This window comes from Kitasatospora sp. NPDC040550 (assembly GCF_055594965.1).
The window spans coordinates 168,368-208,957 of sequence record NZ_JBVIWC010000004.1 but is presented as its reverse complement, the minus strand read 5'-3'; the positions used below and the strand labels follow the sequence as shown (position 1 = coordinate 208,957).

Sequence of the window (40,590 nt, the reverse complement as noted above, 5' to 3'; positions counted from 1 at the left end):
CCCCCCACCCCAACCCCCCCCCCCCCCTCCCCCCTTCCCCCCCCCCCCCCCCCCCCCCCCCCCCCCCCCCCCCCCCCCCCCCCCCTCCGCCACTTCTCCTCCCCCGCCCCGGATCCGCTCGAATCGACTTGACCCAGGGCCTAGCGTGGGACCCATGCGGATCCTCGTACTCGGTGGTACCTCCTTCGTCGGCCGCGCGATCGCCTCAGACGCCCTGCGCAGCGGCGCCGAGGTCACGCTGTTCAACCGCGGCCGGACCAACCCCGCCCTCTTCCCCGACGCCCGCCACCTGCGCGGCGACCGCGACACCGGCGACTACGCCGCCCTCGGCACGGGCGAGTGGGACGCCGTGGTGGACGTCACCGGCTACCGCCCCCGCCAGGTCGACCAGGCCATGGCCGCCCTCGGCGACCGGGTGGGCCGCTACCTCTTCGTCTCCAGCCACGCCGTCTACCGCCGCCAAGGGCTCGCCCCGCACTCCGACGAGTCCGCCCCGCTCCGCGAACCGCTGCGCGAGGCCGAGGAGCTGTCCGAGGAGACGTACGGCCGACTCAAGGTCGCCTGCGAGCAGGACGTCACCGCCCGCTACGGCGACCGGGCGACGATCGTGCGCCCCGGCAAGGTGGCCGGGCCGCACGACGAGCAGCGCGGGCTGACGTACTGGGCCCGCCGGGCGGCCCGCGGCGGCCGGATCGCCCTGCCCGGGCGCCCCGAACAACCCGTCCAGGTGGTCGACTCGCGCGACCTGGCCCGGCTGGTGCTCCGGCTGCTCCAGGACGGCCGCGCGGGCGCCTTCCACGCCGTGGGCCCGGCCGAACCGACCACCCTGGGCGGCCTGATCGCCACCTGCGCCGAGGTCGCGGGCACCGAGATCGAGCTCGTGCCCGTCCCGCCGGAGACCGCCCCGCCGCCGTTCTTCCCCCTGGTCCGGGCCGAACCGCTCTGGCCCGGCCAGCAGCGCGACCCGTCCCGGGCCCGCGCCGCCGGGCTGCCCGCCACCCCGCTCGCGGTGACCGCCGCCGACGTGCTCGCCTGGGACCGCGAACGCGGCCAACCACCGCTGGGGCACGGCTTCACCCCCGAACAGGAGGCCCTGGTCCTGGCCGAACACGACGCCCGGTGACCACCCGCCCCGCCTCCCACCCGTCCACGCCGTAGCCCCGCCGTGGACTGCCGGACGGCACCCCCCTCCTGACCGATTGTCAGTGCCACCCGCTAGGGTCGGGCCCGAACAATCGCACCACACCGGTACGAATGCACCAGCACGCCCATCAGCCCTACGCACCGCCGCCATCAGGGGGGACCATGACCACACCGGGCACCAGCCCGCTCACCACCGCCGACCTCGTGGAGGGTTGGCACCGGGTCGGTGTCCGCCCGGGCATGGCGGTCATCGTGCACTCCTCGCTCTCCAGCCTCGGCCGGGTCGAGGGCGGGGCTGCGGCCGTGGTGGCCAGCCTGCGCGAGGCCGCCGGGCCGGGCGGCACGGTGGCCACGCCCGCCTTCACCGGCTCCGTCGTCTGCGACCCGGCACCGGACCACGCCGGGCTGCCCACCCCCGAGATCGCCGAACTGCGGGCCGCCGTCCCGCTGTTCCACCCCGGGCTGCCCTCCCCGATGGGCGCGATCGCCGAGGCCCTGCGCAGCCTGCCGGAGAGCCTGCGCAGCACCCACCCGCAGGCCTCGGTCGCCGCCGTCGGCGCCCACGCCCGCGAGGTCACCGCCCGCCGCTCGCTCGGCTTCGCCGTCGGCCGGGAGTCGCCCTTCGGCGCCCTGCACGACCTCGGCGGGTACGTGCTGCTGGTCGGCGTCGGGCACAACCGCAACACCTTCCTGCACTACGCGGAGACCTTCGCCCCGAACCGCCGGCTCAAGCTCCGCCGCTTCCCGATGGCGATCCAGGGCGAGCGGGTGTGGATCGAGACACCGGACGTCGGCAACGACAACGACACCCACTTCCCGGTCGTGGGCCGGGAGTTCGAGGAGCTGGCCGGCATCCGCGAGGTGCTGGTCGGCAACGCGCCGTGCCGGCTGGTCCCGGTCCGCGAGCTCATACCCTTCGCCGTCCGCCGCCTCACCGAGCTGCTCGCGGCGGACGGCCCCGGAGCGGCGTAGCCCGGCCCATCGGCCGGGCCACGCCCGTCACCTCACCCCACCGGGTGTCAGTGCTCGTGCACCGAGTGGGCCTCCTGGATCTTCTTCCAGGACTTCGGCTCCACCAGCGCCCGGACCTCGTCCCGCGCCCCTGGCGCCAGTGCGGCGGTCGCGGCACCCGGTGCCACCGGTCCGACGGCCGGCTTGCCCGGGGTGAACAGCCAGGTCTTGAAGAGGTCCCCGAGCTTCTGCCCCGACACCTTCTCCGCGTACGCCTGGAACTCCGCGACGGTCGCGTTGCCGTACTTGCGCTCGGTGGGCCAGCCCTTGAGGATCCGGAAGAACTTCTCGTCCCCGACGGTGTTGCGCAGCGCCTGGATGGCCACCGCGCCCCGGTCGTAGACCGCACTGGAGAACTGGTTGTCCGCGCCCGGGTCGCCCGGCTTGACGCTCCAGAACGGGTCGTCGGCCGGGTGCGAGGCGTAGATGTAGTCGGCCAGCTCCTGCGCGGTGCCCTCGTTCTCGTGCTCGGACCAGAGCAGCTGGGCGTAGCTCGCGAAGCCCTCGTTCAGCCAGATGTCGCTCCAGTGCGACACCGAGACGCTGTCGCCGTACCACTGGTGGGCCAGCTCGTGCACGACCACCGAGGTGTTGGTGCCCTTGGCGAACTGCTTGGGGCTGTAGAAGACCCGGGTCTGGGTCTCCAGGGCGTAGCCGGTCGGGACGTTGGGCACGTACCCGCCGACCGAGCTGAACGGGTAGTCGCCGAAGTAGCCGCTCAGCCAGTCCACCAGCTCGCCGGTGCGCTCGACGCTGGCCCGGGCGGCGTCCGCGTTCTCGCCGAGGTCCTTGCTGTACGCGTTGTAGACCGGCAGTCCGCTCGCGGTGGTGTCGGTGGTGATATCGAACTTCCCGACCGCCAAGGTCGTCAGATAGGTCGCCTGGGGCTTGTTCTCGCGCCAGCTGTAGCGGGTCCAGCCGGCCTTCGAGCTGGTGCCGGTCAGCACGCCGTTGCTGATCACCTGGTTGCCGTCCGGCACCAGCACCGAGACATCGTAGGTGGCCTTGTCGCTGGGGTGGTCGTTGCTCGGGAACCACCACCACGCGGCCTCGGGCTCGTCGGCCGCCACCGCACCGTCCGGGGTGCGGTGCCAGGCGGTGAAGCCGTACTTCTTCACGGTGGACGGCACGCCCTTGTAGCGCACCACCACGGTGGCCTGGCTGCCCTTGGCCAGCGGCCGGGCCGGGGTGATCTCCAGCTCCTGCTCACCGCTGGTGGCGAAGGCGGCCGGCCGCCCGTTGACCCTCACCTCGGAGACGTTCAGCGCGAAGTCGAGGTTGAACCGGGAGAGGTCCTGGGTCGCGGTGGCGAGGATGGTGGTGGTGCCCTCCAGCTCGTCGGTCGCGGGCTGGTACTTCAACCGGATGTCGTAGTGGGAGACGCGGTAGCCGCCGTTGCCGTAGGTCGGGTAATAGGGGTCGCCGATCCCGGCCGCGCCGGGTTGGAAGTCGGCGGCCGAGGCGGGGACGGCCAGGAACAGGCTCAGGGCACTGGCGGCGGAGACGATCAGCCTCTTGCGCAACGTGGTCCTCCAGGATCACCGGATCGATGGGTCGGATCGATCCTTGTCCCGGCAGCCCCCGGTCCACTCCCCAACTATGAGATGTTCATGAAAAGAAACACGCCGAAATGACGGCGTCCCACCACCATCACCCGCCCCACCGGCCCCCGCTCCCCCCTCAGGCCCCGAGCACCACCGGCGCCCGCACCAGCGAGCCGTACTCCGTCCACGAGCCGTCGTAGTTCTTCACGTGCGGGTACCCCAGCAGCTCGGTGAGCGCGAACCAGGTGTGCGCCGACCGCTCGCCGATCCGGCAGTAGGCGATCACCTCGCGCTCCTCCCCGACGCCCTTGCCCCCGTACAGCGCCCGCAGCTCCTCCGCCGAGCGGAACGAACCGTCGTCGTTCGCGGCCTGCGACCAGGGCACGTTGACCGCCCCGGGAATGTGCCCGGGCACCTGGGCCTGCTCCTGCGGCAGGTGCGGCGGCGCGATCAGCTCACCCCGGAACTCCGCCGGGGAGCGCACGTCCACCAGCACCGCGTCCGCGCCGGGTTTGGCGAACACCTCCGCCTTGGCCAGCACCTCGTCCCGCAGCGCCCGCAGCTCGGGCCGCTCCGGCCCGGTCAGCCGATAGCCCGAGTGCTGGTAGTCCATCACCTCGTGGGTGAGCTCCCGCCCCTCCAGCTCCCACTTCTTGCGCCCGCCGTCCAGCAGCTTCACCGGCCCGAACCCCCGCAGCCGCAACAGCCAGAACGCGTACGCGGCGAACCAGTTGTTGTTGCCGCCGTACAGCACCACGGTGGTGTCGTCCTCCACCCCGGCCGCCCGCAGCAGGTGCTGGACGCCGTCGCGGTCGGCGTAGTCCCGCCCGACCTGGCTGTGCAGATCGGTCGTCCAGTTCCACCCCACCGCACCGGGGATGTGGTCCCGCTCGTAGGCGCTGCTGTCCTCGTCGACCTCGATCACCCGGACCGTCCCGTCGTCCAGGTGATCGGCCAACCATTCGGTGCGGACCAGCGCCTCGGGGTGCGCGTAACCGTTGCCGGTCATACCGGGCCCTCCTTCGCTCTGCCCAGACTGCGGCACCCGACCACGGGCGCAGGCAGACCACGAGGGCATCACGGGGCACCGGCGACCGGGCCGGACAGTTCGAAGCTACGCCGACCGTCCGGCCCGGGCCACCCGGCTCAGGAGAAGATGACCGAGCGCAGCTTCAGCCGGTTGCCGAGCCTCTTGCCGGGGTTCATCACGTAGTAGACGTCGCCGTCGCAGTTCTCGTCGAGGAACACCGTGGCCGTCGAGGTGGTGAAGTTGTCCGGCGCGTAAGCCGGGGTCAACTCGGTCGCCCCGAACAGGTTGATGCACTTGCCGCTCTCCGGGTCGGCGATCCCGGCCGGGACACCGGGCAGCGGGCCGACCTTGTAGAGGAAGTCCCCGGTGGCCGCGTTGGCGGACATCGGAACGGCGAGGACGAGGGCGGCAGCGCTGGCGGCGGCGAGCACGGCATTGCGGAGACGCATGGATACGAGCCTTTCAGGTGGTACTCGGGGTACCTGGTGAACTGGTGCGAGATCACCCTAAAGGCCAAAAATCCGCAGAAACGCTTCTTCTAATCCACCCATTCGAGTGGTTTAAGGAGCAAAGCCGCTACCCTCCCCAACTGGCAATGCTCGCCGATATCCGATTCTCCGACTTTCCGATATCAATTCGGCGGCGCCGTGAAGAGGTACCCGGAATCGATCAGCACCGGCAGGTACGCCTTCAACGCCGCCACCGTCTGCGAGCGGTCCCCGCCGCCGTCGTGGTTGAGCACGATCGACCCCGGCCGCACCTCCTTGAGGACCGTGTCGATGATCGACGACGTCCCCGGCCGGGACCAGTCCCTCGGGTCGATCGACCAGGCCATGTTCCGCAGCCCCATGTCGGCGGCCACCCGCAGCGACACCGGCGAGAAGTCCCCGCCCGGCGCCCGGAACCAGGTGGGCAGCCGCCCGGTGGTCCGGTGCAGCAGGTCACTGGTCCGTTCCAGCTCGTCCCGGACGGCGCCCTCGGACATGTGTCGCAGGTCCGGATGGGTCCAGGTGTGGTTGGCGATGTGGTGGCCCCGGTCCGCGATCTCCTTCACCAGGCCCGGGTGCTCCACGGCGTTCTCGCCGATCAGGAAGAAGGTCGCCCGGATCCCGTGCTGCTGGAGCAGAGCCAGCACCTGGGGCGTGTACCGGGGGTCCGGCCCGTCGTCGATGGTGAGCGCCACCACCCGCTGGGCCGGGTCCAGGTCGTACACCGGCTTGCTCTCCGCATCGCTGAGCACCTTGCGAACGGGCTGGACGCTCGGCGCGGCGGTGGCCGACGCACTGGCCGACGGAGTGGCGGACGGCGGCACCGGGGAGGGCGTCGGCGAGGGCGTCGGAGTCCCGGGCGCCCCGGGCGCCTCCGTCGCCAACACCTCCGTCACCCCCTCCGGGGCGGCGACACCCCCGCCGCTCCAGGGGCTCTTGCAGGCGGCGGCACCGCCGAGCAACGACATCCCGGCCGCTACCATCAGCAGCCTGCGCGAGGTGACCCGAGCGGTCACCGAAGAAGTAATCTGACGATCAGACAGCATTCTGGATGCTTGCCCCGCTGGTCAGCACCCCTCCCCCTGGGCGCCGATCACCACTCCGACAGCCCACACCACCCCCACCCCACCGGCCCGCCGCCACCTCTTCCCCCACCGCATGCCCTGCCTCCCCCCACGGCCGCTACGCTGTGCCTTCCCCAGTGTGATGATCTGCCATCAGAGGACGTGGCCATGACGACAAGTCAGGACTTCCCCCAGCAGGGCCCGCAGGACGAGGACGCCGTCGAGCTGAGCCAGTGGGAACGTTTCGGCGTCGACACCACCACTCCGCACTCCGCACGCGTCTACGACTACTGGCTGGGCGGCAAGACCAACTTCCCGCCGGACCGCGCCATGGGCCAGGCCATCGAGGAGGCCGTGCCCAGCGTCAAGGAGATGGCCAAGGCCAACCGCGCCTTCCAGGGCCGCGCGGTCCGCCACCTCGCCCGGGAGCACGGCATCCGCCAGTTCCTCGACCTCGGCACCGGCATCCCCACCTCGCCGAACACCCACGAGATCGCCGAGGCCGTCAGCCCGGGCACCCGCGTCGTGTACGTCGACAACGACCCCATCGTGCTCGCCCACGCCCGCGCCCTGATGGTCTCCAGCCCGGCCAGCCGCACCACCTACATCCACGCCGACCTGCGCAAGCCCGAGGAACTGTTCTCCGACCCGGCGCTCACCTCCACCCTCGACCTCACCCAGCCGGTCGGCCTGCTGATGATCGCCGTCCTGATGCTGATCGCCGACGAGGACGACCCCTGGGGCCGGGTCGCCGCACTGCGCGACGCCCTCCCCGCCGGCAGCTGCATCGCCCTTACCACCCCCACCGCGGACTTCGCCCCGGAAGCGGTCGGCAAGGTCGCCGAAGCGGCCCGGGCCGGCGGAATGACCCTCGTCCCCCGCGGCTACGACGACGTGCTCCGCTTCTTCGACGGCTGGGACCTGGTCGAGCCGGGCCTCTCCCCGGTGCTCGCCTGGCGCCCCGACGGCGAGCACCCGGCCGACCCGAAGGCCGCCTACTACTGGGGCGGCGTCGCCATCAAGCGCTGACACCACCGCCGCGCCCGGGTGGCCCCACCCGGGCGCGTCACTTCAACAAGCGCGACAGCCGCCGGTCCGCCAACGGCTTCCCCCCGGTCTGACACGTCGGGCAGTACTGCAAAGACGAGTCCGCGAAGGACACCTCCCGCACCGTGTCCCCGCACACCGGACACGGCAGCCCGGTCCGCCCGTGCACCCGCATCCCCACCTTCTTCTCCGCCTTGAGCTCCCCCGCCGCCAACCCCCGCGACCGCTCCACCGCGTCCCGCAACGTGTCGCCCAACGCCTCGTACAACCGCGCCGTCTCCTCCTCCGTCAAGCTCGACGCGAGCTTGTACGGCGACATCCGCGCCACGTGCAACACCTCGTCCGAATAAGCGTTGCCCACCCCCGCCAACACGCTCTGATCCCGCAACACCCCCTTCAACCGCCGCCGCTCCCCCCGCAGCAGACCGGCGAACTCCGCCGCCCCGAGATCCAACGGATCCGGCCCCAACCTGGCCACGCCCGGCACCTCCACCGGATCCCGCACCACATAGACGGCGAGCCCCTTCTTCGTCCCCGCCTCCGTCAGCTCGAACCCGTCCCCACCCTCCAACCGCACCCGCAACGCCAACGGATTCCGCGGCCCCGGCTTCGCCGGCTCCACCGGCAGCGAGTCCCTCCACCGCACCCACCCCGCCCGCGCCAGGTGCACCACCAGATGCACCCCGCCCACCTCAAGATCCAGAAACTTCCCCCGCCGCCCCACCGCCCCCACCACCTGCCCCTCCAAGGCAGCCACCGGCGGGTCGTACGTCTTGAGCGCACTGATCGCCACCGGCTCCACCCGAGCGATCTCCCGCCCGACCAACCGCTCAGCCAAGAAGGCACTCAACGCCTCAACCTCAGGCAACTCCGGCATGCCCCCAGTCTCCCCGCACCCCCTCCCACCCGCACGGGCACAACCCCACCCGCACCCACCCACACCGACCCCCACCCCCCTCACCCGACCAAGGCGAGAGGGACGCGCTGCGGGAGGGGGCGGTGGAGGGGGTGGGTGCGGAAGGGGGCGTGACGGGTGATTTTCAGACCGCCAACGGCGCCCAGCACCCCTCGATGAGAGTCAGCGGTCGGAAAATCATCCAGCCCCCGGAGCACCCACCCCCGGAACCGCCCCCGGACCCACCCACCCTCCCGAAAGCCCACCCCCACACCCCAGCCCCGCGCAGCGCCCCCACGGCGGCAAAATGTCCCCCATGGACCTAGGACTCAAGAACAAGGCCTACATCGTCACCGGCGCCACCCGGGGCCTCGGCCTCGCCACCGCCCGGGAACTCGCCGCCGACGGCGCCCACGTACTGATCAGCGGCCGCACCCAGCAGGCCGTCGACGCCGCCGTCGCCGAGCTCGAAACGCTCGGCTCCGCCCACGGCCTGGTCGCCGACAACGCCGTCCCCGACACCGCCGACCGCCTGATCGCCGAGGCCAACGCCCGTTTCGGCCGCTTCGACGGCATCCTGATCAGCGTCGGCGGCCCGCAGGCCGGCCCGGTCGAGACGACCCCCGAGTCCGCCTGGCGCGACGCCTTCGAGTCCGTCTTCCTCGGCGCGCTCCGCCTCGCCCGCACCGCGGCCGCCGCCCTCCCCTCCGGCGGGGTGATCGGCTTCGTGCTCTCCAGCTCGGTCCGCCAGCCGATCCCAGGCCTCGGCATCTCCAACGGCCTGCGCCCCGGTCTGGCGATGGCCGCCAAGGGCCTCGCCGACGAGCTCGGCCCGCGCGGCATCCGGGTGCTCGGCCTGCTGCCGGCCCGGATCGACACGGACCGGGTCCGCGAGCTGGACGCCCTGGCCCCCGACCCGGAGGCCGCCCGCGCCCAGCACAGCGCCGGCATCCCGCTGGGCCGCTACGGCACCCCGGAGGAGTTCGGCAAGGTCGCGGCCTTCCTGCTCTCCCCGGCCGCCTCCTACCTGACCGGCCTGATGGTCCCGGTCGACGGCGGCGCCCTCCGCTCCCTCTGACCCTCCCTCTCCCCCTCCCCCTCCCCCCTCCCGCCGCCCCTCCGACCCCCGCACTACTCCAGCTGACGACGCTCCCGCCGCCCCCGACGCCGCCCGAACCCGCGCCGCCCGGACCGACGCCGCCCGGCGGGAGCCTCCTGCAGCACCCGGATCCGCAGGTCGGCGGGCAGCTCCGCCAGCCCCAGGCTCCGTACCGCGTCCGCCCGCGGCCCGTCCTCGAAGTGCTCCACCAGCCCGACCGGATCCCCGCCCGGGGTCAGCCGTACGGCGCCCCGCAGCCGCGGGTGCCCGGGGGCCCGCACCAGCCGGACCCCCGCCCGTTCCACTTCCGGCAGCACCGCCGTGCCGTGCTCCAGCGCCTCCTCCAGGGCCCGCGAGTTCACCCGCATCCGCAGCCCGCGCGCTCCTGGCGTCGGCACCGTGATGTGGGCGAGTCCGGTCCGCCGCAGCTGCGCCACCAGCCACCAGGCCGTCCCCAGCACCAGCAGCGCCAGCCCCCCGATCACCGTCGGCCACCACCACGAGGAGCCGACCCACCGCACCCGGGAGCGCGCGCTGACCACCGGCTGGTCCGGCGAGGTCAGCGGCCACCAGCTCGGCGGCTCGACCCCCAGCCGCCGGTACAGGTCCAGCCCGCCCGCCAGCACCAGTACCCCGACCCCCACCAGCACCGCCCCCACCACCGCCAGCAGCACCCGGTTGACGACCGTCCGTTTCACCGCGCCGCCTCCCCGGTCCGCTCCCCCGCCCCGCCCGCCGCCTCACCGGCCGCCACCTCACCAGCCGCCACCTCACCGGCCGCGCCACCACCCGCGGACCCGGCCCCCGCGCCCCCACCCGCCGGCCCCCGCCAGGACCGCACGTCCAGCCGCAACGGCCGCGCCAACCCCACCCGCGCCAACTCCTCCCGCAACTGCCGCTGCACTCCCGCCGGGTCCACCGGCCCGCTCACCGACACCCGCACCCGCCGCCGCCCGACCTTGATCCTCAGGTGCTCGATGCCGGCCAGCCCGGCGGCCCGGTCCGCCATCAGGTGCCCGACCCCGGCCCGGTCGATCGCCGCACCCGTCCCGCCGTACGGCCTCAGCACCAGCCACCGCCGCAGCCCGGGCGCGAACGCCAGCCACAGCAGCCACAGCCCGATCAGGGCCGCAGCACCGGCGCCGACCAGCACCCACAGGTCGTCCAGGTGCCGGGTGGCCAGCTCGTCCGCGATCTGCGCCCGCCACCGCCGGGCCGGCTGCCCGGCCCGCACCGCGACCGCGTCGTACAGCAGCGCCCCCGCGACCACCAGCACCGCGGTGGCGACCAGCGCCGCCACGGCCGCCCGCCCCGACCGCAGCCGGGGCACCTTCCCCACCGCAGCCGCCCCCTCCCCCGGAGCCGCCACCGCGTCCCCCCTCACCACGCTCCCCCGGCGACCAACTTCTCGACCACCACGACCACTTCGGACACCTTCGTCCCCGTCAGCCCGTTCACCTGCGCCGCCACCCGGTCCCGCACCCGCCGGGCGAGTCCGGCCAGGTCGGCGGGGAAGGGCAGCTCGACCGCCACCCGGACGGTCACCGTGCTGCCCGGCCGCGCCACCGAGACCCGCGGCGGCTCACCCTTCACCGACCGCCCGGCCCAGGCCTCGGCGACCACCTCGCGGGCCGCCTGCCCGGCGATCCGCTCGTACACCCGGTCGGCGACCCGCAACCGCCCCCGGCGCACCGCACCGGAGGCGGGGCCGGGGACGGGACCGGGGAGGGGGCCGGAACCAGGACCGGAGGCCGGTACGGCGGCCCCCATCAGCGCCGCCGGTCGCGGCCGCGGAGCAGGTCCCCGAGGTCGCCGAGCTCGATGTCGCCCTCCAGCAGCCGCCCGGCCACGAAGCCGACCAGCCCGAGCGCCGCCACCAGCAGGAACGCCGCGAACCCGCCGAAGTACCCGGCGAAGCCGAGGGCCATGCCCACCACCAGGCCGACGATGGCCAGGTTCATCCGCTACTCCCTCGTCCTCCACTGAAAGCCGACACCAACCACCGACGCCCCGGGCGGTCCCCGCGGCCGGGCGCTACTTGAGCTTGGGCCGCTGCCCCGAGGACGCCACCGGCTCCTCTTCCTCCTCGAACTCCGGTTCGTCCGGGAGGTGGACGTCGTTGACCGCGATGTTGACCTCGACGACCTCCAGGCCGGTCATCCGCTCCACCGCGTCGATGATGTTCTCCCGCACCTGGCGGGCGAGTTCGGGGATCACCACGCCGTACTCGACCACCAGGGCGATGTCGATCGCGGTCTGCTTCTCGCCGACCTCGGCCTTGATCCCGCGCCCGATGCTCGACTTGCCGCCGGGGACCCGGTCCCGCATCGCACCGAAGGTGCGGGCCAGCCCGGAGCCCAGCGCGTGGATGCCGGAGACCTCCCGGGCGGCCATCCCGGCGATCTTCTCCACCACGCCGACCGCCAGCGCCGTGCGGCCGCGCTCGCCGGACGACCGGCCGCCGTCCCCGCCCGCGCCGGGCGCGGGCCGGGCACCGGCGGGCGGGCCGGGGGTGGGCCCGCCACCGGGGTTCTTGTGCAGGGTCGCGGGCGTCGGAGTGTCAGGCATGGGGCGCATCTCCCTCGTAGCGGCTCCAGCTATATCGCAAACCTCCCCAACTCTGGCATTCCGCCACGAGCCCCGCCTGCCGAGCGCATCCCGGGAACGCCGGAGGCCCGGCCCCGGGGTGCTCCCCCGGGGCCGGGCCTCCGCGCGGTGGCGGGCGGGTCAGTCGCCGATCCCGGCGAGTTCCCGCAGCCGACGGGCCTGGGCCGCCCGTTCGGCCGAACGCTGCTCCTCGTACGACCGTCCGGAGGCCCCCTGGAGCAGTGCCTTGGTCTCGGTCACGGCTCCGCGCGGGGCGGCCAGCAGGGCGGCGGCGAGGTCCCGGGCGGCGGCGTCGAGTTCGGCGCCGGGCACCGACAGGTTGGCCAGCCCGGTCGCGGTGGCCTCCGCGGCGCCGACCCAGCGGCCGGTCGCGCAGATCTCCAGCGCCCGGGCGTAGCCGACGAGGTCGACCAGCGGCTTGGTGCCGGCCAGGTCGGGGACGAGCCCGAGCGAGGTCTCCTTCATGGCGAACTGCACGTCGTCGGCGACGACCCGCAGGTCGCAGCCGAGCGCGAGCTGGAAGCCGGCTCCCACGGCGTGGCCCTGGACCGCGGCGATGGTGACCAGGTCGGCGCGGCGCCACCAGGTGAAGGCCTCCTGGTACGCGGCGATGGCGTCGTCCAGCTCCTGGTCGGCGGAGCCGGCCAGCTGCAGGAAGGTGGGCTCGCCGGGGATGCCCTCGGGGGTGAACATGGCCCGGTCCAGCCCGGCGGAGAAGGAGACTCCCTCGGCGCGCAGCAGCACCACCCGCACGCTGCCGGGCAGTTCGCGGCCGGCCTGGGCGAGGGCGCGCCAGAGCGCGGGCGACTGGGCGTTGCGCCGCTTGGGCTGACAGAGGGTGACGACGGCCAGCTCACCGTCGATCTCCAGCCGGACGCCGTCCCGCTCCCAGCTCGGGGCCTGCGGGTCGGTGGCGGGGGCGGTCATGCGGAAACCTCCGGTGGCGGGGGACTTGGCTACCGGAGAGTAACAAACCTGGGCGCGGCCGGGCAGGGCCCCGGCCCGGAAAGATCGGAACGGCCTCCGGCACCCGGAGGCGGACATGACGATCGGCGGCCGGTCCACTCGACCCGAGGGCGGACGCCCAGCCGGGGTCGGCTGTCGTCTCCTCGGCCGGCGTCAGGCCGCCGCGCCATCCAGCTCAGAGCTGACGGACCGTCAGGAACCGGCCCCGGCAGTCGCCTTGTTCTTGCCCCGCGTGGCACCGCCGCGGCCCCGGAGGATCACTCCGGACTCGCTCAGCATCCGGTGCACGAAGCCGTACGAACGACCGGTCTCCTCCGCGAGAGCGCGAATGCTCGCCCCGGAGTCGTACTTCTTCTTGAGATCGGCCGCGAGCTTCTCACGCGCGGCACCGGTCACCCGGCTGCCCTTTTTCAGAGTCTCGGCCACCCGTGCCTCCTCGTAGCGTTGCTCGGTCAGATTCCCATGATCACCCATCCACCGCGTCCTGGCCACCCATTCGACAAGGTCGATGTCGCAAATGCGTGGTCCTGCGGTGGTGATCCGAGCGCACCAGGGCGCTCACGCAGAGTGCACGCCCCCGGGCGGCTGCCGCCGCATGCCGAGAAATAGCTGATCAGCAGCGTCGGCCCGACCACGTTCGAGTGGCGGGCCGACGGGAAGTGCTTAAACGGAATCCGGGTCTTCTTCATTCCCGGACACGCCGAAAGGACTAGATATTCTGGGCCGAAAAGCGGATCCGGCGTCTACTTCCGGTCAGGCCAGCGAGACCAGATCGGCGTACGACGGGTTCCACAGGTCCTCGACCCCGTCGGGCAGCAGGATGATCCGCTCCGGGTCGAGCGCCTCGACCGCGCCCTCGTCGTGGGTGACCAGCACGACCGCGCCGGAGAACTCGCGCAGCGCGCCCAGGATCTCCTCGCGGCTGGCCGGGTCGAGGTTGTTGGTGGGCTCGTCCAGCAGCAGCACGTTGGCCGAGGAGACCACCAGGGTGGCCAGGGCCAGACGGGTCTTCTCACCACCGGAGAGCACCCCGGCCGGCTTGTCCACGTCGTCGCCGGAGAACAGGAAGGACCCGAGGATCTTGCGGATCTGCACCAGGTCGGTGTCCGGCGCGGCCGAGCGCATGTTCTCCAGCACGCTGCGCTCGGGGTCGAGCGTCTCGTGCTCCTGGGCGTAGTAGCCGATCTTGAGGCCGTGGCCCGGGATCACCTCGCCGGTGTCCGGCTGCTCCACCCCGGCCAGCATCCGCAGCAGGGTGGTCTTGCCGGCGCCGTTGAAGCCCAGCACGACGACCCGGGAACCCCGGTCGATCGCCAGGTCGACGTCGGTGAAGATCTCCAGCGAGCCGTAGGACTTGGACAGCCCGCTGGCGGTCAGCGGGGTCTTGCCGCAGGGCGCCGGGTCCGGGAAGCGCAGCTTGGCGACCTTGTCGTTGACCCGGGCCTGCTCCAGGCCGGCGAGCAGCTTGTCGGCGCGCCGGGCCATGTTCTGCGCGGCCACCGTCTTGGTCGCCTTGGCGCGCATCTTGTCGGCCTGGGCGTTCAGGGTCGCGGCCTTCTTCTCCGCGTTGGCCCGCTCGCGCTTACGGCGCTTCTCGTCGTCCTCGCGCTGCTGCTGGTACTGCTTCCAGCCCATGTTGTAGACGTCGATGGCGGAACGGTTGGCGTCCAGGTAGAAGACCTTGTTGACGACCGTCTCGACCAGGTCGACGTCGTGCGAGATGACGATGAAGCCGCCCTTGTACGTCTTGAGGAAGTCCCGCAGCCAGACGATCGAGTCCGCGTCCAGGTGGTTGGTGGGCTCGTCGAGCAGCAGCACGTCGGAGTCCGAGAAGAGGATCCGGGCGAGCTCGACGCGGCGGCGCTGACCACCGGAGAGGGTGTGCAGCGGCTGGCCGAGGATGCGGTCCGGCAGGCCCAGCGCCGCGGCGATGGTGGCGGCCTCGGCCTCGGCGGCGTACCCGCCCTTGGTGAGGAACTCGGTCTCCAGGCGCGCGTACTTCTTCATCGCGTTGTCCCGGGTGGCGCCCTTGCCGTTGGCCATCCGCTCCTCGTTCTCGCGCATCTTCTTGAGCACGGTGTCGAGGCCGCGGGCGGAGAGGATGCGGTCCTTGGCGAGGACGTCCAGGTCGCCGGTGCGCGGGTCCTGCGGGAGGTAGCCGACCTCGCCCGAACGGGTCACGGTGCCGGCGGCGGGCAGGCCCTCACCGGCCAGCACCTTGGTCAGCGTGGTCTTGCCGGCGCCGTTGCGCCCGACCAGGCCGATCCGGTCGCCGGCGGCGACCTTGAAGTTCGCGGACTCGATCAGGATCCGGGCACCGGCGCGCAGCTCGAGGGCGTTGGCGGAAATCATGGCTGGGACTGCTCCTGGGACGTGGGCGGGCGGCCGGGCGCGTACCCGGGCGGCGGGAAGGGGGCTTCATCGGCGGTCGGCGCACTGGAACCGGGCGCCGCCACCCGCTATTGCCCGGAGAAGGTAGCCATGACGGCCAGTCTACCGGGCCGCGCGAAACGCCCTGGGGGCGTACCGCCCAGGGGTACCGGCCGGCCCTGCCGCCGCTACTGCTGCGGCGTGGCCGCCGGGTCCGCCGGGGTGGCCGGGGCGGTGGCCGCCGGACCGGCCGAGGGGTCGACGCAGCCGCCCTGGGGGCGGACCGCGGCGAACGGGGCGTCCGGGTTGGCGCAGCCGGTCTCGGGGGCGGCCGCCTTGGTGTCGAAGACCTTGGGCGGCACGATCGGGCCGTCGGTGATCTCCACCCGGCCGGCGTCCAGCGCCTTCACCGTCGCGGCCGGGCCGGTGATCATCGACCAGCCGTTGCTGTCCAGCCGGTACCCGGTGATGCCGCCGGAGACGGCCACCCCGCTGCTGTTGGTGCAGGCGCGCGGGATGAGCACGGCGTAGTCGGTGTGCACGGTGCGCAGCGGGTCGTAGAGGCAGCCGTTGGAGGGCCGGTCGTTGTAGCGCAGGTCGCCGTCGGCGTCGCGCAGGCCCATGGTCAGGGTCGGCGTCACCACGGCCAGCCAGGGCGAGCCGTCCCGCTGCACGGTGTGCAGGGCGGCCGCGGCCCGCTGCTTGGCGGTGTCCTTGCGCTGGGCGTCGGTGCGCTTGTCGGCGCCCGGCTCGCCATCGGCGCGCAGGTAGTCCGCCAGGCCGGGCACGGCGCGGTGCCAGCGCACCTCGTGGTTGCCCGGGCGCACCGAGGTGACCAGACCGTCGTCCCAGACCACGATCGCGTTGTCCCCGGCCATCGCCAGGTAGAGCGCCTCGGCGCCCTCGCGGCGGTACGTCCAGGCCCGCTCGCCGGTCTGCTTGTGGTAGGCCTCCAGGCCGGGACCGACCACCCGCAGGTCCAGGTCGGCCGAGCTGACCGACTGCGAGTTGACCGGCGTCGCCTCCGCGTCGCCCGGCCCCGCCACCCGGTCGCCGAACGGCACCGGCTTGTTCGCGTGCGCCGCAGCACCGGCCGCAAGGACCAGCATCACCGCCAGGGCAGGCAGGATCGAGCGGGGGGTGAGGACACGCGGCGGCTTCCAGGACACGGCCGGAGCGTACCTTTCGGCGGGTGGGCGAGTCAGCTCGGAATCGCCGTCCGGGCCCATCGCCGACCGCACGGCGGACCGTGCGCGCCCGCCCGGTGCGCCCGCCCGCCCACCTGCGCCGTCGGCTCCCCGGCCGGTCGGCGGGGCCCTGCGCGGCGGGCCCCGCGGACCCCGCCGGACCGTTACAGAGCTGATACACGGGGCCGGGCCGGACGGGTGTTGCGGCAGACGGCGTTCGAATATCGCCCACTTTAGGGTGACATTCGGCTTTTCCGTCCCCCGCCGGGCCTACTGTCGGCGAGCGTGGCGCGACGGTCCGTCGGTGTCGTCACCCGCCCGCCCCGCTCCCGCGACGTCCGGAGGAGAGACCATGCGCATGGGCCGCCTGACGCTGGCCGCCGCCGCTCTGCTGCTGATGGCCACGGCCAGTGTCCCGACCGGGACGCCGCTCAGCGGAACCGAACGGCACAGCCTCTCCTCGGACGCCTTCGAGCCGCGCGGCGCGGCCCCGCGCCCGCCGGTCCAGCGGCCCCGGCACGAGCCGCCGTTCGGCGCCTTCGTCGGCTCCTGGGACAACTACATCCCGCAGATCGGCAAGTACGCCCAGTGGCTGGGCGACGCCAACATGCAGGTCGGCCACACCTACCTGGCGGGCAACAGCTGGGCGGACATCGAGGGCGAGCCGGTGGTGCTCGGCCTGTGGTCGCAGTGGCGGCTGGCCGACCCGTCCCGGCTGCTGGTGCTCGGCGTGCCGATGCTGGTGCCCAACGAGGCGCACGTGCCGGACGGCGAGGTCGCCAGGCTGCTCGGCCAGGGCGCCCGCGGGGACTTCGACAGCCACTTCCTGCGGCTGGCCCGCCGACTGGTGGCGCTCGGCGGCGCGGACACCGTGCTCACCCTCGGCTGGGAGATGAACGGCGTCACCTACACCCACCGCTGCAAGCCCGACCCGGCCGCCTGGAAGGCCTACTGGCGCCGGATCGTCGGGGTGATGCGATCGGTGCCCGGGCAGCGGTTCCGCTTCGACTTCACCCCCAACCGGGGCGTGGACGCCATCCCGTGGACCAAGTGCTACCCCGGCGACGACGTGGTCGACATCGTCGGCACGGACAGCTACGACCAGCCGGCCGGGAGCACCTTCGACGACTACGTGCGCGAGCCGTACGGCCTCCAGGACCAGGTGGAGTTCGCGGCCAAGCACGGCAAGCCGGTCTCGTACCCGGAGTGGGGGCTGTTCCGCAACGGCGACAACCCCGAGTTCGTCCGGCGGATGGTCGACTGGATGCGCACCCACGACACCGCCTACCAGACCGTCACCGACTACTGCCCGCACGGCTTCTTCCAGTGCCGGAGCAATCCGCGCGCGACGGCGGCATTCAAGCAGCTGATGGCGGGCTCGCGGGGGGCGCCCCCGGCCGTGCCGACGGCGCCCCCCGCTCCGATCGTGCCGGTCGCCCCGACCCCGCCCGGCGTGCCCACCCCGCCCGGGGCGACTGCGCCCGGGGCAACTCCGCCCGGCGCCACCCCGTCGGCCACCGCGCCCGCCGTCACGGCGAGCCCGTCGGCCGGGGCCTCGCCGAGCCCGTCCCCGGCCCGGACGCCGTCCCGGCGCTGAGCGGCGGTCAGGCCCGGCGGCGGGCCAGCAGCGCCTCCTTGAGCTTGGGGAAGCGGGTGCGCAGCTGGTGCGCCGCCACCTGCCGGGCCAGCACCGCGGCGGCCCGGGCGGCGGCCGCCGGGGCCGCTCCGGCCGGGCCCAGCAGCAGCCGCTGGTTGGGCATCCGGTCCGGCCGCCAGCGCTGCTTGTACGGCTCCTGGCCGCGCAGCAGGCCGAGCACCGGGATGCCCGCGCCGACCGTCTCGTCCAGGGCCGCGCTGAACAGCAGCCCGGCGATGTCCAGCCGCTCGCGCAGCACCGGGTGGGCGCCGTACAGGTACAGCCCGCCGAAGGACGGGCAGAGCAGCAGCAGGTTGACCGCGACCAGCTCGCCGTCCAGGTGGAACTGGTGGACGGCCGCCCGGCCGGTGGCGACCAGGCCGGTGGTGGACTCGGTCAGGTGCCGGGCGAAGCGCTCGGTGCGGTGCTCGGCGGTGACGCCGCGCTCCTGCCACTGGAGGAAGTGCAGCCGCAGCAGCCCCTCCAGCGCGGCCGGGACCTCCTCCACCGGCGTGGACCGGACCTGCACCCCGGCCTCGGCGATCTTGCGCAGCTTCACCCGGCTGCGCTGGGCCGTCTTGCCGGGCACCCGCTTGAGCAGCCGCTCCATCGGGACGGCCGGCAGGTACTGGCAGAGCGAGTCCTCGTGGCGGCGGCGGGCGCCGCGCCAGTGCTCGTACACCCGCTGCACCGCCGCCTCGGGGTGCACCTCGCGCAGCTCCAGCCAGTGCCAGGGGCGGGTGAGCGGGAGGGCGGCGGCGAACTCGGCGGCGGCCCGGTCGGCGCAGCCGTCGTCCAGCAGGACGTCGCCGTAGTCGAGCAGCCCGGCGCCGAGGCCGGTGAGGCCGCCGAACGGGCCGCCGCGGCGCATGAAGGCGCCGGCGCCGACCAGTCGGCCGTCCTGCCGGACCAGCACCACCAGCAGCGCGCCGGGGCGGCCGTAGTGGCGCCACCAGGAGCACTGCCAGGCGGCGGCCTGGAAGAAGGTGGCGGTGCGGCAGCGGGCCGCCAGGTCGTCCCACTCCTCGGCGACGGTGTCCAGCGCGTCGTCCTCGCGGCGCAGCTCGGTGGTCCAGACGGGCCCGGCGGACTGGGCCGGGAGGCCGGCGGCGCGGGCCTCGGTGCTCATCGTCCGCTCCGGGCCGCGGCCTTCTCCTTGGCCGGGGGCACGGGCGCGGCGGCCGGCGCGGGCGCGGGCTTCGCCCCGGCCTTCGGCTCGGCCACCGGCTCCGGCGTCGCCCCGGTCTCCGGGCCGGCCTTGCCGGCCGGCTTCTCGGCCCGCGGGCGGGGCGCGGCGGGGGCCGGGGTCGGCGTCGGGGCGGCGGTCGGGGTCGGGTCGGCGGTCGGGGCGGTGGCCTCGGGAGTCCCGGTCGGCTCGGCGGCCGCGGTCGGCTCGGGAGCCGTCGGGGTCTCCGGAACCCCGGGGCCGTCCGGGCCGCCGCGCCGGCGGGCCATCAGCACCAGCGACCCGAGCAGCAGTCCGGCCGCGGCGCCGACCGCGACGTCCAGCTTGGCGGAGGGCGTGGTCGGCTTGTCCGGCTCGGCGGCCGGGGCCAGCGTGACCAGCCGGACGTTGGTGTCCTTGCTGCTGGTGTTGGCGAAGGCGACCAGCGAGCGGGCCACCGCGTCGGCGGTCTGGGCGGCCTCCTGGGCCCGCCTCCCGGTGCCGGTGATCTCGATCATCGGGGCGTCCGGGGAGGTCGTCCCGGACACCAGGGACTCCAGCTCGGAGCGGGTGTGGCCGGTCTCGGCGGCCGCGACCGTGAGCACCTGCGGCTGGCCCGCGAGCCGGCCGTACGCCTGGGCGAAGTTGGTCGCGGTCGACGCCTCCCCCGGGTTCTGCGGCACCACGAGGACGTAGGCGCTGGCGGCGTACGAGGGGTGCGAGACGACGGCGTACCCGGCGCCGGCCGCGGCGCCGAGCGGCACCGCGAGCGCCACCGGCCACCAGCGGCGGACCAGGTGACGGGCGCTTCGGCGCGGTGTGGTCATGGGTGCGGCTCCTTGGGTCTGGTACGGCGGGTCCGGCGGCGGGCGGGTCAGGCGCGGGCCAGCCGGTCGTAGAGGGCGCCCAGGTCGGCGGCGACCCGGGCGATGTCGTAGTGGCCGACGGCCGGGGGGTGCGGCAGCGGGTCGGCGATGTGGCCGCTCAGCTGCCGCAGGTCACGCAGGGCGGCCGCGTACGCCGCGGGCTCGGAGGGGATCCGGCGGGCCTGCGGGGCGGCGCTGGGCGGCAGTTCGTCCAGCGCCGGGCAGGCGCTGTGCCGCACCGGGAGCCCGGCCGCGAGGCCCTCCAGGACGCCGAGGCCGAAGGTCTCCGCGGTGGAGGGGGCGGCCAGCACGTCCATCGCGGCCAGCAGGTCGGGCACGTCGCCCCGCTCGCCGGTGAGCACCAGCCGCTCCCGGACGCCGAGTTCGGCCGCCCGGTGCTCCAGCCCGGCCCGCTCGGGGCCCTCGCCGACCAGCAGCAGCCTGGTCCCGGGGTCGAGTTCGGCGAGCGCCGCCAGCAGCACCTCGAAGCGCTTGCCGGGCACCAGCCGACCGACCGCGCCGACCACCCAACTGCCCTCCGGCAGGCCCAGTTCGGCCCGGATCCGGCGGCGGGCCTCGGCCCGCTCGGCGGGCGGCCGGCGGTAGCCGGCGGTGTCGATGCCGTTGGGGATCAGCTCGATCCGGGCCGGCGGGACGCCCCAGGAGCGCAGGGTCTGGGCGACCTGCCGGGACACCGCCACGGTGGTGCTGCCGAGACGTTCGGCGGCCAGGTAGAGGCCCTTGACGCCGCGGGTGACCGGGCGGCCCTCGATCACCCCGGCGTGCAGCGAGTGCTCGGTGGACACCACCGCCCGCACCCCGGCGAGCCGCGCGGCCAGCCGGCCGTACAGCTGGGCGCGGTAGAGGTGGGTGTGCACCAGGTCGTAGCGGCCGGCCCGGACCAGCCGGACCAGCCGGGGCAGCGCGCCGAGGTCCCGGTTGCCGCGCATGCCGAGGTGGTGGACGGTCACGCCGTCGGCGCGCAGCGCGTCCGCGACCGTGCCCGGATTGGTCAGCGCGAGCACCTCGCACCGCTGGTGCGGCGGCAAGTGCCGCAGCAACAGCTGCAGTTGGCGCTCGGCACCGCCGGAGGCGAGCCCGGTGACGATGTGCAGCACCTTCACGGCCGACGCTCCCGCCGCCCGCGCGTCAGCGAGGTGACGGCGTCGCGCAGCCGGTGCCGGCCCTTCTTGGCCCGCAGCCGCCAGGCGCCGTCCCGGTCGCCGACGTAGCAGCGGGGCAGCGCGAAGCGCCCGGTGAGCGGGGAGTGGGCGATCGCGCAGGCGTAGTCGTAGCCGGCCTCGCGGACGGCCTCGGCGGCGGGCCGGTCGACGGCGCCGTAGGGGTAGCAGAAGCCGGTGACCGGGCCGCCGACGACCTCCTCCAGCAGCCGCCGGCTCTCCCGGGTCTGCACCCCGAGGACCTCGGCGGGCAGCCCGGGCAGCGCCCGGTGGCCGAGGCCGTGCGAGCCGATCTCCCAGCCCGCGGCGGCGAGTTCGGTGACCTCCTGGACGGTGAGCAGCTTCTTGCGCGGGCCCTCGGTGTCCCAGCCGTTGTCCTGGCCGAGCAGGTCGGCGACCACGTACGCGGTGGCGGTGAAGCCGTACGCCTGGAGGATCGGCACCGCGTACCGGGCGAAGTCCGCGTAGCCGTCGTCGAAGGTCAGGCCGACCAGCTTGTCGTCCTGCCCGTGGGCGCGGGCCCGCATCAGCTCGCGGACCGAGACGCCGCGCCGCCCGCGCCGGTGCAGCCAGGCGATCTGCTCGGCGAACCGCTCGGGGCTGACGGTGAGTTGGTACGGATCCTCCTCCTCGACCGCGACCGAGTGGTACATCAGGATCCACGGCGTGGAGGACCCTCGCAGGGCGGATTCGCCGACCGGGCGGCGGCTTCTGGGCAGTCGCGCCCGGTCGGGCTGGGCGTCGGTGACGCCCGCCTGGGCCGAACGGACGGATCCCCGCTCATCGTCCATGGGGAAACTTCCCTTCGTCGGCGACGGTTGGCAGGTTCAGGGCCCGCCGGTCGGGCCCGAGTCCCAGGGCCCGGGCGGCGGCCAGGACCGGGCCGCGCACCTCGCGGGCCCGGAGCCCGGTACCGAGCGCGGCGAAGGCCAGCACCACGGTCAGGCCACCGGAGAGGGTGGAGAGCAGCGGGTCGGCCGGCAGGCTCGCGGCGGCGGTGCCCACCACGGCGGCCCCGGCGGCGGCCAGCACCAGCCGGCCGTGGCCGCCGAGCACCCGGCGCAGCCGCAGCGGGATGCCGCGCAGCACCAGCCCGCGCAGCAGCAGCGCGGCGGTGGCGGTGATCCCGCTCGCGTTGCCGGCGGCCAGGCCGAGCGCGCCGAACCGGGGCGTGGCGAGCAGGCCGACGGCGACGGTCACCCCGAGGCCGAGCAGCATCGCGGCGACCGGGTACCAGTCCAGCAGCCGGCGCCCGCCGTCCTCGCTGCGCGGGTCGTCGGCCCGGCGGACCACCGGGCGCAGCGAGAAGTACGGGCGGATCATCACGCCGATCAGCGCCTGGGCGGGCAGGCCGAAGCTGTACACCCGGATGACGGCGGCGGTGGCGGCGGTGTCCCCGGGCCCGAAGGCGCCGCGCTGGAACAGCAGCGAGACCGCCGAGGGGGCGCAGGCCATCAGGAAGGCGGTGCCGAGCAGCACGACCGCGGCGGCCTGCCCGAGGTCCTTCTCGACCCGGTCGCGCGCCGCGCCGAGGTCCCCCGCCGCGAGCGCCCGGGCGACCAGCGGGAAGGTGACGGTGCAGATCAGGATGCCCGCCGTCATCGCGAGTTGGGACACCTTGGCGGCGTAGTTGAGGTGCGAGATGGTGCCGGGCGGCAGCGCCGAGCCGAGGTAGCGCTCGACGAAGACCTGGGCCTGCCGGGTCAGCGTGAAGGCGGCCACCGGCAGCAGGGCCAGCGGCATCAGCACCAGCGCGTTGCGGCTGCGCCGGGTGCGGCCGGCCACGGCCGGCCCGGTCCGCAGGTGCCGCAGGAACGGGCCGACCAGCAGGACGGCCATCAGCAGGCTGCCGAACGCCACGCCGAGGGCGGCGGAGCGGACCCCGAGGACGCCGTGGAAGCCGAACAGCAGGGCCAGGATGCCGAGGTTGTAGGCGACGTAGATGCCCGCGGGGGCGGTGAAGCTGTGGTGGGCGCGCAGCGCGGCCGCCAGGTAGCCGGCCACGCCGAAGGGCAGCACGGTGATCGCGGTGATCCGGGTGCAGGCGACGGCCAGGCCCGGGTCGGGCAGGCCGGGGGCGAGCAGTTCCACCAGCTGGGGGGCGCCGAGGGCGGCGGCCAGGGCGAGCCCGCTGAGGGCCAGCAGCAGCCAGGGCAGGGTGGCGCGGACCAGCTGGCGGACCGGATCGGGGGCGTCCGGGTCCTCCTCGCGCAGCACCAGGGCGAGGGCGAAGGCGGGCACCATGAGGAAGGACATGGCGTCCTCGATCAGCAGCGGTGCGGCCGTCTCGGGCACGGTCCAGGCGACCAGGAAGGCGTCGGTGCCCTGGCTCGCGCCGAAGTAGCGGGCCAGCAGGAGGTCGCGCAGCAGGCCGAGGCCCGAGCCGGCCGCGCTGAGCACCGCGGTGACGCCGAAGGCCTTGACGAGGAAGCCGCCCCGGGACGGCCGCTCCGGCCCGGCGGCGGGCGACCCGGCGGCGGGCGACCCGGCCGCGGGCGGCTCCGCGGGGGCGCTGCGCGGGGCCGGGAGGGCGCGGGCGAGGGCGGGCTGGTCGGTGGTCACCGGGGCATCGCCCGCTCCTGGACGGCGGCGCGGGCCGCGAGGCCGAGGACGACGGAGGTCAGCACGGTGGTGGTGCCGCCGATGTCGGCGTACAGGAAGTCGACCAGCACCCAGGTGAGCAGCGCGAGGGCGGCGAGCGAGGTGGTGTGGCGGCGGCGCAGGCAGCCGAGCAGCAGGCCGAGGAAGAGCGCGGCGTAGGCGGTGATGCCGATCAGGCCCTGTTCGCTGAGCACCAGGAAGTACATGTTGTGCGGGGAGAGCAGCGGTTCGCGCTGGAAGCCGATGGTGGAGTCGGCGGCGTCGCTGCCGGAGGAGAGCCGCAGCGGGGCGTGGCTGTCGCGCAGCTTGGGGAAGGCCTTCGGCCCGGCGCCGTGGACGGGGTGGTCCTGCCAGATCCGCCCGGCGGTGGCCCACAGGTCGTAGCGGTCGGAGACGGACTGGTCGGGTGCGGCGGAGACGGAGCCGATCGAGCTGAGCCGCTCGGTGACGCCGGAGGCGCCGAGGCCGAGGCCGCCGATCAGGACGACGGCGGCGGCCAGGCCCAGCACGGCGCTGCGCACCAGCAGCCGGGCGTCGGCGCGCAGCAGCAGCACGGTGGCGGCGACGCCGGTGGCGATCCAGCTGCCGCGGCTGAACGAGACGGCGAGCGGGAAGGCGAGGAAGGCGGCGGCGGCGAACATCGCCCGGCGCAGCCGTACGTCGCCGCCGGGTCCGCGCTCGCCGAGGGCCAGGGCGAGGGCGGCGAGCAGGCCGTAGCTGACCACGGTGGACATCGCCATGATGTCCAGTGCGCCGAAGGTGCCGACGGCCCGGATCGGCTGGCCGGTGTAGGAGGCGCCGGTGTGGGTGAGGTACTGGTTCGCCCCGACCACGCCCTGGATCAGCGCGGCCAGCACGAAGGAGCCGAGGACGAGTCGCTGGTCGGTGCGGTCGCGCAGCGAGCAGAGCACGGCGGCCGGCACCAGGACGAACACCTGGGTGAGCCGGACGAAGCCGGTGAGGCTGGTGGCCGGGTCGATCGAGCCGAGGGTGGCGACGGCGGCGGCGACCACGACGCCGCCGAACAGCGCGCCGGTGGTGCGGCTGATCGCGGGCAGGCGCCCGCGCAGCAGGTTGAGCGCGGTGAGGGCGACCAGGGCGAGCGAGGCGACGTCGGCGGCGGTGACGTGGACGGCCGCGGTGACGTCCTTCTCCCCCGCGGGCACGCAGACCAGCAGGACGGTGGCCGCGGCGAGCAGGCTGGACCGGTCCGCGAGGGCCGGCAGGGCCCGCCGTAAGGCGGGCCGGGGAAGGGCCGAAACGATCAGTGCCACGCGGGGTCAGCTCCCGTCCGGGTGGAGCATCAGGGCTGCGGTGCGGCACAGGATCTTGACGTCCTGCCAGAGGCTCCAGCTCTCGATGTAGCGGTTGTCGAAGCGGGCCCGCTCCTCGATCGAGGTGTCCCCGCGCAGGCCGTTGACCTGGGCGAGGCCGGTGAGGCCGACCGGGACGCGGTGCCGGTCGGCGTACTCGGGGTAGGCCTGGCTGAACCGCATGACGAAGTACGGGCGTTCGGGGCGCGGGCCGACCAGGCTCATGTCGCCGCGCAGGATGTTCCAGAGCTGGGGCAGCTCGTCCAGCGAGCTCTTGCGCAGCAGGCGGCCGACGGCGCCCATCCGGTGGTCCTGGGAGATGTTCCAGCGGGTCGCCGACTCGTGCTCGTTGCTGGGGCGCAGGGTGCGGAACTTGAGGACGGTGAAGACCCGGCCGTCCAGGCCGGTGCGCTGCTGGCGGAAGAGCACGCCGGGGCCGGTGTCGAAGCGGACGGCGAGGGCGCACAGGGCCAGGACGGGGGCGAGCAGCAGCAGGCCGATCCCGGCGGCGGTGACGTCCAGGGCACGCTTGGCGGCCCAGCCGGGGCGGCGCATCGCCGGGCTGCCGAGGCGCAGGCAGGGGAAGCCCCACAGGTGGTCGCCGCCGGCGATCGGGGCGGTGGGCAGTGAGCCGTGCTCGCGCAGCGCGGGCACCAGCCAGACCTGGCAGCCGAGCCGGACGGCGTCCCGCAGGGCGGCGGCGGTCTCGGCCTCGTCGGCGGCGCCGGCGGTGGCGATCACGTGGTGGATCCGGTGCCGGCGGACCTCGCGCTCCAGCACCTCGCGGCCGCCGAGCACGGGCACCTCGGTGTCGTCGGCCAGCAGCGGCGGGTCGGCGTCCAGGAAGCCGACCGGGCGCATGCCGTACTCGCCGTGCTCGCTGAGCGCGGCGGCGACCTTGCGGCCGAGCCGCCCGGCGCCGAGCACCAGGACGGGGGTGGGGCGGCCGCGGCGGATCCGCCGGACCAGGTGGTAGAGGACGGCGCGGCCGACGGCGGCGATCAGCAGCTGGGCGCCGAGCAGGACGGTGAGCCGGGCCGGGGTGGCGGGGCCGCAGTCGGGCCAGCGGCCCTCCAGGCAGCCGGCCAGGGTGACGGCGAAGGCGGTGGCGACCACGGCGCGGCCGGCCAGGGCGGGGAGTTCGTCCAGGACGGACAGGGTGAGCCGGGTGCGGTAGAGGCCGCCGGCCAGGTTGAGCAGCAGGAGCAGGGGCAGGACGGCGGCGACGCCGAGCAGGGGGGCGAGCGGGACGGTCGGGTCGATCGCCCGGTTGGCGATGCCGGTGCCGGTGCAGAGCGCGATCGCGTCGACCTGGACCAGTGCGAGCGGCAGGGCGAGCCGGGAGCGGCCGGCCCGGTGGTGCCGGCGGGGCGACGGCACCGCCCGGGTGTACGCCGCGCCGGTCGGCCGGTCGAGCAGCCCGGTGCCGGGCAGCCGCGGTCCGGACAGGGGCCCGCCGGATCGCGGCACACTGTCGTGGTCAATGGTCATCAGCGCACGAACTCCCCTGCTGTGTGCCCGGGGTGGCGGTGCCCCGGCACCGATAGGCGCGGGGCGGCCGTCCCGGCCCGGTGGGCGCGGTCCTGACAGCACCTGCTATCGCTGGCGGCTTTCAGTTCTCCGGCGAGGGGGCCGATCGCGAAAGGGCTGGTCACCACGGACGCGGCTGCGAAGGGCCCGGACAGGAATTCCCGGGGTGAAATCGAAACGAAGCAGGCAAAATCCGACAATACCGAACGTGGGCATGTGCGCCGGAAGTTGACTTGCCGTTTCATTCCAGCCGCCCATTAATAGGTATTTCGGATTAACGCCTCGTCCATTTCCGGTTGAGGGTGTGAATGCGCCGGCGCCGGAACGGCAGGGATTCACGGCATGTGAAACGATCAGATCCGCTCTGGGACACGGGCCCTGCGCCGTCCGGCCGCCGGCCCGGCCCCCAGCAGATGGCGGTACAGGACGTCCACCTGTTCGACCACCGTACGGACGTCGTGCCGGGCCACCACGTGCTCGCGCAGCCGGGCACCGCGTCGCTCGCACTCGATCGGGTCGGACAGCGCTTCGGCCATCCGGGTGGCGAGCGCGTCCGCGTCCTCGGACGGCAGCACCGACTGCGCGCGCTCCGCCGGCGGCAGGCACTCCCGGGCCCCCGGCACGTCCGTCAGCAGCACCGGCCGGGCCGCCGCCATCGCCTCCAGCGGCGCCAGCGCCATCCCCTCCCAGCGCGAGGGCAGCACCACCAGGTCGGCCGCCGCCAGCCACGGGCGCGGATCCGGTACGTCGCCGACCAGCCGGACCCGGCAGGGCTCGGCCGACTCCCGGACCGCCTCCGCCAGCCGCTGCTCGTCCGGCCCGCCGCCGACCAGCGCCAGCCGGGCCTGCGGCACCCGCCGCAGCACCTCCGGCCAGGCGGCCAGCAGCACGTCCTGGCCCTTCTGCCGGCACAGCCGCCCCACGCAGACCGCGAGCGGGGCGTCCAGGTCCAGCCCGAGCGCGATCCGGGCGGCCCGGCGGTCGGCGGGCGCGTAGTGGCGGACGTCGACGCCGTTGGGCACCACCGCCCAGTCGGCGTGCACCCCCGCGGCCACGCCGTCGGCCCGCTCCTGGACGCTGACGCACAGCAGCCGGTGCGCCCAACGGCTCGCGAAGCGCTCCCAGCGCAGGGTCGCGGCGGCCATCGCACCGTCCACGGCGGCGAAGGACCAGGCGTGCGGCTGGAAGACGGTCGGCACCGCGCCGCGCACGGCCAGCCGGCCGGCCAGCCCGGCCTTGGCGCTGTGCAGGTGGACCACGTCCGGCCCGGCGGCCCGGACGATCCGGCGCAGCCGCCAGGCCTCGGCGGCGGTGGCCGGGCCGGGTGAGCGGTCCGCGGGCCAGTCCTGGACCAGCGCGCCGACCGCGGCGGCCTCCTCGGCCAGCCGCCCGCCGCGCGGGCAGGCGACCAGCACCCGGTGCCCGGCCTCGCGCTGCCCCCGGACCAGATCGACGACGACGCGGGCGACTCCGCCGTCCACCGGCTGTGAAATGTGAAGGATCGTCATATGCACGGCGGCGAGCCTAGGATGGCTCCCCCGCGCGGGGCGGCTCCCGTCACCCGCAGGTGGTGGGCCGTCCACCCGTACGGCTTTCGGCTCGTACGGGCGGACGAGCCGCTCGAAACTCCGGGCGATTCCCCCGGGTCGGGCGGGAGCCCCGGGGTCAGCGCACCTCGGCGGCCAGGTTGGCCAGCACCTGGTCGTGGATCCGGTTCAGGCCCTTGGGGGCGAAGGTGCGCTCGAAGAAGCCGCCGATGCCGGTGGCGCCCTGCCAGGTGGCGGTGACGGTGACCTTGGTGCGGCCCTCGCCGGCGGCCGCGACGGTCCAGGTGATCACCATGCTGGAGTTGGCGTCCTTCTCCACCAGCTGGTCCGGCTGCGGCGCCGAGACGGTGAACAGGCAGTCGCGCACCCGCTTCTCGGTGGCCTGCAGCTTCCAGTGCACCTGGGTGCCGGCGCCGGTCCCGCCGACCCGGACCTCGTACTCGCTGTACTGCGCGGGCAGCAGCTTCGGGCGGGTCACCTGGTAGTCGGCCAGCGCCTCGTACACCCGCTCGGGCGCGGCGTCGTAGTCCCGCTCGGTGGTGGCCTGCACCTGTCCCATGCCGTGCTCTCCTCGTGTGGTGGGTACCGCTCTGCGTACCGGTCTCAGCGGCAAGCCAATCACGTGGCACGGCGGGATAGGGTGGCGGGTGTGCTCGATCTGGTGACTGCGCTGCGCTACGTGGACCCGCTGCGGGCCGGAGGCTCGGTGCCGGGCGTCGTGGAGACCGACGACCTGGGAACGTACGTGGTCAAGTTCACCGGCGCCGCCCAGGGCCGCAAGGCGCTGGTGGCCGAGGTGGTCGTCGGCGAGCTGGCCCGGCGGCTCGGACTGCGGGTGCCGGAGCTGCGGCTGGTGGACTTCGATCCGGCGGTGGCCGCCGACGAACCGGACACCGAGATCCAGGACATGCTCAAGGCCAGCGCCGGGCTCAACCTCGGGATGGACCTGCTGCCCGGGGCCGCCGACTACCGGCCCGGGATGATCCCGGTGGACTCCGCCGAGGCGGGGCGGGTGGTCTGGCTGGACGCGCTCACCGGCAACGTCGACCGCACCGTGCACAACCCCAACCTGGTGGTCTGGCACAAGCGGCTCTGGCTGATCGACAACGGCGCCGCGCTGATCTTCCACCACCGCTGGGCCACCGCCGGGGCGTCCGTCGGCAAGCGGTACGACCTGAGCGCCCACGCGCTGGGCGCCTGCGCCCCGGACGTCCGGCTGGCCGACGAGGACCTCGGGCCGCTGGTCACCGTCGAACTGCTGGAGCAGGTGGTGGCGCTGGTCCCGGACGAGTGGCTGGCCGACGAGCCCGGCTTCGACTCGGTGGACGCCGTCCGGCACGCGTACGTCACCCACCTGGCCGCCCGGGCGGTGCTCTCCGCGGAGTGGCTGCCGGAGGGCTTCGCCACGCCCGCGCAGCTGCGCGAGGCGGAGCTGCGCCGCGCGGCCCGTACCCGGGCCGGTCGGCCGGCCTGGCTGCGGGAGGTGCCGGACCTGCACGGCAAGCCCTCGGTGGAGACGGTCTGGGAGCAGCACGTCGAGGCCGGGGAGTAGCTCGGACCGACCGCCGGGCCCACCGCGGCTCGGTCACGGCCCGGCCGCGGCCCGCCCGGGGCCGGAACGCCGCTGGGGAGCGGGGCCCGTGGCCCCGCTCCCCAGCTCAGCGTTCGGTGTTCAGCGCTCGGTGGTCAGCGCGTCAGCGCCACCACTGGACCGCCTTCTCGGCGTTGATGATGCCCGCGCCGTAGAAGCCGTTGTCGTCCACGCCGCCCTCGCAGGTGGCCTTGAACTGGCCGGTGTTGCCCGGGTTGTAAACGCCGGTCGGGCAGGCGTGGGACTCGGCCTGGTTGGTCAGCAGCTCGGTGAGCTCGTCCGGGCTGGCCCACGGGAAGGTGCTGGCGAGCAGCGCGACCACGCCGGTGACGTGCGGGGTGGCCATCGAGGTGCCCTGCATGTACCCGTACTTGTTGCCCGGGATGGTCGACAGGATGCGACCGTTCTTGTCCGGGGTGTTCGGGATCTGGTAGCGGGCGTCACCACCCGGCGCGGCGACGGTGACGATGCCCTTGCCGTAGCTGGAGTAGTACGACTTGTCGCCGTTGACGCCGACCGCGGAGACCGCGATCACGCCGGGCAGCTCGGTCGGCAGCGACAGGCAGTCGTTGGTGACCGGGCGGGTGCCGGGGGTGGTGTCGTCCGGGCTGGAGACGTCGGTGGTCTTGTGCGCCAGGTCGATGTTCTCGTTACCGGCGGCGGCGACGTTCAGGACGCCCTTGCGCTGCGAGAAGGCGACGGCCTTGCGGACGGCGTCCGAGATCGCGGCCTGGTCCTTGTCGTTCGGGCAGTTGAACATCCACGGGTCGACGTAGTAGCTGTTGTTCGTCACCTTGAAGCCGTGCTCGCCGGCCCAGACGAAGCCGCAGACCGCGTTCTCCGGGTAGATGAAGCCGCCGTCGTCGACGACCTTGACCGCGGCCAGCTTGACGTTCGGGGCGATGCCGACGACGCCCTTGCCGTTCTTGGCGGCGGCGATCGTGCCGGCGACGTGGGTGCCGTGGTCGCTGGTGGTCGGCTGCCAGGCCTTCCAGTCGGTGTTCGTCTTGCCGTCGATGCAGGAGACCGACTGCGAGGCGTCCACGTTGGCGGCCAGGTCCTCGTGGGTGGCGTCGATGCCGGAGTCCAGCACGCCGACGGTGACGTTGCGGCTGCCCAGCGAGATCTTGTGCGCCTTGTCGACGCCGATCTGGCGCATGTCCCACTGGTTGGGCTCGTACGGCTCCTGGCCGTTCGCGGCGGCGGCGGCACCGGTCGGCTCGGTGGCGACCTCGGCCTTGGTCTGGTCGGCGGCGAGGATGCCCTTGGTGCGGCTGGCGCCGACCGAGTCGACACCCTTGGCCAGGCGCAGCTTCTCCGCGAACTTGGTGTCGTTGGAGCGGGCGACGATGACGCCGACCTGGTCGTACGACTGGACCACGGTGCCGCCGAGGGCGGTGACGGCCTTCTCCACCTTCTGCACCTGGCCGTGGTTGGCCTTGGTGTTGACGACGTAGCTGAGCAGCGGACCGGTCGTCGAGTCGCCGGTGGGCGCCGCGACGGCGGTGCCGGCCGGGAGCGCGAGGGCTCCGGCGGTCGCGAGCACCAGGCCCACAGCCGCGTAGCGGGTCCGGCTGATCCGAGGAACTCTCATTGGGGTTGGCCCTCCCGAGTCGTCATCCGGCAGCTGCGGTGTGGCAGGTGCGCTGGGATGACCGGGACGTTAATGAATATTCGCTGATAAGCGCAAGAGGTAGTCATCTAATCGTCACATCTAGACCAACAACGGAGGTTCGCGCTCCACCGGTCAACAGGCGGAACAGGGTTGAAGATTGTTAAAAAGTGATGGTTCGTCGACGACTGGGCTGATTTGGCATGTGCGCGAAAACACACCCGGGCGCTCAGCCGAGCGCGTACAGGCGGCGCGCGTTGTCGGCCGCGACCAGTCGGGCCACACGCTGCGCGTCCGCGGCCGAACAGGCGCCGTCCGCCTGCCAGTCGGCGAGCAGCATGCCCAGTCCGTGCCGGAACTGTGCGGCACCCACCAAGAACAGTTCGGGAAGTCCGTAGGCGTCGGTGGAGAACAACAGTTTTCCGAACGGCACCAGTTCCGACATCTCGCCGAGCACCGCCGCCACCCGCGGGCCGGTGTAGGAGGCCGTCAGCCCCAGATCGGTGTACACCGTCGGAAAGGCCTGGGCCAGCCAGCCGGCCTGCCGGTGGTACGGATAGCCGTGCAGCAGCACCAGCGGGACGCCGCTGGGCTCGGCGGCGCGGACGAAGCCGGTCAGCAGGGACGGGTCGGCGTGGTGCAGGGTGAGGTCGGGATCGCCGAAGCCGGTGTGGAGCTGGAGGGGCAGGCGCAGCTCGGCGCAGACGTCCACGGCCGTCCAGAGCAGGTGGTGCAGCAGCACCGGATCGGTCAGCCGCCCGCCCCCGGCGCGCAGCCGGGCCCCGGCGGCGGCCACCACCGCCGGGCGGGCGGGCCGCTCGGCGGGGACGGCCAGGCCGTGCCGGTAGGCGACCACCGACTTGACCGCGACGGCGCCGGCGGCGGCCCGCGCCAGGGCCTCGCCGACGGCCCGCGGCCAGTCCGCCGCGCCGGCCGGCACCCGCTCGGCCACCGACTCCAGCCGGACCACCTCGCGCACCACCGCGCCGGTGGCGTCGGCGAGTTCCGGCAACGGCAGCAGGTCACGGCCCGCGGCGGCGGTCAGCCCGGTGTCCACCAGGCAGGTGTCCAGTCCGGCGGCCGCGAGCAGTCGGCGGGTGGCCTCGGCCGCGCCCAGCTCGCGCCGCCGGGCCAGGTAGTCCCCGGCCGGGGCGTGCGCGGGCAGGCCGAGCACGGGCGGGCACCACCGCCGGACGGCGAGGCCGATCGCGCTGTCGAAGGGCGAGCAGCCGGGCGCGGGCGGGCGGTCGGACTCGGTGAGCAGTCCGGCCAGGGCGTCGTCGGCCAGCTCGGCCGCCACCACGCTGTGGCAGTGGTGGTCGACCAGCGCCCCGATCTCCAGCCGGGCCACTCCTCAGTACCGCCAGCGTGTCGCCGCGATCAACTCCGGTGCGCCGACGGCCGCGTACTGCTCTGCCTCGGCCCGGCGCACCGCCGCCACCGCCTGGTGCAGCGGTTCGCCGAGCGCCTCGCGCAGCACCGCCGAGCGCTCGTACGCGGCGAGCGCCTCGACCGGGCCCTGCGGCAGCCGGGGCACCGTGCCCGGCTCGGCGGCGGCCGGATCCCCGGTGAACTCCGGCGGCAGCGCCCGGCGTTGGTCCAGTCCGGCGAGGCCGGCGGCGATCACGCCACCGACCGCGAGGTACGGGTTGGCGCTCGCGTCGAAGCACTTGACCTCGGCGTTCGCGGCGGTGGCGCGCTCCCCGGTGGAGCCGGTGACCAGGCGCAGCGCGGCCTCCCGGTTCTCCAGACCCCAGCACTGGTACGCCCCGGCCCAGTGCTGGGGCACCAGCCGCAGGTACCCGGCGGGGCTGGAGCAGCCCAGCACCAGGAGTTCGGGCAGCGCCTGGAGCACCCCGGCGAGGAAGCCCTCGGCCTCGGCCGTCAGCCCGTGCGGGCCGGCGCCGCCGTGCCCGAGGTTGCGGCCGTCCCGCCAGAGGCTGAGGTGGAGGTGGCCGCCGTTGCCGACCCCGTCGGGCTCGACCACGGGGGCGAAGGACGCCCGTAGGCCGTGCCGGGCGGAGACGGCGCGGACGGTGTGCCGGACCAGGACGGAGGTGTCGGCGGCGCCGACCGGGCCCTCGGGGGCGACCGAGACCTCGAACTGGCCCGGGGAGTACTCGGGGTGGATCTGCAGCACGCCCAGGCCCTGGGCGCGGAGGGCGCGCAGGACGTCCCGCAGGTAGTCGGAGAGGTCGGTGAGCCGGTGCATGCCGTACGCGGGGCCGTACGTGGGGTACTGCGGCGACTCCTGCGGGGCCCCCGCCAGGGCGACCACCCACTCGACCTCGATGCCCGCCTTGAGGCTCAGTCCGCGGGCGGCGGCCGCGGCCTCCGTCCGGCGGGCGAACAGGCGTTGGCAGCCGGGGTGCGGGCTGCCGGCCTGGGTGTAGCGGTCCGCCGGGGCCCAGGCCCAGCCGGGCTGGGCGGCCAGCGGGACGATCCGGTCGAGGTCGGGGTAGAGCCTCAAGTCCCCGGTGGGGCCGCCGATCAGCGGGCTGGTGGTGATGGTGTCGTCGGCGAGGAAGACGTCGAAGCAGGGCGCCGCGCCGACGCCCCACTGGGCCGCGTGCACCAGGCCGTCGAGCGGCACGCCCTTGACCCGGGCGATGCCCGCGTTGTCGACCCACGTCACGGCGAGCGCCTCGACGGCGGCGGTGCGCAGTCGGTCGACGGCGCGCTCGGCCCGCTCGGCGCGCTCGGCCCGCGGGGGCAGCGCGACGGCGGCCGCGAGGGCGCCGGGGCCGAGCGGCCCGACGGGGTCGGCGGCCTGGGCGGTGGTGACGGTCCTCATGCCGCCATGCTGCCCCGGGGACCGGGGCTCGGTAACTCCCCGATCGGGTGGAACGGACGGACGCCCGTCCGCCTGTTCACCCGATCGGGGAAGGGTCGTTCGGGTCCGATCCGCCGCCGCCCCGGGCCGGCCCCCACCCCGCCCGACGACCGAGCCCAGCGGTTCGTCCGCGGTCCGGGCGGTTTTCCGCCGACGCCCTCTTCCTACTCATGAGTAGCTTCGCTACAGTGGCCGGACGCACCACCGTCGGGCTTCGGGAGCCGCACCGACGGGAGGCCGCGGTCGCCGTGTCTGCGGTGCCCGCGCGGTGCGACTTCACCGGCCGGTACCGCGAACCGCGGCAGGCCGGATCTCTCCTCGTATCAGCGCCGCTTCCTTCACCTTCGAGCGCCTGAGCACCACGGCACACCCCGCAGTTCGGCCGGAGCGGACCGGCCGCTGCCCGGGCCTGCCGGAACCCCGTCATCTCCCCAAGCCCCCGCGCGCGGACCCTCCTCCGGCGGCGGCCGCCCCTGTCCTCGTGGACGGGCGCGGCGGCCCGCCCGCCGGAGCGCGCGCGGGCCCTTCATGACTAGGAGTCAGGACAGATGGAGCGTCCCTTCCCCACCGTGGCCGTCGTCGGCCTCGGCACGATGGGTGCCGGCGTCGCGGTGGCGGTCGCCAGGAGCGGCCGCCGGGTGATCGGCATCGAGGCCTCCGAGGATTCGGCCGCCCGGGCGCTGGCCCGGATCGAGGAGGCGACCGCGCACGCGGTCGACCGGGAGCGGATCACCGCCGCGGAGCGCACCGCGCTGCTGGCCCGGATCTCGGTCGGGCACGCGCTGACCGCCGCCGCCGAGGCGGACCTGGTGATCGAGGAGGTCCCCGAGCAACTGGAGTTGAAGCGGGAGGTCTTCGCCGAGCTGGACCGGATCTGCCCGGAGGGCACCGTGCTGGCCACCGGCACCACCGCCCTGTCGGTGACCCGGATCGCCGCCGCGACCGCCCGCCCGGAGCGGGTGCTCGGCCTGCACTTCTTCAACCCGGTGCACACCATGAAGCTGGTCGAGGTGGTCCGCACCGTACTGACCTCCCCGCAGACCGCCGAGGACGCCGCCGCCTTCGCCCGCGACCTGGGCAAGGAGCCGGTGGCGGCCGGCGACCGGGCCGGCTTCGTGGTGAACGGCCTGCTGTTCGCCTACCTCAACCAGGCCGCCTCGATGTACGAGTCCAAGTACGCCTCCCGGGAGGACATCGACGCCGCGATGCGGCTCGGCTGCGGCCTGCCGATGGGCCCGCTGGCGCTGCTCGACCTGATCGGCGTGGACACCGCCCGGACGGTGCTGGAGGCGATGTACGAGCAGTCCCGGGACCGGCTGCACGCGCCCGCGCCGATCCTCGGCCAGCTGGTCTCGGCCGGCCTGCTGGGCCGCAAGTCCGGCCGGGGCTTCTACACCTACGAGGCGCCGGGCTCCTCCAGGGCCGTGGACGCGGCCACCGGCCCGGCGCGGCCGAAGGTGGCGGGCCGCGAGGTGCGCACCGTCGGTGTCTGCGGCTCGGGCACGATGGCCACCGGCATCGCCGAGGTGTTCGCCAAGGCCGGGCACCCGGTGCTGCTGGCCGCCCGCAGCCAGGAGAAGGCCGAGCGGGCCAAGGCGCAGCTGGCGCGGTCGCTGGAGCGCTCGGTCGCCAAGGGCCGGCTGAGTGCGGAGCAGCGGGACGCCGCGCTGGCGCTGGTCACCCCGATCGGCCGGTACGCCGAGCTGGCCGAGGTGGACCTGGTGGTCGAGGCGGTCGCCGAGGACCTGGCGGTCAAGCGGGAGCTGTTCGCCACCCTGGACAAGATCGTCCGCCCGGGCGCGGTGCTCGCCACCACCACCTCCTCACTGCCGGTGATCAGCTGCGCGACCGCCACCTCGCGGCCGCAGGACGTGATCGGCATGCACTTCTTCAACCCGGCGCCGGCCATGAAGCTGGTCGAGGTGGTCTCCACCGTGCTGACCGCCCCGGACGTCACGGCGACGGTGCTGGAGCTGACCGCGAAGGTGCGCAAGCACCCGGTGGAGTGCGGGGACCGGGCCGGCTTCATCGTCAACGCCCTGCTGTTCCCGTACCTGAACGACGCGGTGCGGATGCTCCAGGAGCACTACGCGACGGTGGACGACATCGACACCGCGATGAAGCTGGGCTGCGGCTACCCGATGGGCCCGTTCGAGCTGCTGGACGTGGTCGGCCTGGACGTCTCGCTGACCATCGAGCAGGTGCTGCACCAGGAGTTCCGCGAGCCGGGCCTGGCCGCGGCGCCGCTGCTGGAGCACCTGGTCGCGGCCGGCTGCCTGGGCCGCAAGACCGGCCGCGGCTTCCGCGACCACGCGCGCCGGTGACGGCGTCACGGGCCGGGGGCGACCGACTGCCCGACGCGGGAGCGGAGCCGTCCGGCCCCGGCGCCGCGCCCCCGGGCAACGGCGCGGCCTACGGCAACGGCACCGCGCCGTACGGCTCCGGGGCGGCCGCCCGCCCCGCCTGGACCCCGGGGGCGGTGTCCGCGCGCTGGCCCAGACCGGCCGTGACCGGCCCGGTCACGCCGGTGCGCCGGGGAAGGGCCGCGGCCCCGCCGGCCGGGCCGTGTAGCGTTCCGGACATGGATCGGGTTCAGTCAGCCACCCCGCAGCACACCGCCGGACCGCGCGGCACCGAACGGACGGCCGCCGCGTCCGGGGGCACCGGGACGGAGGCCGGGCCGGGCAGCCGCCGGGCGGCGGCGCAGCGCCAGCAGATGCGCCAGGACCTGGCCGCGGCCGCGATGGAGCTGTTCGCCTCGCAGGGCTACGAGGAGACGACGGTCGACCAGATCGCCGCGGCCGCCGGGGTCGCCCGGCGCACCTTCTTCCGGTACTTCCGGTCGAAGGAGGAGGCGATCTTCCCCGACCACGACGACACCCTGGTCCGGGTGGCCGACCTGCTGGCCAGCGCCGAGCCGGAGGAGCACCCGCTGGACGTGGTGTGCCGCGGCATCAAGGAGGTGCTGCGGATGTACGCCTCCACCCCGGGGGTGTCGGTCGCGCGGTACCAGCTGATCCGTCAGGTCCCGGCGCTGCGCGAGCGCGAGATCGCCGTGGTGGCCCGCTACGAGCGGCTGTTCACCCGCTACCTGCTGGGCCGTTTCGACACCGGGGAGTCCATTCCGTCGGGCTGGCAGCGCGGCGGCGAGGACGACCCGATGCTGGCCGAGGTGTCGGCGGCGGCGGTGGTCGCGGCGCACAACCACGTGCTGCGGCGCTGGCTGCGGGCCGGCGGCCGGGGCGACGTCGAGGCGCAGCTGGACCACTCCTTCGAGGTGATCCGGCGGACCTTCTGGGCGGCCAGCGCCCCGGGTGCCAGACGCCGGGGCTCACTGGTGGCACCGGGTGCCAGTGGGATGCCAGAGGATGGGGTGGCGGAGAGCGCACTGAGTGCCAGCCCCGGAGGTGAGGTGCTCATCACAGTCGCCCGCACGGATGCTCCGCTGGACGTCGTGGTGGACAGCATCCGGGCCGCGCTGAGTGGCGCCCGGGGCCGCTGAGGCGGCAATAACAGCAGGTCAGAGGCGTAGCGAGGGCCCGTACCGATTCATCGGTACGGGCCCTCGGCGTACCCGCACCACGTGCGTCCCGCGCCCTTCCCGAGCGTCGGAATTCCTGACACCCGGTGTCTTTACGAGTGGCACAGGGTGCCACTACCTTGTTACTCACCAGTCGCGGCGCCGCGGCTCCCCACCTCGGCGCGCCGTCGTCCGGCGTTCCCACACCCCGGGAGCAGAGCCAGACCAGCAGTGCAGACCCGCCCGGACCACCACCGGGCGACCGCCTGACCGCCAACCACCCACCTCAGCGAAGCCGGTGTCCGCTCCCGGTTCCCCCAGACGCCCTGTGACCCTCACACAGGTACGCCTTCGGAGGCAGCCATGCAGGAAATCCTCGACGCGATCCTCAGCTCCGACGCCACGTCGGCCGACTACGCGGCGATCAAGCTCCCCGAGTCCTACCGGGCGGTCACGCTCCACAAGGACGAGGAGCAGATGTTCGCGGGCCTCGACAGCCGCGACAAGGACCCCCGAAAGTCCCTCCACCTCGACGAGGTCGCCCTCCCGGAGCTCGGCCCCGGTGAGGCCCTGGTCGCGGTCATGGCCAGCTCGGTGAACTACAACACCGTGTGGAGCTCGATCTTCGAGCCGGTCTCCACCTTCGGCTTCCTGGAGCGCTACGGCCGGCTGTCGCCGCTCACCAAGCGCCACGACCTGCCGTACCACGTGCTCGGCTCCGACCTCGCGGGCGTGGTGCTGCGCACCGGCGCCGGGGTCAACGCCTGGAAGCCCGGCGACGAGGTCGTCGCCCACTGCCTCTCGGTCGAGCTGGAGTCCCCGGACGGCCACAACGACACGATGATGGACCCGGAGCAGCGCATCTGGGGCTTCGAGACCAACTTCGGCGGCCTGGCCCAGCTCGCCCTGGTGAAGACCAACCAGCTGCTGCCCAAGCCGAAGCACCTCTCCTGGGAGGAGGCCGCCTCCCCCGGCCTGGTCAACTCCACCGCCTACCGCCAGCTGGTGTCGCAGAACGGCGCCGGCATGAAGCAGGGCGACAACGTGCTGATCTGGGGCGCCAGCGGCGGCCTCGGCTCGTACGCCACCCAGTACGCGCTGGCCGGCGGCGCCACCCCGATCTGCGTGGTCTCCAGCGAGTCCAAGGCCGACATCTGCCGTGCCATGGGCGCCGAGGCGATCATCGACCGCTCGGCCGAGGGCTACCGGTTCTGGAAGGACGAGAACAACCAGGACCCGCGCGAGTGGAAGCGCCTGGGCTCCAAGATCCGCGAGTTCACCGGCGGCGAGGACGTCGACATCGTCTTCGAGCACCCGGGCCGGGAGACCTTCGGCGCCTCGGTGTACGTCACCCGCAAGGGCGGCACCATCGTCACCTGCGCCTCCACCTCCGGCTACATGCACCAGTACGACAACCGCTACCTGTGGATGTCGCTCAAGCGGATCGTCGGCTCGCACTTCGCCAACTACCGCGAGGCCTACGAGGCCAACCGCCTGGTCGCCAAGGGCAAGATCCACCCGACCCTCTCCAAGGTGTACTCCCTGGAGGAGACCGGCCAGGCCGCCCTCGACGTGCACCACAACAAGCACCAGGGCAAGGTCGGCGTGCTCTGCCTGGCCCCCGAGGAGGGCCTGGGCGTGCGCGACGCCGAGCTGCGCGAGAAGCACCTGCCCGCGATCAACCGCTTCCGCAACGTCTGAGACGGATCCGATGACCGAGCCCCAGAAGCGCGACCGCCCCTGGCTGATGCGCACCTACGCCGGCCACTCCACCGCGAGCGACTCCAACGCGCTCTACCGGCGGAACCTGGCGAAGGGCCAGACCGGCCTGTCCGTCGCCTTCGACCTGCCGACCCAGACCGGCTACGACTCCGACCACATCCTCGCCCGCGGCGAGGTGGGCCGGGTCGGCGTCCCGGTCGGCCACGTCGGCGACATGCGCACCCTGTTCGACGGCATCCCGCTCGAACAGACCAACACCTCCATGACGATCAACGCCACCGCGATGTGGCTGCTGGCGCTCTACCAGGTGGTCGCCGAGGAGCAGGGCGCCGACATCGCCAAGCTCACCGGCACCACCCAGAACGACATCGTCAAGGAGTACCTGTCGCGCGGGACGCACGTCTTCCCGCCCGGCCCGTCGGTGCGCCTGATCACCGACATGATCGCCTACACGGTCGGCAACATCCCCAAGTGGAACCCGATCAACATCTGCAGCTACCACCTCCAGGAGGCCGGGGCCACGCCCGTCCAGGAGATCGCGTACGCGATGTGCACCGCCATCTCGGTGCTCGACGCCGTCCGCGACTCCGGGCAGGTGCCCGCCGAGCGGATGGGCGACGTGGTCGCCCGGATCTCCTTCTTCGTCAACGCCGGCGTGCGCTTCGTCGAGGAGATGTGCAAGATGCGCGCCTTCGCCCTGCTCTGGGAGAAGGTCACGCTGGAGCGCTACGGGGTCACCGACCCCAAGCAGCGCCGGTTCCGCTACGGCGTCCAGGTCAACTCGCTCGGGCTGACCGAGGCCCAGCCGGAGAACAACGTCCAGCGGATCGTGCTGGAGATGCTGGCCGTCACCCTGTCCAAGGACGCCCGCGCCCGGGCCGTCCAACTCCCGGCCTGGAACGAGGCGTTGGGGCTGCCCCGGCCCTGGGACCAGCAGTGGTCGCTGCGGATCCAGCAGGTGCTGGCCTACGAGTCGGACCTGCTGGAGTACGGCGACATCTTCAACGGCTCCGAGGTGATCG

At 74.0% G+C, this 40,590-nt stretch carries 38 protein-coding genes (1 of these 38 running past the window's edge); 11 read left to right on the top strand and 27 right to left on the bottom strand.

Annotated elements, in window-relative coordinates; all coding sequences use genetic code 11:
* The first annotated feature begins 154 nt into the window (after positions 1–154).
* Positions 155–1,123, top strand: a complete 969-nt coding sequence (locus tag ACZ58X_RS08700; protein WP_470332923.1) for an NAD-dependent epimerase/dehydratase family protein — start codon at positions 155–157, stop codon at positions 1,121–1,123.
* A gap of 182 nt (positions 1,124–1,305) precedes the next feature.
* Positions 1,306–2,115 (top strand): AAC(3) family N-acetyltransferase, encoded by an 810-nt coding sequence (locus tag ACZ58X_RS08695; RefSeq protein ID WP_470332922.1) that lies wholly within the window; start codon positions 1,306–1,308, stop codon positions 2,113–2,115.
* Positions 2,116–2,162: 47 nt separating this feature from the next.
* Here ACZ58X_RS08695 and ACZ58X_RS08690 read toward each other — a convergent pair whose 3' ends face one another.
* The 4 genes from ACZ58X_RS08690 to ACZ58X_RS08675 form a co-directional block, all read right to left on the bottom strand.
* A complete protein-coding gene (locus ACZ58X_RS08690) occupies positions 2,163–3,677 on the bottom strand; it encodes a M1 family metallopeptidase (protein ID WP_470332921.1) in 1,515 nt (504 codons plus the stop codon).
* A 157-nt stretch (positions 3,678–3,834) separates the two neighbouring features.
* The gene (locus ACZ58X_RS08685) at positions 3,835–4,707 is read right to left on the bottom strand and encodes a sulfurtransferase (protein WP_470332920.1); all 873 of its coding nucleotides are present in this window, start codon (positions 4,705–4,707) and stop codon (positions 3,835–3,837) included.
* A 137-nt stretch (positions 4,708–4,844) separates the two neighbouring features.
* A complete protein-coding gene (locus tag ACZ58X_RS08680) occupies positions 4,845–5,177 on the bottom strand; it encodes a hypothetical protein (RefSeq protein ID WP_470332919.1) in 333 nt (110 codons plus the stop codon).
* A gap of 182 nt (positions 5,178–5,359) precedes the next feature.
* Positions 5,360–5,968, bottom strand: coding sequence for a polysaccharide deacetylase family protein (locus tag ACZ58X_RS08675; protein ID WP_470332918.1), 609 nt, complete (start codon positions 5,966–5,968; stop codon positions 5,360–5,362).
* A gap of 31 nt (positions 5,969–5,999) precedes the next feature.
* On the opposite strand from ACZ58X_RS08675, the gene ACZ58X_RS08670 reads away from it, so the two are divergent.
* Positions 6,000–6,248, top strand: a complete 249-nt coding sequence (locus ACZ58X_RS08670; RefSeq protein ID WP_470332917.1) for a hypothetical protein — start codon at positions 6,000–6,002, stop codon at positions 6,246–6,248.
* A gap of 200 nt (positions 6,249–6,448) precedes the next feature.
* The gene (locus ACZ58X_RS08665) at positions 6,449–7,309 is read left to right on the top strand and encodes an SAM-dependent methyltransferase (RefSeq protein ID WP_470332916.1); all 861 of its coding nucleotides are present in this window, start codon (positions 6,449–6,451) and stop codon (positions 7,307–7,309) included.
* Between the two features lie 37 nt (positions 7,310–7,346).
* Here the strand turns inward: ACZ58X_RS08665 and ACZ58X_RS08660 are convergent, their stop codons facing one another.
* Positions 7,347–8,204 carry an Fpg/Nei family DNA glycosylase gene (locus tag ACZ58X_RS08660; protein ID WP_470332915.1) on the bottom strand — a complete coding sequence of 286 codons (858 nt, stop codon included), beginning with the start codon at positions 8,202–8,204 and terminating at the stop codon, positions 7,347–7,349.
* 334 nt (positions 8,205–8,538) lie between these two features.
* On the opposite strand from ACZ58X_RS08660, the gene ACZ58X_RS08655 reads away from it, so the two are divergent.
* On the top strand, positions 8,539–9,300 hold the full coding sequence (locus ACZ58X_RS08655; RefSeq protein ID WP_470332914.1) for an SDR family oxidoreductase: 762 nt from the start codon (positions 8,539–8,541) through the stop codon (positions 9,298–9,300).
* Between the two features lie 53 nt (positions 9,301–9,353).
* On the opposite strand, the gene ACZ58X_RS08650 is transcribed toward ACZ58X_RS08655, so the two are convergent.
* The 9 genes from ACZ58X_RS08650 to ACZ58X_RS08610 form a co-directional block, all read right to left on the bottom strand.
* Complete coding sequence (locus ACZ58X_RS08650) at positions 9,354–10,019, bottom strand: alkaline shock response membrane anchor protein AmaP (protein ID WP_470332913.1); 666 nt, start codon at positions 10,017–10,019, stop codon at positions 9,354–9,356.
* On the bottom strand, positions 10,016–10,660 hold the full coding sequence (locus ACZ58X_RS08645) for a DUF6286 domain-containing protein (RefSeq protein WP_470332912.1): 645 nt from the start codon (positions 10,658–10,660) through the stop codon (positions 10,016–10,018). Before ACZ58X_RS08645 ends, ACZ58X_RS08650 begins: the two co-directional genes overlap by 4 nt.
* Positions 10,661–10,701: 41 nt before the next feature.
* Positions 10,702–10,998 carry an Asp23/Gls24 family envelope stress response protein gene (locus ACZ58X_RS08640; RefSeq protein ID WP_470332911.1) on the bottom strand — a complete coding sequence of 99 codons (297 nt, stop codon included), beginning with the start codon at positions 10,996–10,998 and terminating at the stop codon, positions 10,702–10,704.
* Between the two features lie 92 nt (positions 10,999–11,090).
* Positions 11,091–11,282, bottom strand: a complete 192-nt coding sequence (locus tag ACZ58X_RS08635) for a hypothetical protein (protein ID WP_063349611.1) — start codon at positions 11,280–11,282, stop codon at positions 11,091–11,093.
* Between the two features lie 73 nt (positions 11,283–11,355).
* The gene (locus tag ACZ58X_RS08630; RefSeq protein ID WP_470332910.1) at positions 11,356–11,889 is read right to left on the bottom strand and encodes an Asp23/Gls24 family envelope stress response protein; all 534 of its coding nucleotides are present in this window, start codon (positions 11,887–11,889) and stop codon (positions 11,356–11,358) included.
* Between the two features lie 159 nt (positions 11,890–12,048).
* Positions 12,049–12,855, bottom strand: coding sequence for an enoyl-CoA hydratase/isomerase family protein (locus tag ACZ58X_RS08625; protein WP_470332909.1), 807 nt, complete (start codon positions 12,853–12,855; stop codon positions 12,049–12,051).
* Positions 12,856–13,086: 231 nt separating this feature from the next.
* The gene (locus tag ACZ58X_RS08620) at positions 13,087–13,320 is read right to left on the bottom strand and encodes a helix-turn-helix domain-containing protein (RefSeq protein ID WP_030059940.1); all 234 of its coding nucleotides are present in this window, start codon (positions 13,318–13,320) and stop codon (positions 13,087–13,089) included.
* 327 nt (positions 13,321–13,647) lie between these two features.
* Entirely contained in the window at positions 13,648–15,246 is a 1,599-nt protein-coding gene (locus ACZ58X_RS08615) for an ABC-F family ATP-binding cassette domain-containing protein (RefSeq protein WP_470332908.1), read from the bottom strand.
* A gap of 206 nt (positions 15,247–15,452) precedes the next feature.
* Entirely contained in the window at positions 15,453–16,433 is a 981-nt protein-coding gene (locus ACZ58X_RS08610) for a hypothetical protein (RefSeq protein WP_470332907.1), read from the bottom strand.
* Positions 16,434–16,803: 370 nt separating this feature from the next.
* Here ACZ58X_RS08610 and ACZ58X_RS08605 point away from each other — a divergent pair, with 370 nt between their 5' ends.
* A complete protein-coding gene (locus ACZ58X_RS08605; RefSeq protein WP_470332906.1) occupies positions 16,804–18,048 on the top strand; it encodes a glycoside hydrolase family 26 protein in 1,245 nt (414 codons plus the stop codon).
* Positions 18,049–18,055: 7 nt separating this feature from the next.
* Here ACZ58X_RS08605 and ACZ58X_RS08600 read toward each other — a convergent pair whose 3' ends face one another.
* The 9 genes from ACZ58X_RS08600 to ACZ58X_RS08560 form a co-directional block, all read right to left on the bottom strand.
* Positions 18,056–19,216, bottom strand: a complete 1,161-nt coding sequence (locus tag ACZ58X_RS08600; protein ID WP_470332905.1) for a GNAT family N-acetyltransferase — start codon at positions 19,214–19,216, stop codon at positions 18,056–18,058.
* Positions 19,213–20,079 (bottom strand): Wzz/FepE/Etk N-terminal domain-containing protein, encoded by an 867-nt coding sequence (locus tag ACZ58X_RS08595; RefSeq protein WP_470332904.1) that lies wholly within the window; start codon positions 20,077–20,079, stop codon positions 19,213–19,215. Before ACZ58X_RS08595 ends, ACZ58X_RS08600 begins: the two co-directional genes overlap by 4 nt.
* Before the next feature lie 47 nt (positions 20,080–20,126).
* A complete protein-coding gene (locus tag ACZ58X_RS08590; protein WP_470332903.1) occupies positions 20,127–21,242 on the bottom strand; it encodes a glycosyltransferase in 1,116 nt (371 codons plus the stop codon).
* Positions 21,239–22,090, bottom strand: a complete 852-nt coding sequence (locus ACZ58X_RS08585; RefSeq protein WP_470332902.1) for a polysaccharide deacetylase family protein — start codon at positions 22,088–22,090, stop codon at positions 21,239–21,241. The genes ACZ58X_RS08590 and ACZ58X_RS08585 overlap by 4 nt, the downstream gene beginning before the upstream one ends.
* A complete protein-coding gene (locus tag ACZ58X_RS08580) occupies positions 22,080–23,861 on the bottom strand; it encodes a lipid II flippase MurJ (protein ID WP_470332901.1) in 1,782 nt (593 codons plus the stop codon). Before ACZ58X_RS08580 ends, ACZ58X_RS08585 begins: the two co-directional genes overlap by 11 nt.
* Positions 23,858–25,174 carry an O-antigen ligase family protein gene (locus tag ACZ58X_RS08575; RefSeq protein ID WP_470332900.1) on the bottom strand — a complete coding sequence of 439 codons (1,317 nt, stop codon included), beginning with the start codon at positions 25,172–25,174 and terminating at the stop codon, positions 23,858–23,860. The genes ACZ58X_RS08580 and ACZ58X_RS08575 overlap by 4 nt, the downstream gene beginning before the upstream one ends.
* 6 nt (positions 25,175–25,180) lie before the next feature.
* Complete coding sequence (locus ACZ58X_RS08570) at positions 25,181–26,704, bottom strand: sugar transferase (protein WP_470332899.1); 1,524 nt, start codon at positions 26,702–26,704, stop codon at positions 25,181–25,183.
* 392 nt (positions 26,705–27,096) lie between these two features.
* Positions 27,097–28,251 carry a glycosyltransferase gene (locus ACZ58X_RS08565; RefSeq protein WP_470332898.1) on the bottom strand — a complete coding sequence of 385 codons (1,155 nt, stop codon included), beginning with the start codon at positions 28,249–28,251 and terminating at the stop codon, positions 27,097–27,099.
* Positions 28,252–28,408: 157 nt separating this feature from the next.
* Positions 28,409–28,849, bottom strand: a complete 441-nt coding sequence (locus tag ACZ58X_RS08560; RefSeq protein WP_470332897.1) for an SRPBCC family protein — start codon at positions 28,847–28,849, stop codon at positions 28,409–28,411.
* 90 nt (positions 28,850–28,939) lie between these two features.
* On the opposite strand from ACZ58X_RS08560, the gene ACZ58X_RS08555 reads away from it, so the two are divergent.
* Positions 28,940–29,842 carry a HipA family kinase gene (locus tag ACZ58X_RS08555; RefSeq protein WP_470332896.1) on the top strand — a complete coding sequence of 301 codons (903 nt, stop codon included), beginning with the start codon at positions 28,940–28,942 and terminating at the stop codon, positions 29,840–29,842.
* A 142-nt stretch (positions 29,843–29,984) separates the two neighbouring features.
* On the opposite strand, the gene ACZ58X_RS08550 is transcribed toward ACZ58X_RS08555, so the two are convergent.
* The 3 genes from ACZ58X_RS08550 to ACZ58X_RS08540 form a co-directional block, all read right to left on the bottom strand.
* Complete coding sequence (locus tag ACZ58X_RS08550; RefSeq protein WP_470332895.1) at positions 29,985–31,475, bottom strand: S8 family peptidase; 1,491 nt, start codon at positions 31,473–31,475, stop codon at positions 29,985–29,987.
* Positions 31,476–31,722: 247 nt separating this feature from the next.
* Positions 31,723–32,844 (bottom strand): amidohydrolase family protein, encoded by a 1,122-nt coding sequence (locus tag ACZ58X_RS08545; RefSeq protein WP_470332894.1) that lies wholly within the window; start codon positions 32,842–32,844, stop codon positions 31,723–31,725.
* Between the two features lie 3 nt (positions 32,845–32,847).
* Complete coding sequence (locus ACZ58X_RS08540) at positions 32,848–34,287, bottom strand: type I glutamate--ammonia ligase (RefSeq protein WP_470332893.1); 1,440 nt, start codon at positions 34,285–34,287, stop codon at positions 32,848–32,850.
* Positions 34,288–34,874: 587 nt separating this feature from the next.
* Between ACZ58X_RS08540 and ACZ58X_RS08535 the strand changes: the two genes are divergently transcribed.
* Positions 34,875–36,650, top strand: coding sequence for a 3-hydroxyacyl-CoA dehydrogenase family protein (locus ACZ58X_RS08535; RefSeq protein WP_470332892.1), 1,776 nt, complete (start codon positions 34,875–34,877; stop codon positions 36,648–36,650).
* A gap of 88 nt (positions 36,651–36,738) precedes the next feature.
* On the opposite strand, the gene ACZ58X_RS08530 is transcribed toward ACZ58X_RS08535, so the two are convergent.
* Positions 36,739–36,909 (bottom strand): hypothetical protein, encoded by a 171-nt coding sequence (locus tag ACZ58X_RS08530; protein ID WP_470332891.1) that lies wholly within the window; start codon positions 36,907–36,909, stop codon positions 36,739–36,741.
* Here ACZ58X_RS08530 and ACZ58X_RS08525 point away from each other — a divergent pair.
* The 3 genes from ACZ58X_RS08525 to ACZ58X_RS08515 all read left to right on the top strand — a co-directional run.
* The gene (locus ACZ58X_RS08525) at positions 36,908–37,828 is read left to right on the top strand and encodes a TetR family transcriptional regulator (RefSeq protein WP_470332890.1); all 921 of its coding nucleotides are present in this window, start codon (positions 36,908–36,910) and stop codon (positions 37,826–37,828) included. The genes ACZ58X_RS08530 and ACZ58X_RS08525 overlap by 2 nt on opposite strands.
* Before the next feature lie 381 nt (positions 37,829–38,209).
* A complete protein-coding gene (ccrA, locus tag ACZ58X_RS08520) occupies positions 38,210–39,547 on the top strand; it encodes a crotonyl-CoA carboxylase/reductase (protein WP_470332889.1) in 1,338 nt (445 codons plus the stop codon).
* 10 nt (positions 39,548–39,557) lie between these two features.
* Positions 39,558–40,590: the 5' portion of a protein meaA gene (locus tag ACZ58X_RS08515; RefSeq protein WP_470332888.1), read on the top strand. The gene runs 998 nt beyond the window's last position; 1,033 of the gene's 2,031 nt are visible here — the first part of the coding sequence; its start codon is at positions 39,558–39,560; its stop codon lies off the right edge, out of view.

Bases quoted from the DNA above. Each gene is read 5' to 3' on its own strand.
- ACZ58X_RS08535 (WP_470332892.1), top strand. From the start codon at position 34,875: ATGGAGCGTCCCTTCCCCACCGTGGCCGTCGTCGGCCTCGGCACGATG.
- ACZ58X_RS08695 (WP_470332922.1), top strand. From the start codon at position 1,306: ATGACCACACCGGGCACCAGCCCGCTCACCACCGCCGACCTCGTGGAG.
- ACZ58X_RS08660 (WP_470332915.1), bottom strand. From the start codon at position 8,204: ATGCCGGAGTTGCCTGAGGTTGAGGCGTTGAGTGCCTTCTTGGCTGAG.
- ACZ58X_RS08625 (WP_470332909.1), bottom strand. From the start codon at position 12,855: ATGACCGCCCCCGCCACCGACCCGCAGGCCCCGAGCTGGGAGCGGGAC.
- ACZ58X_RS08550 (WP_470332895.1), bottom strand. From the start codon at position 31,475: ATGAGAGTTCCTCGGATCAGCCGGACCCGCTACGCGGCTGTGGGCCTG.
- ACZ58X_RS08700 (WP_470332923.1), top strand. From the start codon at position 155: ATGCGGATCCTCGTACTCGGTGGTACCTCCTTCGTCGGCCGCGCGATC.
- ACZ58X_RS08600 (WP_470332905.1), bottom strand. From the start codon at position 19,216: ATGAGCACCGAGGCCCGCGCCGCCGGCCTCCCGGCCCAGTCCGCCGGG.
- ACZ58X_RS08665 (WP_470332916.1), top strand. From the start codon at position 6,449: ATGACGACAAGTCAGGACTTCCCCCAGCAGGGCCCGCAGGACGAGGAC.
- ACZ58X_RS08635 (WP_063349611.1), bottom strand. From the start codon at position 11,282: ATGAACCTGGCCATCGTCGGCCTGGTGGTGGGCATGGCCCTCGGCTTC.
- ACZ58X_RS08685 (WP_470332920.1), bottom strand. From the start codon at position 4,707: ATGACCGGCAACGGTTACGCGCACCCCGAGGCGCTGGTCCGCACCGAA.
- ACZ58X_RS08585 (WP_470332902.1), bottom strand. From the start codon at position 22,090: ATGGACGATGAGCGGGGATCCGTCCGTTCGGCCCAGGCGGGCGTCACC.
- ACZ58X_RS08540 (WP_470332893.1), bottom strand. From the start codon at position 34,287: ATGAGGACCGTCACCACCGCCCAGGCCGCCGACCCCGTCGGGCCGCTC.
- ACZ58X_RS08530 (WP_470332891.1), bottom strand. From the start codon at position 36,909: ATGTCCGGAACGCTACACGGCCCGGCCGGCGGGGCCGCGGCCCTTCCC.
- ACZ58X_RS08655 (WP_470332914.1), top strand. From the start codon at position 8,539: ATGGACCTAGGACTCAAGAACAAGGCCTACATCGTCACCGGCGCCACC.
- ccrA (WP_470332889.1), top strand. From the start codon at position 38,210: ATGCAGGAAATCCTCGACGCGATCCTCAGCTCCGACGCCACGTCGGCC.
- ACZ58X_RS08525 (WP_470332890.1), top strand. From the start codon at position 36,908: ATGGATCGGGTTCAGTCAGCCACCCCGCAGCACACCGCCGGACCGCGC.
- ACZ58X_RS08560 (WP_470332897.1), bottom strand. From the start codon at position 28,849: ATGGGACAGGTGCAGGCCACCACCGAGCGGGACTACGACGCCGCGCCC.
- ACZ58X_RS08605 (WP_470332906.1), top strand. From the start codon at position 16,804: ATGCGCATGGGCCGCCTGACGCTGGCCGCCGCCGCTCTGCTGCTGATG.
- ACZ58X_RS08680 (WP_470332919.1), bottom strand. From the start codon at position 5,177: ATGCGTCTCCGCAATGCCGTGCTCGCCGCCGCCAGCGCTGCCGCCCTC.
- ACZ58X_RS08630 (WP_470332910.1), bottom strand. From the start codon at position 11,889: ATGCCTGACACTCCGACGCCCGCGACCCTGCACAAGAACCCCGGTGGC.
- ACZ58X_RS08565 (WP_470332898.1), bottom strand. From the start codon at position 28,251: ATGACGATCCTTCACATTTCACAGCCGGTGGACGGCGGAGTCGCCCGC.
- ACZ58X_RS08595 (WP_470332904.1), bottom strand. From the start codon at position 20,079: ATGACCACACCGCGCCGAAGCGCCCGTCACCTGGTCCGCCGCTGGTGG.
- ACZ58X_RS08615 (WP_470332908.1), bottom strand. From the start codon at position 15,246: ATGATTTCCGCCAACGCCCTCGAGCTGCGCGCCGGTGCCCGGATCCTG.
- ACZ58X_RS08570 (WP_470332899.1), bottom strand. From the start codon at position 26,704: ATGACCATTGACCACGACAGTGTGCCGCGATCCGGCGGGCCCCTGTCC.